The following is a 43144-nucleotide window of genomic DNA, read 5'->3' on the forward strand; positions in this document are numbered from 1 at the left end:
TTATCACTCTGTGGTTGCATGACGACAATGATATGGAAAACCACCCCAGTTTCATCTAAGTCATCAAAATTTCAAATTATTAATGAAGACCAACTACTAAACTTAGGTAAAGTTATTCAAGAAGATAAAAAAGATCAATTTGTAGTTATTGGAAAAAAATATGTCTATTTAATTACTCAAGGCAATGAAGCTATAAATGAGATCACTCGATTAAATATTCCAAATTCAAAGTTAGCCTTGATTACAAATAGAAATAATGCATTAGAATTACACATAGATCCTGAAAAAAAAGATGATCATTTTAAGATGGATTTACTTATAAGCATCATCGTAGAATCCCCTACAGATGAAGTAGTAACACAATTACGGGCTACAGCCAAGCGACTAGAATACAATAAACGTCATATCCCTACCATAAGAAAAGGAAATCAGCTGGATTTATTAATAGCAATCCCTGTAGAAGGCAATATCCTAGTGTCAAATCAGAAGATAGAAGCTACTCAACCTGTTACATTTGCTAAAAATTATAAAGTTCAAATTGGATATAATAGTAATGCTAAAAAATCGTTAAATCCCATGAATATAGCTAAAAATATTATTAGTACGCCATTTACTTTGGCAGCAGACGCAGTCATTATTCCTTTAACAGGTATTTTCATCCTTGGTACAATTTTTGAAAAACACTAACACCTGCATTTTTTGTTTTAGATAATATAAGGCCTTATAAATATAGGTCTTATTTTTATTAAAACCCCAAAAACAGTTTAACAATAAAAGAAATAACAAAATAAACAATTTTAAGAATCCAGTCCTAGGATACGGTAAACTACGCTTATAGATTTAAAGCTGTAGAAGATAGAGTTCATGTCAGATTCAAAGTTTCCCAAAATGCTAGATTATGAGAAACTCAAGCAACAATTCGGGCAAAATCAAACTGAACATACTTCATACCATCAAAATGGTAAAGAAAATGAATTACATACTGAAATTGTAAATGAAAACGATGCATTAGATTTCAAAAATGAATCCAAGCCCAAAGAATATCAACGCCCTCTTCTTACAGGCTCTCGTTTGCGCTCATATGCATTTGCCGTGCTGACCCGTAAAGAATATTCAAAAGCAGATTTAATCGAGAAACTAGCGCTCTATGCTGCAGACAGAGACGAAGTAATTACGCTTGTTGATGAACTTGCCCGAGAAAACTACCAAAGCGACCAGCGTGTTGCTGAAATGACATTAAGAAGCCAAGTCAGAAAAGGCAAAGGACCAAACAGGATTAAATTGGCATTACGCACAAAACAATTGGATAAAACCTTAGTTGAAGAAGATTTAAATGAAATTAACTGGTATGAGCAAGCTTATCAGTTAAAAGTAAAAAAATATGGTACTGATGTCAGCAAAGATCCTAAGTTAAAAGCCAAACAGATTCGCTTTTTACAGTATAGAGGCTTTGATATGGATTCAATTATGAAAGCAATTACAAGAAAAGAGGAAGAATAAAATTATTATAAGAATGGTGGCAACCCTACTAGCAAAACCTCGGCACATCATAGTTCTGATACCGTTGCTACCTTCCGGTCCTGGCGGGGTTCTCAGAGTACAATTGCGAAGCCACCAGCAGGGCTACCATTGCAGGAACAGAGTATAGAGATTTTTAAGATTCTTTCAAGTCAGAATTTGTGTTTTAGGCAAGTTATTCATTCATTTGATTATTTCATCATCAAAATTGACAAATTATATTCCAGAATTAGAAATACAAGATCATCCTTAATGATGGAGAAAAAATAGAAAAATGCTAGAAGATTGTAAAAGTATCTTGCTTTTCCTGCTCTAGGCGTTTTAAATGACTTAAATTTTTATTTTTTATTATCTAAATAAAACTAGATGGTAATCTTTTGATTATGATGGATTTATCTATGCTCAATAAGCATGCACTTATTTTAGTCTCTTTGTTAGGTTCTGCATCAACATTTGCGATTCCTATCGAATCACGAGGGCTAAGCCAAAATGATCCAGGTTCATCCAGCGTTCCTACTGCTGTTGCCAGTAATGTAAACTGGGATTTGATGCAAAAAAACCAACAACTCGAATCACAACTTCGTGAATTACGGGGAAAAATAGAAGAACAAGACCATGCTATTGATCAGCTTAGCAAGGATTTAGCAAACCGCTACACAGATCTTGACCAACGTTTAGAGCTACTTAACCAAAAGGTAGATCCAGATAGTGCACAAACAGAAGAAGATTCTGGAAATAATTCTTCAAATTCGAATGAACAACAACCTACAACGCCTAATAATCAAGATAGCACCCCTAACAAAACAACAACTCAAAATAATGAGAAAGTTGCTGTTCAACCAAATAATGCAACAAATACTAGTGACCCAAAGGAGCTTGAAAAAGCTGCTTATACTGTTGCTTTAGATGCTTATAAGAAAGGCGGTGCAAAACAAGCTATTGCGCCAATGCAAAACTTTATTAAAAATAATCCCAATAGTATTTATACAGGAAATGCTTATTTTTGGTTAGCTGAATTTAATCTGGCGATTGACCCACCAAATTATAATGAAGCAAAAAAAAATTATGAGATTGTCGCTGCCAAGTTTCCCAATTCAGCAAAAGCGCCAAGAGCTTTATATCAACTTTATAGCATCGCTAAAGATGTAAATAAAAACAATGCTACAGCAACAGTATATAAGAACAAACTACTCAACACCTATCCTAAATCGGAAGAAGCAGGATATTTTAAAAAGTCATAAAAAAAGACATCTTATGATGTCTTTTTTTATTTTATGTGCGATGAAGTAACTATCTATAGGATAATAAATTAACGCACAATACCACGTTGAGATTGTTCAAGTGAATCAATCAACAACTGAACTTCATCAATTTCAGGTAAAATGTCATTACGAATACGTTCAACAGCTTGTTGTGAAGTCAAACCTGATTTATAAATCAGTTTAAAAGCTTCTCTCAAACCCTGAATTACTTCCTTTGACCATCCTTTTCTACGCATACCCTCTACATTCATACCGAATGCATGAGCAGGGTTTCCAGAGACCATCACATAAGCAGGTACATCTTTTAAAATTAGTGATGCACCACCGATCATGCTATATGAATCGATTTTACAAAATTGATGAATACCCGAGTTACCACCAACCACAACATAACTACCAATATGGACATGACCTGCAACACCCACATTATTTGCAAATATGTTGTTATCACCAACAATACAGTCATGCGCAATATGTGTATTGACCATAAGTAGGTTATAACTCCCTACTTTAGTAATCCCTTGATCTTGCACCGTTCCACGATGCAAACTGCAGTGTTCACGTATCGCATTATAGTCGCCTATTTCCAACCATGTAATTTCACCATTGAATTTAAGGTCCTGGCAGACCTCACCAACACTGGCAAACTGAAAAATTTCATTATGTTCACCAATACGTGTGTAACCACCAACCACAACATGTGAATGTAGTCTGGTACCTGCTCCAATAGTAACCTCTGGACCAATAATACAGTAAGGTCCAATTTCTACATCTGGAGCAATGACTGCGGATGAGTCAATAATAGCTGTAGGATGAATGAGATCGTTATTGCTCATGCCTGCTCTAATTTCTGATGTGAGATGATAATTTCAGCCGTGGTCGCTACAATTCCATCTACACTTGCAACACAATTGTATTTGTAGATCCCACGCTTTTGCATAACAAGTTCGGATTTTAGCACAAGTTGATCACCTGCAACGACTTGTTTTTTAAATCGGATTTTCTCCGCACCAGCGAATAAGAATAATGAATCTGGTGATGGTTTTACATTATTCATAACAAATCCCAGAATACCAGAAATTTGAGCCATTGCTTCAACAATTAAAACACCCGGCATAATCGGATAATTCGGGAAATGACCTTGCAAAAACTCTTCATTAATAGAAACGTTTTTATATCCCACAATGCCATTTTCAGTTACATCAGTAACGCGGTCAACCAATAGAAACGGGTAACGATGTGGAAGATACTCACGGATCGTCTGGATATTCATTGGCAATTCAGGAACCGTAAACGGTAGAGATTTAGACTCAGTCATAATTATTTACGCAATTTCAAAGTTGATTCAAGATACTCTAATTGAGCCTGTATATGATCAAGGCGTTTAACGATTTTGGTCAATGGCACATCTGCTAATTGTCTAAAGCGAACAACAGTCCGTTTCCATTGAGAATTTTCAAAAATACCTGTACCGGAAGAATATGTTCCTGGCTCTAAAATACTTTTTGTGACCATTGACATTCCTGTTAATGTCACATTATCCGCTATAGTAATATGACCTGCGAAGCCACATGCCCCTGCCAGAATACAGTTTTTGCCAATTGTTGTACTTCCTGCAATACCACACTTAGCAGCGATAGCTGTATTTTCACCAACATGTACGTTATGTGCGATTTGCACAAGGTTATCAATAATGACACCATTTTCTAAAATTGTGTCATCCAAAGCACCACGATCAATACTACAGTTTGAACCTATACGGACATCGTTACCAACTTTTACAGAGCCAAGTTGCGCAATCCGATTCCATTTCCCCTGATAGGGAGCAAAGCCGAATCCTTCACCACCAACAACAGTATTTGCATGGATACGCACACGATCCCCCAGTTTTGCAAAACCTGTTAAGGTCACATGGGAGTCTATAAAGCAGTCCTTACCAATCTCTACACCATCATCGATTTTTGATTGCGACTGTATAACCGTATTATCACCAACAATACAATTCTCTCCAATCACGACATAATGACCGATATACGCAGAATCAGAGACTTTAGCTGACGGGTGTATCTGGGCTGTTTTCTCTATACCTCTTGCCGTAATCTTATGCTCAAAGACATGAGTCAAAATTGCAAAAGCTAGATATGGATTATCAACGACGATAAAATTTTGATGTTGTTCCAGTTTGGACGTTAACTCGGAAGTAACAATAAGTGCACCAGCTTTTGATAGCTGTGCATCCTGAATATATTTTTCACCATTTACAAAAGAAATATAATCAACATCAGCTTTTTCCAGACTGGCAAGACCTTTTAAAATAAGATCTGATTGACCAATTAGCTCACCTTGAACAAGCTGAGCTAACTCTTCGAGTTTATATTGATGTATCTTCATCGATTATTTAAGCGCATTAACCTTTTGAATCATTTTATCAGTTAAATCATTCTTTTTGTCATAGGCAATCGCTGCATTTTTATTCAAAACAAAATCTAAATTGTTTTCTTGGCGCAATTGTTCAGCAGCTTGTTTAACTTTTGCTTCAAATGAACGATTCATCGCTTGTAGTGAAGCTTGCATTTTTGACTGAACACCTTGCTGGATTGACTGATATTCACTCGCTTTTGCCTGATATTGGGTTTGTAACTGCTGCACATTAGCACCCTTTTCCTGACCTTTCTGACGAATAGACTCAATATCTTTTGCCAATTGCTCAAGTTTTGTTGCTTGTGGTTTTACGGATTGTTCAAGACTTGCATTTTGTTGTTTCAGATAAGTACTATTTTCAACAACTTTCTCAAGATCAATTACGGCATAACCTGCTGCATGACTTAGACTGCTTAGCCCAATTCCTAAACCTAATATAGCCGCTGTAATTTTTTTCATGATCCATATACTCCATTTAAATTTATAAAGATAAAACAATGTTGTTAGTCGTAAAAAGAAAGGTCGTACTAGAAAGTACGACCGATCTCAAATTGAATTTCTTTTGTTTCATCACCAGGTTTGTCATTCAATGGGAATGCATAACTTAGTGATAGAGGTCCGATCATCGTAATCCAGGTAAAACCTACACCGACACTATAACGGAAATTACTTGCATCAAAATCAAAATTATCTTTACAGAATTGTTTGGCATTTACTGGGTTTGTAGCACCATTAATATATAAACTACCCGTTGGAATATCACATTGAGTATCAAATACCTGACCACCCTCAGCAAAAACCACTGGACGAACTTGACGCGCCCAATCACCCTTAAATGGTACTGGTAAAGCAAGCTCTGTACCAAAGGTTACCATTGCATTACCACCAACACGTTCAGGGTCAGTATCTCTCATTTTATTATCATTCAAATTAAGACTTGGATAGTAAGGACCTAAGGTACTATTATCATAGCCTCGAACCGAACCATAACCACCTGCGAAGAAGTTTTTATAGAATGGCAGGTCGTTACCAAAACCTAATTTACCATAACCTCGTAACACAAAATCTTTACCTAGTGGCAAGAAAGCTTGTGCATCATAAGTTACCTTTTGATATTCAACATCACTGCCAGGAAGTGCCACTTCAACACCAACACGGTGTGACATACCTGAAGTAGGGAAAATTGGACGATTCAGTGTATTGTATGACCAACCCAAGTTTAAAGTATATGTAAAGTATTCACCCTCATATTGACTTGATGATGTTAATGGTTCAGAACCATCCTTACATGAAATAACATTACCATGGTCATCATAGTTATTGTTATCAATATTACCTTGACAGTAAGAAACGGAGCTCTGAGTTTCCTTACCATCATTTTTCATCAAATAGTCTCTAATATAGGTAGAAACATATGGTCCTGTAGTTACTTTGGTATTATCAAGAGTAATACCCGCACTGATATTTTGGTTCTCATCAATTGGATAACCAAATGTTAAACCACCACCATAACTATCCGTTACATAGTTGTTAACGTTATAGTCACTATTTAACTTGGTCTTACGGTAGTAAGCATTATAACCACGACTCACCCCATCAATAGTAAAGTACGGATCTGTAACACTTAGATTGTAGTAATCTTGAGTTTCCGAACGAGAGAAATCCATCGCTACGCGGTTACCCGTACCAAAGAAGTTGGTTTGACTTAAACCCGCCTGGAAAGTAATACCACCATTTTGTGAGTAACCCACAGCTAAAGTGCTTGTACCAGAATGTTGTTCTTCAACATTAACATTCAAATCAACCTGATCAGGCGAACCTGGGACTCGAACAGGTTTAATATCGACAGTTTTAAAGAAACCCGTACGCTCCAAACGAACTTTAGACAAGTCAATTTTTTCATTACTTGCTAAAGCACCTTCCATTTGACGCAATTCGCGGCGCAATACATCATCAGCTGTTTTGGTATTACCAGCAAAGTTAATTCGACGTACTGTAACTTGTTGCCCAGGATTGATATAGTAATTTAAATTAACAATATGGGTATCATTATTAATTTCTGGAACAACATTCACCTCAGCAAAATAATAACCTGCATTACCGTACTTTCGTAAAAGCAACTGTTTTACAGAGTTTTCTTTTTGTTGAGAATAAATATCACCATCTCTATAAATTTGTAGTGCTTTTAACTCTTCAGGTTTATAAAGTGCATCGCCCAGAAACTTGGTTTGACCAAATTTGAATTGCTCACCTTCGTTTACAGCAACTTCAATAAAGATATTTTTCTTATCTTCACTGATATCTAGACTAGAGTTATTAATTTCAAAATTAATATAACCCTTATTCAAATATAGCGCACGCAATGCTTCCAGACTTGCAGCCATTTTCTCGCGTGCATAACGATCGTTACGAGTAACAACTGAAGCCCAGCCGCTTTCCTTAATTGTAAAAGCACGCTTGATATCATCCTCACTGAAAACAGTATTTCCAATTACGTTGATATTAAAAACCTTAGCAGCCTTACCTTCTTTAAAGTTAATATCAAGATCTACACGGTTATTTGGACGTGCAACAGTATCCACCGTTATGTCTGCATCGTAGCGACCTTGCTGCGAATATTGCTGAATCAACTCATTTTGCAATACCTGAATAGCTGATTTCTTTAAAACCTCGCCTTCACTGATCCCCATTTTTTTCAAGCCATCTGTTAAGGCTTCTTTTGGGATTAGCTTATTACCTTTAAAATTAATTTTTGAGATGATCGGTCTTTCAAGAACTTTAAAAACCAATGTTCCATTATCATTTACCGCCTGAATATCATCAAACATATTTGATGCATACAAAGCGCGTATGGCATCTGAAATTTGCGGATCGGAAACACTATCCCCACTATTAATTGGAATCATTGTCAGCACATTACTTGGCGACAGACGAACTAACCCCTCGATTTTAATATCTTTTACGACAAATTGATCTGCCGCATATACTTGCTGTGCAGTGACCATAGCACTGACCAGTGCCAAGGGCATAAATAAATGTGAGTGCTGCATGCCTATAGTTTTCCAGTAAGTTAAATTTCCATCTGTGCGTTATAAACGCATAAAATCATTAAATAATGCAAGGAGCATCATGCTTCCAAGCAGTACCATACCAATTTTCAGACCAACTATTTGTATTTGTTCAGAAACAGGTTTACCACGAATGGCTTCAATAAAATAATAGACTAAATGCCCACCATCAAGCATAGGAATTGGTAATAAGTTTAAAATTCCAAGACTTACGCTCATTAATGCCATAAATGAGATAAATGTTTGCCACCCCATTTCCGCACTTTGTCCAGCAACTTTAGCAATCGTAATAGGACCAGAAAGGTTGTCCAAACCAATTAATCCACGCACCATTTTGACTATAGAATTCAAAATCATGCCTGAGATCTGCCAGGTTTTTTCAGTCGCAACAACCAATGCCTGCGCTGGATTATATTGAATTGTTTGTTTAAATTCTGTAGGAATTGTAACTTTAGCTGTATGCGCCTGCACTCCCAACAATCCAGTTACATTTCCCATATTGTCACGTTTACCTTGTGGCATAACTTGTAAATGTACTATCTGCCCCTGACGCAATACATCAATAGCCAATAGTTTTTCAGGTGATTTCTGTACAACATCAACAACATCAAACCAATCTTTCATTGCAATGCCATTGACTGAAATAATTTTGTCACCTTCTTTCATGCCTTGACGAATCGCTGCACCATCTGGACTCATTTTTTCAACTACAGCAGGAATAACTGGACGATAAGGAATAAATCCTAAAGCATCAAGAGCTGATTGTTGTTGATTTTTCAAGAAATCCTGAATTGGAAGTTCAAAAGTTTTTAACTGACCATTTCGTTCAGCCTGAATCTGAATTTGTCCAGTCTCGCCAATACGGTTAACTAAAGCATAGTTTAATTTTTCCCACGTAGGCGTATCAGTACCATCAACAGAAACAACCTTGTCACCAGCTTGCATTTGCACTTGAGCAGCAGGAGTATTAGGCAGTATCTTACCTATTCGTGTATTTAACTGTTCCTGAGCGGGTAAAAATAAAATCCAGAACAATAACACTGCAAAAATCAAATTGATAAGTGGTCCTGCTGCAACAATAGCTATGCGTTTCCATGGAGATTGACGGTTGAATGCATAAGGTAAATCTTCTGTTTTAACATTACCTTCTCGCTCATCCAGCATCTTCACATAACCACCAAGTGGCAAGGCAGAAAGCTGATACTGGATACCAGACTTTTTAGATGTCCATTTTATCAAAGTAGGACCAAAGCCTATAGAATAAACTAGAACCTTAACACCTAGTTTTCTCGCTACCCAATAATGTCCAAACTCATGTATTGCAATGAGTGGCCCAAGCAAAAGAATAGCAGCAGCAATGATAAATAGAACATTCATAATCAGTGTTCCAGTCTTAGAATGTATGTTGATGCAACTTGTCTGGCAAGCCGATCCGTATCCAAAATTTGAGCAATGGATTCAGCCACTCCATTTTGAACGTGATTTAATGTATGTTCAACCACTTGTGCAATTTGTAAGAAACCGATTTGTTGCTTTAAAAATGCTGCAACAGCTATTTCATTGGCAGCATTAAGTATAGATGGTGCAAGACCACCTGCTTTCATTGCCTGACGGGCCAGTTTCAAAGCAGGAAATCGAACAACATCAGGTTCTATAAAATTTAATTGCTGTGTTGCAAATAAATCAAGCGCTGGTACATGCGTATGAATTCGCTCAGGCCATGCGAGAGCATGTGCTATCGGCGTACACATATCAGGATTACCCATTTGAGCCAAAGTTGAACCATCCACATATTGAACCATAGAATGAATGATACTTTGTGGATGAACTACAACTGTAACAAAATGTTCTGAAATTGAAAATAAATGACAAGCTTCGATCAATTCCAGACCTTTGTTCATCAATGTCGCAGAATCTACAGAAATTTTCTGTCCCATTGACCAATTTGGATGTTTGACCGCTTGAGCTGGCGTAACACTTTTCAACTCATCTAAACTATGATTTAAAAATGGACCACCCGAAGCAGTTAATAAAATACGGGAGACGCCCAGTTGAGGCTCTCCCTGCCGATCTATCTGTAAATAGTTTTGAGGTAAACACTGAAAAATAGCATTGTGTTCAGAATCGACTGGTAAAAGTAGAGCCTGATGATCTTTGGCAGCTTGAATCATGATATCACCTGACATGACCAAAGCTTCTTTATTTGCCAGTAAAACTCGTTTACCTGCCTTGACTGCTGCCAATGTAGGAAGCAAACCTGCTGCCCCCACAATAGCTGCCATCACAATATCAACTGATGAATGTGCCGCCACGTTGACTAACCCTTCTTCATCAGTCAATATTTCAACATCATCAACTTGATATTGCTTCAATAGCAGTTGCAACTCATCCACTTTGGATGAGGGAACCACCACCACTTTTGGACGATATTGTTTGCATATTACAGCCAAGTTTTGAATCCGACTATATGCCGTGACTGCAAAAACTGAGTATTTGTCAGGATGCTGTTCTAAAATCTTTAAGGTACTCTGACCAATCGACCCTGTAACACCTAATATACAAACAGATTGAGTCATCTATAAATCTACACCAATTAATTTTAAAATATACATTGCAGCAGCAAACACCGGTGCAGCAGCAAGCAACGAATCAATCCGATCTAAAACACCACCATGCCCAGGTAACACTCTTCCAGAGTCTTTAACACCAGCCCTGCGCTTGATCATGGATTCGAATAAATCACCCAATACAGATGAAAAAGCGGTCAAAATAGATAGGATAAGAAACAGAATATTTTGGGCAAAAGATAAATTTAAATAAACGAACTGAACAGTGATAATAACAACAATAACTGTGACAATCCCCCCAATCAATCCTTCTACCGATTTATTAGGACTAACATCTGGAGCAAGTTTACGTTTACCAAATTTACGTCCTATAAAATAAGCGCCGCTATCTGCACCCCATACCAGTAAAAACAGATACATCAGCCACCAAGGTGATGTTTTCCACACCTCAAATATCGCGGTTACGGCAGCACTAATTAATACTAGACCAATAACGTTTAAACTTGGATTATACCAACCATCATATTCAGGAAAATTTTTAACCCAATAAATACTAAACAACCAAGTTAAAATTGATGCACTCCACAATAGTAGTGCTAAGTCACTAAAATATAATGCTAAACCAGAAAATACAGCAGTCAGAATGCCAAAGCTTCCAGCTTTAATTAAATTTACCTGCTTCGTTTGGCTGGGCATAAGCTTAAACCACTCATACCCCGCTGTCCCTGCCGCGATAATCATTAACACTAACATTGGATATTGTGATGTTGTAGCAAACATACAGCTCAGCACTACAGCAACCAAAACCAATGCGGTAATTATCCGCTCTAACATTATGAATTCTCTATTTCTCTTGTTGAATTTGCTCTGAGGTTTTACCAAATCGTCTCTCACGCCCCGAAAATACTCCGAAAGCATGCTCAAGCTCTTGCACGTTAAACTCAGGCCATAAAGTCTGGGTAAAATACAGTTCAGCATAAGCGCATTGCCAAAGTAAAAAATTTGACAATCGATAATCACCGCCTGTGCGGATAAGTAAATCTACAGGTGGTAAATCGCCTAGACTGATCATTTTCCCAAACAAATCCGAATCAATCTGATCCACCTCAAGTTGCTGTTTTTTGACTTGTTCAGCAATCCTTTTCGCAGTATCTGCAATATCCCACATACCACCATAACTGACTGCAATTGTTAAAGTCATGTTACAAAACTTAGCAGTCCTTTGCTCTGCATGCAACATTAAATCTTGAAGTTCTGGAGAAATACGACTGCGATCACCAATAAAACGTAGAGAAATTTCGAATTTTTCCATACGTGGAATTTGCTCATTAATGGTATCTTTTAAAAGCTCCATTAATAAGTCGACCTCATATTGTGGCCTATTCCAGTTCTCACTTGAAAATGCAAAGACAGTCAGTGCCTTAACACCAACCTTAAGGCTGTGTTCTACAATAGGGTCTAGGACATTTTTGCCTTCACGATGCCCATCACCCTTTTGCAGATGTTTCTTTTTGGCAAAACGATTGTTGCCATCCATGATGATGGCAACATGTTTAGGAAGATGATTGTCTTCTGAATGGGTCATTGAAAATTAGACCTTCATTAATTCAGCTTCTTTTGCAGCAAGACGTTTATCTACTTCAGCAACATATTTATCCGTGATTTTCTGAATATCATCACCAGCACGACGCTCATCATCTTCAGAAATTTCTTTATCTTTCAACAAAGATTTAATATCACCTAAAACATCACGGCGAATATTACGGATCGCAACTTTTGCGTTTTCAGCTTCTGCTCGTGCAACTTTTTGCATGTCACGTCGAGTTTCTTCTGTTAAAGCTGGTAATGGTACACGAATAGAATCTGCAGTAATCGGGTTTAAACCCAAATCACTTTCACGAATAGCTTTATCAATTGCAGAAACCATCGTACGTTCAAATGGTTGCACGATTAAAGTACGTGAATCCTCAACACCAACGTTCGCTACCTGGTTTAACGGTACATCTGAACCATAGTAAGGAACCATTACACCATTTAAAATAGATGGATGTGCACGACCAGTACGAACCTTTGCAAAGCCTTGCTCCAAAGATTCGAGGCTTTTCTGCATACGTTCTTCGCTATCTTTTTTAAGATCGTTAATCATATGATCTTCCTTACTTATTTCTTCAAAGGTGTATAACTTAAAATTGCTGTAGTATAAAGAGCTTTCTCGCTCACGTACATCAGTTTGTAACGTGTGTACCTTCTTTTTCACCCATTACCACTGATAGTAACGCACCCGACTTATTCATATCGAATACTTGTAATGGCACATTATGGTCACGACATAAGCAAATCGCTGTTAAGTCCATTACGCCAAGTTTTTCATCAAGCACCTGATCAAATGTCAAATGATCATACTTGATTGCATCTTCATATTTGCTTGGGTCTTTATTATAAACGCCATCAACCTTAGTTGCTTTTAAAATCAGACTCGCCTCAATTTCAATGCCACGTAAACAAGCAGCTGTATCAGTTGTAAAGAAAGGATTACCTGTACCAGCTACAAATACACAGACTTCACCTTGAGTTAAATGGCGAATCGCATCACGACTTGAATATGATTCAACCACAGTTCCAATTGGTAAAGCTGACATTAAACGGGTTTTGATATTCCGGCGAACCAAAGCATCACGCATCGCCAGGCCATTCATCACTGTTGCAAGCATACCCATTTGGTCACCAGTCACACGACCAACCAGACCGTCTTTTTGTAGCTGGCTACCACGATATAGGTTACCACCACCAACCACGATCCCAACTTGCACACCAAGCCCAACCAGATGTGCGATAGAAAGCGACATTTGATCCAGAACCTGGGCATCAATCCCCATATCTTTATTGCCCGCTAAAGCCTCACCAGAAAGCTTTAACAGGATACGTGAATAACGTGGATTTTTTGAATCAGACATACCGTAAACTCCCAAACTTATCTATAACTTAAATATTCTTTAAATGACCAATCTTGTTTTAAGCCGATTTAATCTTGATTAACTTTGCAAATAAATCATATTCATCAGCATCGGTAATTTCGACTTCGAGTAAATCGCCTGCTTTAATTTGGCTCTTATCTATATCTTCAACAAAGACGTTCCCATCAATTTCAGGTGCATCTGCATACGAACGTGCAACAGCTACAGGATATTCATCTTCAAGCCCATCAACCAGTACAGTCATAGTCTGACCAATACGTTTTTGTAGTTTTGCGGATGAAATTTCCTGTTGAACCTGCATAAAACGCTCATAGCGCTCTTGCTTAATTTCCTCAGCAACATGATCAGGCAAATCATTTGCTGTAGCACCTTCTACAGGTGAGTATGTAAAACAGCCAACCCGATCCAACTGAGCCTCTTTAAGCCAGTCTAGAAGCATTTGAAAATCTTCTTCTGTTTCACCGGGGAAACCAACCACAAATGTTGAGCGAATGACAAGTTCAGGACACTTTTCACGCCACAGTTTTAATCGCTCTAGTGTGTTTTCACTATGCGCTGGACGTTTCATGAGTTTTAAAATACGAGGACTCGCATGCTGGAATGGAATATCCAGATACGGCAAAATTTTACCTTGTGCCATCAAGTCAATTACTGCATCAACATGCGGATACGGGTAAACATAGTGTAAACGCACCCAGATCCCTAATTGACCTAATGCCTCACACATATCAAAGAATTTGGTTTTTACTGGCTGGCCATTCCAGAAATCCAGCTTGTATTTAGTATCTACGCCATAAGCTGATGTGTCTTGCGAAATAACTAAAACTTCTTTTACGCCGGCTTTTTTAAGCGCTTGTGCTTCATTTAATACAGAGCCTACTGGTCGAGAAACCAGATCTCCACGCATGCTCGGAATAATACAGAAAGTACAACGATGATTACAGCCTTCTGAAATTTTCAAATATGCATAATGTTTCGGAGTAAGACGTACGCCTTGTTCAGGCACCAAATCTATAAAAGGATTATGCTTCGGCGGTGCTGGTACATATTCGTGTACAGCCTCCATCACATCCTGATAAGCCGCTGCGCCAGTCACTTTTAAAACATTCGGATGCATTTGACGAATTTTATCTTCATCTTTTCCCAAGCACCCGGTTACGATCACGCGGCCATTTTCACTCATGGCTTCGCCAATCGCATCCAATGACTCTTGTACTGCAGATTCAATAAAACCACAGGTATTAACAACAACTAAATCTGCACCATCATAATCTGATGCGACTTGATAACCTTCAGTTTTTAACTGAGTTAAAATTCTTTCCGAATCTACCAATGCCTTAGGACAACCTAAAGATACAAAACCGACTTTGGGGGACTTCATGAATCTGCGCTCCACTAGAATCCGCGTATTGTATGTCTTTTCTGTCCATAAAAACAGGTGGAAACGCGACTCTTTGCATAATGCACCAAAATACAACCAAAAATTTTTACAAAAACTCTTTTGCACCATTTTGGAACACAAAAGATTTGCAGTATGATGTAAAAAAACCCACTCTTTGTCACAATGACTCTTTTCTGCACATTTTTTGAATTTTCTTCTCAAAACCACCAGATTAATGCAAAGTTGGCGTGCATTTTGCTTTAAAACTCACAATATGAATTGTTAAGCTTTGCGCTAGTAATTGAATTTTTAGATCTGTGCAGATCCTATTGCGCTATTTTAATACAGGAATTTTTGGCTAATGGATCAATACCCGACGATTGACTATCGACTTTTAGTAGACAACATGTCTACAGCGATCTTGTTAGTTGATAAAGATTTAAATATTTTTTATTTAAATTCGTCTTGCGAAGCGCTTTTTGACGTCAGTTTAACTCGTGCTTTGGGTCAACCTGTTATCAATATATTACATGCACCAAATGATAGCTTTGATACACATGAAGCGTTACTTAATACCTTACATAAAGGTCAGGCCTATACTCGGCGTGAAGCCATCATCAATGTCAACTTTAAAGACATACATGTAGACTATACAGTCTCACAGTTAAGCACAGGTAAATCCTATCATCCGTTACTTCTAATAGAATTAAATTCAACTGACCGGATGCTAAAGATTGCAAAAGAAGAAAACTCGATTCAACAACACCAGGTTGCCCGACAGCTCATTCGTGGTGTAGCTCATGAGATCAAAAACCCGCTCGGCGGGATTCGTGGTGCGACTCAACTACTGGCTCGTAGTCTAAATGATCCTCAATATTCAGAATTTACAGATGTGATTATTAGTGAAGTTGATCGATTAAGAACTCTGGCTGATACTATGCTGGGTTCAAGGCAACTTCCAAGTTATGAACCGGTCAATGTACACGAGCCTTTAGAACGAGTTCGCTCACTCATAGTAAACCAGACAAAAAAGAAAATTAAAATTACCCGAGACTATGATCTATCCTTACCTGAAGTTAAGGCTGATCGTGATCAGCTCATTCAAGTAATCCTAAATATTAGTGTCAATGCCATACAGGCCATGACAGAAAACAAAGACTTTTTTGTAGATCACCAACCCGAGTTGATTCTTCGAACACGTATTCAACGTTTAGTCACTATTAATGGTGTACTTAATAAATCTGCTGTTCGCATCGATATTCAGGATAACGGACCTGGTGTACCAGAAGAAATATTGGAATCAGTCTTCTACCCTTTAGTTACAGGACGTGCTAAAGGTACCGGGCTTGGACTAAGCATTGCACAAAACATCATGCATCAACATAACGGAATGATTGAATGCCAATCAGTTCCAGGAAAAACAGTATTTAGCTTATATTTACCTTGGGAGTCGAACCATGTCGCGAAATAAAATATGGGTAATTGATGATGATCGCGCCATGCGATGGGTGCTCGAAAAAACATTCAAAGAAGAAGGTTTCGATGTCACCAGTTTTGAAGAAGCACAATCAGCCTTAAACCAACTCGGTACAGATGCGCCAGATGTCATTCTGACTGATATTCGTATGCCGGGTATAGATGGATTGACTTTTTTAGGAAAAGTTAAAAGCAGTTATCCTGATCTACCTGTTATTATTATGACTGCTCACTCAGATTTAGAATCTGCTGTGTCCAGCTATCAAACAGGCGCTTTTGAATATCTACCAAAGCCTTTTGACATAGATGAAGCACTTGCACTAGTTAACCGTGCAATCATGCATATCAACAAATTGCAACAGCAGGAATCTGCAAAAAACTCAACACCAATCCAATCAGCAGAGATTATTGGCGAATCACCTGCCATGCAGGAAGTCTTTAGAGCAATTGGACGTTTATCGCAATCACATATCACTGTTTTAATTAATGGTGAATCTGGTACAGGGAAAGAACTTGTCGCACATGCGTTGCATCGTCATTCACCTAGAAGCAGCAAACCGTTTATTGCTTTAAATATGGCTGCAATTCCAAAAGATCTGATCGAGACAGAACTATTTGGTCATGAAAAAGGTGCTTTTACTGGTGCAAACACACAACGCCAAGGACGTTTTGAGCAAGCCAACGGTGGCACTTTATTTCTAGATGAAATCGGTGATATGCCATTTGAAACCCAAACTCGCCTACTTCGTGTTTTGGCTGATGGTGAATTCTATCGTGTAGGTGGTCATATACCTGTTCGAGTTGATGTCCGTATTGTTGCAGCTACACATCAAGATCTTGAAAAGCTGGTACATGAAGGTAGATTCCGTGAAGATTTGTATCACCGACTCAATGTCATCCGTATTCATATTCCAAAACTTTCACATCGCAGTGAAGATATTCCAATGCTGGCTCAACATTTCCTGGCACGTGCAGGCAAGGAACTCGGTGTAAGCCCGAAAATCCTACGCCCAGAAACTCAAGAATACATGCAAAAGTTACCTTGGCCTGGCAATGTACGTCAACTTGAAAATACTTGTCGCTGGCTTACAGTCATGATCACGGGTCGTGAAGTCTATCCAGAAGACTTACCATCTGAACTTAAACAGATTCCGCTTAGTCAAAGCGCTGAAAACAATCAAACTACAAATGGATTTGACCGTATATCACTACATCATTGGGATGAATTATTGGGTCAATGGGCAATTCAAAAACTAAAAAATGGTGAAATGAAGATTTTGGACATAGCCACCCCAATGTTTGAACGTACTTTGATCAATGCAGCGCTACAGCAAACACGTGGCAGAAAACGCCATGCAGCCGAATTACTCGGTTGGGGACGTAACACTCTGACACGCAAACTGAAAGAATTAGGTATGGATTCTACAGATGATGAGGATGAAGAAGAAAAAATTTCTTTAACAGAATAAATTAATTTTTCTAGACTTAAATCCTCTGAATTCAGGGGATTTTTTAAACCATCTATACGATGGCAACCGAGCTTTTACAGCTAGTAATGTATTTCCTGAACTTCTAAACCATCTATACGATGGCAAACTAGAATAATAAAACGAAGAATGCATCAACATCAACATCAACATCAACATCAACATCAACATCAACAACATAACACAGCTTTGTATACTTTTACTTCAATACGGCCTATAAACATAAAAATTTGATTTATAAAATAATTTTTTCAATCCCAAAAATCAAGGTTAGCTCCAAATCAACCTTTAAAATTCTTTGATTTAATCAATAAATTGTTTTCTGATTTTTATCAAAAAGAAACTCATTTNAAAAATAAAAGCCCATATGGGCTTTTATTGGAAAGGATCAATCTTCTTTCATATCATACCCACTCTTAAACAAGTGGTTTGGTACATTCACAATCAATGAGTCAACCTTAGTATGCATATTCAAATCTTTATTAGGATAATCTAGCTGCTGTAAAAAATAGCGGATACAATTTAAACGGGCACGTTTTTTATCATCCGACTTAATAATCGTCCAGGGTGCATCAGCAGTATGGGTATGGAAAAACATTTGATTTTTGGCTTCAGTATATTCATCCCAGCGATCTAATGATTGAATATCTATCGGAGATAACTTCCAATGTTTTAAAGGATCATCTCGACGCGAGATAAATCGTCTTAATTGCTCTTCACGACTAACAGAAAACCAGAACTTAAATAAATGGATACCAGAATTCACCAACATCCTTTCTATTTCTGGAGTTTGACGCATGAACTGTAAATACTCATGTGGCTCGCAAAATCCCATTACTCGTTCCACACCAGCACGATTATACCAAGAGCGATCAAAAAATACCATTTCACCAGCCGTTGGCAGTTCTTTCATATACCGCTGAAAATACCATTGCCCCTTTTCAACATCATTTGGTTTTTCTAACGCGACTACTCGAGCACCACGAGGATTTAAGTGCTCCATATAACGTTTAATCGTCCCACCTTTACCAGCTGCATCACGACCTTCAAATAAACAAACTATTTTTTGCCCCGTTTCTTTTACCCAACTTTGTACTTTTAATAATTCGATTTGTAGAAGCTTCTTCTGAGCTTCGTATGTCTGCCTTGTCATACGGGTTTTGTATGGATAACTTTCAGGTAGATCATTACGTGATCCATCTTCCGACTCTCTTTTACCCTGATAAGCTAAAACAGTATTTTCAAATATTGGTAAATGCTTATTATCTTGATTCTGGATTGCTTCAAACGGTCCTAACTGATGATCAGTCATCTATTTCCCCTATGTATAAAATAAAATTACGTCTTAAGACATTTATTTTCAATTAAGCTTATGATTAATATAAACAAGCTGGCAAACAAATAAAGCGAATTCAATGAATGTATTGGGCATTTTTATTTATTTTTATATGGGGCAAAGCATGTTATTATCTGGATATATGTAATCACTTTCACTATTCAAAGATTCAATAAATAAGGCTCCTATCTATATAGGAGCCTTATTTTATTATCAAGCAGCTGTACGCTGTTCAATAGGTACAACTTTTCTTAGCTCTGGACCAGTATAATCAGCACTTGGACGAATAATACGGTTATCAGCACGTTGTTCCATTACATGTGCTGCCCACCCCGTTACACGACTCATGACAAAGATTGGCGTAAAAAGCTTGGTTGCAATACCCATGAAATGATATGCAGAAGCATGGAAGAAATCAGCATTACAGAATAATTTCTTTTCACGCCACATAACTTCTTCACAACGAACAGACACAGGATATAAAACAGTATCGCCTACATCTTTTGCCAAACGCTCAGACCATATTTTGATGATGCCATTACGTGGATCATTATCTTTATAAATCGCATGACCAAAGCCCATGATTTTTTCTTTACGTGCAAGCTTACCAAGCATTTCACGTTCAGCTTCTTCTGGTGATGTCCAGTTTTCAATCATTTCCATCGCGGCTTCATTTGCACCACCATGGAGAGGACCACGAAGTGAGCCAATTGCACCAGTAATACATGAATGCATGTCAGACAGAGTTGACGCACAAACTCGAGCTGTAAAAGTCGAAGCATTAAACTCATGTTCAGCATAAAGAATTAATGAGACATTCATCACCTGTTCATGTAATTCATTTGGTTTTTCACCACGCAACAAATGTAGAAATTGAGCACCGATCGAATCATCATCAGTGTTTTCTTCAATACGTACACCATCATGACTAAAACGATACCAATAACAAATAATCGCAGGTAGTGTCGCTAAAATTCGATCTGCCACATCCTGCTGTTCATCAAATGATTTTTCAGTTTCCAGATTACCGAGCATAGATACGCCAGTACGCATCACATCCATCGGATGCGAATCTGCTGGAATACGCTCTAACACTTCTTTTAAAGCTTGAGGCAAAGAACGTAATGACTTTAATTTTGCCTTGTATGTTTTTAACTGTTCAGCAGTAGGTAACTCACCAAAGAAAATAAGATATGCAACTTCTTCAAACTGGCAGTTTTCAGCCAAATCTTGCACATCATAACCGCGATATGTCAAACCAGCACCACTTTTACCAACAGTTGATAATGCCGTTTTACCTGCAACCTGACCACGAAGCCCTGCACCAGTTAGTACTTTTCCTTCAGCCATTTTTTTAATTCTCCTGCTTAAACAATTTATCTAATGTATTTTCAAAAGTATGATAATCAAGAAATTCATATAGTTCTTTACGTTGCTGCATCTTATCAAGCACCTGAACTTGGGTACCATTTTCACGAATAGAACGCATAACCTCAAGTGCGGCTTTTTGCATGGCACGCGTTGCAGATAATGGATAGAGTACCATTGCGATACCTTGCTCACCCAGCTCGTCTACAGTGTAATAAGGTGTATCACCAAACTCGGTGATATTGGCTAAAACTGGGACACCCACAGCATCACAAACTGTTTTATACATCGTGATATCCGTCATTGCTTCAGCAAAAATGGCATCAGCACCAGCTTCAACACATGCACATGCACGATCAATTACAGCTTGTAAACCTTCTTTTTGCAATGCATCAGTACGCGCCATAACCACAAAATTCGAATCGGTTTTTGCATCAACTGCTGCTTTAATACGATCCACCATTTCTTGTTGTGAAACAATTTCTTTATTTGGGCGATGACCACAACGTTTTTGAGCCACTTGATCTTCGATATGTACCGCTGCAGCGCCAGCACGAATCATCTCTTTAATTGTACGTGCAATATTAAATGCACCACCCCAGCCTGTATCGATATCTACAAGCAAAGGAGTATCTACACGTTCAGTGATACGACGTACGTCTTCCAACACATTATCTAGACTGGTCATTCCCAAGTCAGGTAGACCATAAGAATAGTTCGCGACTCCAGCACCCGAAACATATATGGCTTTATAACCAACCTGCTTGGCCATCATGGCCGCATAGGCATTTACAGTTCCAATAATCTGTAATGGCTTCTCTACTTCTAATGCTTGTCTAAATCTTAAGCCTGCAGACGTTTGTTCTGTCATATTCCCTTCCACAGTTACACTTTATTAATTGAGGCTTGAGTATAGCTAGAAATATCCACAGTTCTATAGCTTTTTAGAACAAAAACTCTAACACTTTAGTCAAATCGACTAAAGAACAACTCCTTATTCATAATATTTCTTGTAACATGATGTACTTATTACATATTGAAACTAGTATTTACATAGTATTGGGAAACTCTGATGTAATTTTGCTATAATAAATTCACAATCTCCTTTAACTTATTAATTTTATTTAACATGTCTCTAGACTTAGCACAAATAGAATCCTGTGGATGTGAATTTCCACAAACCCGCCGTGGACATGAACGGCGCTTATCCTTATTGCTAAGTGCAAATACTTTATTTCTAGAACGTGGTTATGATGCCGTATCCCTAGATGATATTGTGAATCATGCTGGAGGTTCTAAAGCATCCATTTACAAATATTTTGGTAATAAAGAAGGATTATTTATCGCTATTTGTGATTATCACCGTGAGTTATTCTTCAAAGATATTTGTGTTCCATTCAACCCTGAAATAGATGATTTAAAAAACTATTTAGTTGAAACATTAATTAATTTCTATCGTCACATTATTGATCCTGAGCATACAGCCTTTATGCGTCTTGTGATGGAGCAATCACAACGCAACCCTGATATAGCAAGATATCTGCATGAAAAAGGTCCAAAATTCATTCAAATGACTATTGCCAATATCTTAAGTCGCGCAGTAGAACAAGGCAAACTGGTATGTCCAAATCCACTTTACTCTGGAATGTTTTATTTCGGCATTTTAAGAAATTGTGAATGGCGTATCATGATGGGATTAAATGAACAATTTCCTGAACAAGAAATGATCGAATACATTAAATATTGTGTAGATCGTTTCCTAGACGGTCATCAAAAAGTCTAGTTTTTTTGCATTTACCGTTTGATATAGTATATTAGTCGATTCTCTTTTTCTTTCATCAACCAACAATTAATTGTTGGTCAATTTTTTATTGGCTTGGCAATTATTGTGGAGTAACCATGGCTCTACGACATTTTCTTACTTTACGTGACTTATCAACAGCTGAACTCAACCGCATTATCGAGCGTGCGCAAGAGCTTAAACGCATGCAACACAATAACGAAGTATTCCAACCTTTCGTTGGTAAAGTAATGGGAATGATTTTCGAAAAATCGAGTACACGTACCCGTGTTTCTTTTGAAGCAGGCATGAGTCAATTTGGAGGCAGTGCAATTTTCCTGTCTTCAAGAGATACTCAACTTGGTCGTGGAGAACCCATCGAAGACTCAGCACGCGTAATATCGAGCATGCTTGATATCATAATGATTCGTACATTTGGTCATGACATTGTTGAACGTTTTGCTGAATATTCCAAAGTTCCTGTCATCAATGCCTTAACAGATGATCACCACCCTTGTCAGCTTCTTGCTGATGTTCAAACCTTCGTTGAGCATCGTGGTCCAATTGAAGGCAAGACAGTAGCATGGATTGGTGATGGTAATAATATGTGTAATTCATATATTGAAGCTGCGCATATGTGGGGCTTTAAGCTTAAAATTGCTTCGCCTAAAGGTTATGAGCCACAAGAACAATTTCTTTCTGAATTTGCTCATTGTGTAGAACTTGTTAACTCTGCCGAAGATGCTGCTGTAAATGCAGACTTAATCGTAACTGATGTCTGGGCTAGCATGGGGCAAGAAGAAGAACAGAAAATCCGTGAAAAAGCTTTTGCAGACTATCAGGTTAATGAAAAACTGATGGATTTAGCTCATCCTGACTGTTTATTTATGCACTGTCTACCTGCTCATCGTGGTGAAGAGATTTCTGAAAACATGCTTGATCACAAAAATGCTGTAGTATGGGATGAAGCAGAAAACCGTTTACATGCACAAAAGGCATTGGTTGAATTTTTAATCAATGAAAATCTTAAATAAATATTCTTCACATATTAATAGGCACATCTAGTGCCTATTTTTTTGAGATATGTATAATAAAATACAGAAAATTATTATGTGATTTATCGCAATGAACCTTAAAGCAATATCAATAAGTCTAATCTGCCTCTGTACTACTATTGTTGCACATGCAGCCCCTTCAGAACTTGACCAGTATTTGATTAAAAAACAATATATTGACACAGACTTTAAAATCAAAAACCAAATCGGGTTAAAAGATTTACTATCTTATTTAAGTGACGAAGATTCCAGAACTCTCCCTCTACAAATTGATCAAAACACACTGATAGAAAAATTACGTCTACATACCGACCATATAGAAATTCAAGGTATTATTACTACACCAGATTTCAATCAATTTGAAAAAGATATTGGTGAGCCCGAAGTCAAATCACTATTAAAACGTAATATTTTAGAAAACTGTTCAATCATTTTTGAGCATGAATTTCAGCGTAACAATCCGTATTATGCTGATATCAAACTCAGTTCCGAACATCATCAATACATTTTTAAAATTTCAAATCAACAATGTCGTTATTAATTAAGATTTATGGACGTGACAGGCTCTGTTGCATAAAAATTGATAACTAACTGATTTTAAAGGCTGAGTATGAATTTTAATCAAAAAAAATAAGTCTAATAAAATTATATAGTTAAATATTTATACAATAAAGCCTTCTCAAATTATACAAGCAGACTTGAGATAATTTCAGTCTCCTAATTTAAAGCATTAAATATTCAAATTTACCGCAATAAACCTTGTGGCTGTAAAATAATCACTGCCGCACCCACTAAAACAATAAAACCACCCAGTATATCCCAACGAGTTAGCGGCATTTGATCGACCAACCTGAGCCACATCAATGCCGTAAAAATATAAACTCCACCGTATGCCGCATAAATCTTTCCTGATGCAGCGGGATGCAATGTCAACAACCAGACAAATACCCCCAAACTAACTATGGCTGGTATCCATAACCAATATGTCTTCCCCTGATTTAAAATTAAATATGGAAAATAACAACCTAAAATCTCGGCAATTGCAGTAACAAAAAACAAGAAAAATGTCGTAATAATTTTCATAATTTGAATATCCATTTTTCACCTTAAATCATCATGAAAAAACCCGTGCCAAGCACGGGTTTTTTCAGTAAAAAATATTTAAGCTGGTTCAGCAGTTTGATCTTCAAAAACTTCAAGTTTCAGACCAACAGCTTTGCCATTTTCTTTTTTCACAGATACAGCCACATTACCACCATGATCTGCGAGCTCACCAAACAGAATCATTTCAGCAAGCGGTTTTTTCAAATGTTCCTGTATCAGGCGTTGCATTGGACGGGCACCCATCAAACGATCATAACCATTTTCGGCCATCCAGTCACGTGCGCTTTGATCCACTTCAAGTACCACTTTTTTCTCATCAAGTTGTGCTTGTAATTCTGTCAGGAATTTGTCTACCACAGACTCAATAACAGAGGTTGGTAATGCTTTAAACTGGATCACACCATCCAGACGGTTACGGAACTCTGGTGAGAATGCACGTTTCATTGCTTCCTGATTATCATTACTGTTGTCTTGTTCAGTGAAACCGATACTTGTACGTGAAATACTTTCTGCCCCAATATTGGTGGTCAAGACAATAATCACATTACGAAAATCTGACTTGCGCCCATTATTATCTGTTAATGAACCATGATCCATAACCTGTAACAACAAGTTAAAGACATCTGGATGTGCTTTTTCAATCTCATCCAGAAGCAGTACACAATGTGGATTTTTATGAATTGCATCTGTCAGCAAACCACCCTGATCATAACCTACATAACCTGGAGGCGCACCAATCAATCGTGAAACTGCATGACGCTCCATATATTCAGACATATCAAAACGCACCAACTCGACACCGAGCAGTTTTGCCAACTGTTTTGTAACTTCTGTTTTACCTACACCTGTAGGACCTGCGAAAACAAAGCTACCAACTGGCTTATCAGGTGATTTTAAGCCTGCACGCGAAAGCTTGATTGCTGATGCAAGTGCTGTAATCGCTTCATCCTGTCCAAACACTACACGTTTAAGATCTCTTTCTAAATGCTCAAGTACAGACTTATCATCCTTAGAAACTGTTTTCGGAGGAATACGTGCAATCTTGGATACAATATCTTCAATATTTTCAACAGTAATCAAAGTACCATCATTTTCAGCTTTAAGACGACGCTGCGCCCCAGCTTCATCAATCACATCAATGGCTTTATCTGGCAAGAAACGGTCATTGATAAATTTAGCTGAAAGCTCAACCGCAGATACCAGTGCTTTATCTTCATATTCAACGTGATGAAAATCTTCAAACTTGCTTTTTAAACCACGTAAAATATCAATGCTTTCCGATATAGATGGCTCATTCACATCAATCTTTTGGAAACGGCGGGACAAAGCATGATCTTTTTCAAAAACCTGACGATATTCCTGAAATGTCGTTGATCCGATACAACGTAAAGTACCATTTGCCAGTGCAGGTTTAATCAGATTCGAAGCATCCATTGTGCTCCCCATACTTGAGCCTGCACCAATAATCATGTGGATTTCGTCAATGAATAAAATTGCATTTGGATTTTTCTTGAGTGCGTTTAAAAGCTGTTTTAAACGCTTTTCAAAATCACCACGATATTTGGTACCAGCAACTAATGAACCAATATCCAGACTATAAACTTCAGCATTTGCAAGTGGCTTAGGGGCCTTACCATTAACAATTAACCACGCCAGTCCTTCAGCAATTGATGTTTTACCTACACCAGGATCACCAACTAACAATGGATTATTTTTACGACGACGGCATAGAATTTGGGCAGTACGCTCGATTTCTTTCTCACGCCCAATCAAGGGATCTGTTTTTCCTTTCTGTGCTTCAATATTCAAATTAACTGTATAAAGCTCTAAAGGACCCGCATTTTGCGATGCATTTGCTTCACCTTCCAGATCTTCATTTTCTTCTTCGACCTGTATTTCATCTTTACGTGTTCCGTGTGATAAATACTGAGTCAGAGTTAAGCGGTTAATTTGATGACGTTTAAGCAAATAAACAGCAAAGGAATCACGTTCAGAATACATTGCAACCAGTACATCAGCACCTTCTACTGTTCGGTCACCACCACTGGACTGAACATGAAAAATTGCTCGCTGCAAAATACGATCAAAACTTTCTGTAGGATGAGGAGCTTGATCACTATTTTCACCAAGTTTCGGTGTATGTTGTTCTACGTATTCTTCTAACTCTTTTCGTAAGCTCACAATATCCGCGCCACATGCTTTTAATGCATTTACGGCAGAATCATTATCAAGTAAAGCTAATAATAAATGCTCAACTGTAAGAAACTCATGTCTCTTTTGACGAGCCATGCTTACTGCCAAACGTAAAGATACTTCCAATTGACGACTGAGCATAAGACCCCCCTATTCTTTGGGCTCAATCTGACAAAGTAGTGGATGACCTTGTGACCGAGCATAATTATTTACCTGGTTTGCTTTCGTCTCTGCAATATCTCTTGGGTAGACACCAGCAACACCTTTTCCTTCATAATGTACTGTTAACATTACTTGAGTGGCTTGGTCAAGATTCATTGCGAAGTATTGTTGTAAAATTTCGATTACAAAATCCATCGGGGTGTAATCATCGTTCAATAAAACCACAGCATACATCGGCGGTCGTTTGACTTGTGGAGGTGCAGTCTGAACAACAACATCACCTTCTGGATGCTCATCAGAGGCTGAACTCATACGTGGACTGATATGCCAATCCACATATCCTGTTTGAAAAAAAGAAGCTTTTAATTCATTAATTTGAGTTCGTTTCTTCGTACTACGCATAAAATATTGTTTCTTCATTACTGAGCATTTGCTTCAGCTTGTGGAATTTCAGAAATAATTGAAGTTGATGATTCAACAGGCTTTCCTCGAGACCAACTGAAACGTCTGATTACAGAAGTACCGCCATTTAAACGAACTTCAATAAATTGCGGATTAAATCCTTTTGGCATCGTCCAGCGACCAGTTAAACGGGCATAATCTTCAAAATTATATTTGTTGTCTTCCAAAGGCACTGTAAGCACCTCTGTCCCACTGATTAAACGCAATTCAACAGTTCCAGAAACACGGCGATGTGCTGGACTGACTTGTAAAAGATCAATCTGATATTCAAACGCATTTTCAGGTAATGGTTTAATCGCAAGATTTTGCACTGTCAAACTCAAACCACCGCGAAGTCTTAAAATTTCACGATACATCAAAGCCTGACTCAGATACTGATCTTTTTCAGCTTTGGTTGAATTTAATTTCTCCAATAAATCATTAGAATTTGTGACAGCAACATCACGCTCCTGAACAGTAGCATTTAGACTTTTATTCATCGCAGAAATCGCGACTTTTTGCTTATCTACAACATCAACAAGTTGTTGTGCATCTGCATCGTATCCAACAACACTCAATCCTTGTCTATGTCCAACAGTATAACCAATAAGCAAACTTCCTACGCACAGCACAACACCTCCAATCGCTAATGGAGAGTTGCCTCGCATAAATGGCTTTTTATTCAATTGAGCCGAGTTTGTGGAGTCGTTTGTTTCTGAGTTATACATCGTTCTCTCGAATTTTTTGAATGAAACAGATCACACATTTAAATCCAAATTTAAATGTGTGTGAAGTATTAAAACGTTTTTTATGGTAATAATCCAATGCCTTGTAAGCCTGCATTTTCAGCAAAACCAAACATTAAGTTCATGTTTTGAACTGCTTGTCCTGCCGCACCCTTGACCAAATTATCCTGTACAGAAAGTACAACAAGTTTTTTCGGTTGAGGTTTATACAATGCTATACGAAGCTGGTTCGCACCACGTACGCTTCTGGTTTCAGGTGAACTATTTGCTGGCATGACATCAACAAACTGCTCATTTGCGTAAAACTCTTCATAAAGTTTTTGTAGATCTGTATTGTCACCAGCATCTGTAAGATCCAGATAGATCGTACTAAGCATTCCACGAATCATCGGTACCAAATGAGGTACAAACAGGATATGGTCAAAAACACCTTTCAAACCTGAAATATTTTCCAGTGCTTCAACAATTTCAGGATGGTGGCGATGACCTGCTACACCATATGCTTTAAAGTTATCTGCATTTTCAGAATAGATCATTCCCATGCTCGCTTTACGACCAGCACCAGAAACACCTGATTTTGCATCAATAATAATACTTTCAGGTTTCACTAAAGTGTCATTTGCCCTGAATAATGGAGCAAGACCTAACTGTACAGTTGTAGGATAACAGCCTGGATTACCAACAACTTTTGCTGTTTTGATCTTTTCACGATTTAATTCTGACAACCCATAGACCGAGTCTTTCAATATATCTGGACAAGCATGCTCCAGACCATACCATTTTTCAAACTGTTCAAGATCTTGCAAACGAAAATCCGCAGCCAGATCAATAACTTTCGTATCGGCAGCAATTAACTCAGCAGCATGTTTCATCGCGACACCATGTGGGGTTGCAAAAAATACAACATCACACTGTTTTAAGACTTCAATATCTAGATCAGAATATGCTAAATCAGTTTGCCCTCGTAGACTTGGAAACATATCAGCGACGGGTTTACCTGCTTCGGTACGGGAAGTAAGCACTTTAACTTGAACATTTGGATGTCGTAGTAAAAGACGTAATAACTCAACGCCCGTATAACCTGTTCCACCCACGATTCCAACAGTAGTCACGTTCAATACCTCAGCTTATAAAAGTTTCCATTTCAACGACTTTATAGTATGACAGGAAGTTTTGATTTTCTAAACTGTTTTAGTTGGGATTGATGATTTTTTATAATCATTTATTCTGCATATCATCTGACAATAGATTGAAACTATACTATGAAGAATTTCACTAAAAGAACAAAATAATGCATATCAATCCAGATTATTTCTTAGAAACACCAAACGGCCGGATTTATACACCTGAGAGAAATAACCATGCTTGGCAGCAATGTTATCTTGCATTAAAGAAAGCTATTCAATCCGGACAATTTAACAAAGTATATCTACTCATTGGTTGTCAAGCATCTGGAAAAACTTCATGGGCAAAGCAGCAGCTCAAAGTTGACTCAAAGGCTATTATTTTTGATGCCATTCTTGTAAAATCCTCTGAAAGAAAAAAAGTAATAGACATAATTAAACAATCCGGCATGGAGTATATTGCAGTCTATTTTCAAACTGAATTATCAACCTGTTTAGAGCGAAATCTACTGAGACCAGCAGATGAAATCGTAGATCAATCTGCACTCCATAACGTATTTAATGCATTGGAAAAACCGACACTGAATGAGGGCTTTACGCAGATCATTATAGTTTAGAGATTCACCAACATATTCATCGCTTTCAACCAATAGAACATAAAGATAATATTTTTGAAAACTCAAAACATGATAATTAAGCTTTGGCATACCACCAGTATGGCATTGGACTATTTTTGAGTAACTTCCGATGCTGTTTATAATTTTGGTCAAAACGTTCAACAAGTCCCCAAAAATGTGGGCTATGGTCAAAATGTTGAGTATGTGCCAACTCATGTACACAAACATAACGTGTAATTTCTTGTGGGAATAATACCAAACCACTATTGAGCATAATGTCATGCCTAGCGGTGCAACTTCCCCATCGGGTTTTAGGCTGACGGACAGCACATTGACCAAAACTTAAGTTTATTTCATTGCTCACTTGTGACAAGTATTTAGGTAAATAAATCTTTGCATATGAAATAACAAATGTTTTTAAGTAACTCTCAGGATGCCGGTCACTGATAAATAGCTGTAAATTTTCATCATCAAAAATAAAAGACGATTTCTGGGTTTGATAAATAACCTCTAAAGGTTGATCAAGATTAAAAAGTTGTAAAGTTTGAGGTAATTGTCCAGTTGTACCGAGTTGCTGGTCTTGCTGTTTCTTCCATGTTTCAAGTAACCATTGTTCAGAATCATCTAAAAATTTCTGGATTTGCCGTTTGGTACAAAAAACTGGTGCAGTCAATCGAATTTGCGTTGGCTCAACACGGAGTCGTAATCGTGTTGCACGTGCATGTCGGACAAGCTTTATCTCTGGGAGTTCAATTCGCTTTTGCATAAATTATTTTTTAACACTCATCAAGTCATTCTTTGATGAAAACCCTCCCACTTTTAAATGGGAGGGTACAAATGAGTTGTTTTATACTGCTGTGCGTTCTTCGATTCCATCATTGGTAGCAACTATCGCAATGTCAGCTTTATTTAAAGCAAAAATTCCGTTTGTCACCACACCAGGAATGTCATTCAAGGTTTTTTCAAGTTCAAGCGCATTTAGAATATTTAGATTGTAAACATCCAGAATAACATTACCATTATCAGTCACCACGCCTTCACGATAAGCAGGATCACCACCTAATGTAACAATTTTACGGGCAACTGCCGAGCGTGCCATAGGAATAACTTCAACAGGAAGTGGAAACTCACGTCCAAGCTGCTCAACCCATTTAGAATCATCTACAATACATACAAATTTTTTGGCAATAGATGCCACAATTTTTTCACGGGTAAGTGCTGCTCCACCACCTTTAATCATATGCATGTGACGATCAATTTCATCGGCGCCATCTACATAAGCATCCAGTCCGCCAACACTATTCATATCTACAACTTCAATGCCCAGTTTTTTTAGACGTTCAGCAGTTGCTTCTGAACTTGCAACAGCAGCTTCAAGTTGAAGTTCTGGTAAAAGATCAATCAGGAAATTGACAGTACTCCCTGTACCAACACCTAAAATGCCACCTTTTGGCAAGTGTTTTAAAGCTGCTTTGGCTGCGGCTTGTTTTTTCTCATCTTGGGTTGCATATAGACTCATGGTATCACTCAACTATTTTTCACATTTGCCAAAAAATTAAGGCGCAAACGGAACGGGGTTTGTTACAATAAGCGCCTATTTTAAACTGTTAGAGGGAAGATTAACATGCTGTCTCGTTTGGTTCGACAAATTTTACAAGCAACGGTATATGACGTTGCAATCGAAACCCCACTCGAAGCAGCGCCACGAATTAGTCAAAAGTTAAACAATAACATTCGCTTTAAACGCGAAGACTTACAACCTGTCTTTTCCTTTAAGCTACGCGGTGCCTACAACCGTATTAGTCAATTACCGAAATCTCAGTTAGAACGTGGCGTTATCACAGCTTCAGCAGGTAACCATGCGCAAGGCGTGGCTTTATCTGGTCAGAAACTGGGCATTCGCGCCATTATTGTCATGCCTAAAACCACACCTGACATCAAAGTACAGGCTGTAAAACGTTTAGGTGGAGATGTCGTTCTATACGGTGATTCATTTGATGTTGCCAATAAATACGCCATTCAACGTGCAGAAGATGAAGGTTTGACATTTATCCCACCTTATGATGATGAGTTGGTAATTGCCGGGCAAGGAACAATCGCCAATGAGCTTTTGCGTCAATGGCGTGATGTAGATTATGTTTTTGTTGCTGTTGGCGGTGGTGGTTTAATCTCAGGCGTTGCAGCATACTTGGGTGACGTTGCGCCACACGTTCAGGTTATTGCCGTCGAATATGACGAGTCAGCCTGCTTAAAAGCCGCTTTGGAAGCAAATGAACGTGTCATTTTGCCTCAGGTTGGTTTATTTGCTGATGGTACTGCAGTCGCTCAAATCGGCGAGTTACCATTTGATGTTATTCGTCTGCAAAAATCTGATAACTCCGGTCCTATTGTTGATCCTGATGTTGTTTTGGTTAATACAGATGAAATCTGTGCGGCCATTAAAGATACTTTTGATGAAAACCGCAGTATCGTTGAACCGTCTGGTGCAATGGCTTTAGCTGGTATCAAAAAATACGTTGAGCAACACGGTTTAGAAAATAAAAATATGGTGTCCATTGTTTGTGGCGCCAACATGAACTTTGACCGTCTACGCTATATTGCAGAACGCACTGAACTTGGTGAACGTAAAGAAGCAATTTATGCAGTCACTATCCCTGAAGAAAAGGGTTCATTCCTTAACTTTTGCCGTACACTTCAAGGACGTAACATTACCGAGTTTAACTATCGCGCCAGTGATAACAGCCAAGCCCAGGTATTTGTTGGTATCAGTTTAAAGTCAGGTGAAAAAGAACGTCACGAAATTTACGATCTTTTAAAAACCAAATACGATGTCGATGATTTATCTGATGATGAAGTTGCGAAATTGCATATTCGGTATCTGGTTGGTGGTCACGCCAGTATTGAAAATGAGCGTTTGTTCCGTGTCGAGTTCCCTGAACGTCCAGGTGCTTTGTTAACATTCCTTGAACGTTTAGGGCCAACACACAACATCACCCTATTCCATTACCGCAATCATGGTGCTGCAGAAGGTCGTGTACTGGTTGGTTTAGAAGCAGAAGATGCTAAACAAAATCCCGATGGCCTGATTGAAACACTGGAAAATATTACTTATCCATATGTCGAAATTTCAGATAATCTCGGATATAAGCGTTTCTTGAAATAATTGCCAATGGTGAGTAATAATCTAACAAGATTCTTACTCACTTAAAATAAATTTAAAAAACTTTTAAAACCTTATATTTTTCAATCTTATAATTCACTCAACTATTTAACTTAATCAGTTTTCTAAATAAAATTACAAACTTTTCCATATTTATATTAAATACAAGCAATTTATGATACTGCATGATGCAGACCAATAACATTACAATAACGCTTATCAAATCACAGCCATTGGTGCCTCATCCTCATAAATATCATTAAAAACGGTAAGCAACTGTTCATTCAACTCATTATCAGTCGGAACGAGTAACCAGTATGGATCTTCGGCATAGATCACAAATAAAGTTAAATTATAATTTTCAGCAACATCTTTTAGATTTTTTAAAATTGCGTCCAAGGTAAATTGTTCATCATTACTATACATATGATCCAGATCTTGTTCTTCATCACCCTCTTTATAACGCTGATAGTAAGATCTGATATCCAGTTCAATCTTACTTTTTAACGCTTCAATATCCACATGATGTCTGTTATTTAACTGATCACATTCATCAATTCCATTATCTCGATAATTCGCAATATCAATTTGCTGTATATTGGAAACTTCAGTATTTAACCAGTCATATAGTTCTTCCAGATCCGACAGATCACCCGGCTCTTCATAATTTCGTAATTCGGGAAAAATAATTCGAAATGTCTCAAATAGTTCACTTTTCATATAGATTCTTCCAAGATTAATCTTTTATCATGACTTATAATTTGTTGGATGCTTAAAGCGTTTAACTATAAAATATAAGAGTTCGCCATTTCGTTTGATGCGCTCTTGTATAATTTCTGCACTTATTTGTTTTAATCAATTTAAGACATACTCAAAGGATAATTTTTTATATGGCACAATTTGCTGTGATCGGTTTAGGAAGTTTTGGTGCGACTGTTGCACTTGAGCTGATGGACTTAAATCACGATGTCATCGGTATAGATAGCATTAAAAAAAATGTGGAAAATATTTCCGATCGTTTGACTCACGCTGTGATTGCTGATGCAACCGATGAGCATGTTCTGGATGAGCTTAATATAAAAAATTGTGATGCGGTGGTCGTTGCAATTGGTGAAGATATCGAAGCCAGTATTTTATGTGTACTCCATTTAAAAAATCTGGGTATTCAAAAAATTATGGTGAAAGCAAAATCTCAAGCTCATCATATGATCCTTTCCCATTTAGGTATTACAAAAATTATTCATCCTGAAGAAGATATGGGGATACGGGTGGCACAAAATCTAAGCTACCCAATGATTCGACGCTATATGGCTCTAAATAATGACCGTTATATCGTTAAAATTGAAATTGCGAGCAATTTGCAAGGTGCTCAATACCAAACTATTATGGATAATACACATGACATTAAAACTTTGTTGTTGCAGCGCGGCTCTCATGTGATTTATGAAATTGCACCAGGCACCATTTTACAGGAAAAAGATATTTTAATTCTTGAAGGCCCTGTAGATGAGTTAAAACAGCTTTCAACGCGTTTCCTCTAATATGAAACAACTGATTAATAAAAAACATCAAAGTATCAATCTCAGCCCACCAAGTCTGCTTGCTGTGGGTTTTCTCAGTTTCATTATTATTGGAACGCTACTGCTTAAGTTACCGTTTGCACATAAGGGAGATTTGAGCTGGATTAATGCCCTTTTTACAGCGACATCTGCAGTCACAATTACTGGCCTTTCTGTTGTCAATGTTGGTGATTCATTTACGCTATTTGGTAAAGTTGTTGTCATGTTACTCATCCAATGCGGTGGATTAGGTTTTATGAGTTTTGCGATACTTGCTGCTCTCAGCCTCTCCCCAAAAATCGGGATTAAGCAACAGGTTATGGCACAGGAAACCATAGGTCAAACCAGTCTTTCACAGGCAACATTTACAGTTAAAGGCGTTTTGATCTATTCACTGTTTTTTGAAGCAGTTGGTACAACCATTCTAACCATTGCATGGATGGAACATTACGATTTCTCACATGCCTTCTTTTATGCATTGTTTTATAGTATTTCCGCCTTTAATAATGGTGGCTTTTCATTATTTCCCAATAGTTTAATGAGCTTTTCTGGGCAATATCTAGTTACTTTTACCATCAGTATGCTCTATATTATTGGCGGAATTGGCTTTGTTGTACTTATGGATATTAAACGGTGTAAAGGTTGGAAAAAGCTCTCACCAAATAGTAAATTAATTCTTTCAACAATCGCAGGATTAAACCTGTTTGCCTTTATTGTAATCTGGAGTCTGGAAGCCAATAACCCGCTTACGCTAGCTCCTATGTCTATAGGTGATCAGGCTCTCAATGCATGGTTCCATGCAACTGTTCCCCGCTCTTCAGGGTTTAATAGTGTCGATATCGGAAGTATGTCCAATCCTGCCACGCTGGTCACCATGTTTCTCATGTTTATAGGCGGAGGCTCATTAAGTACCGCTGGAGGAATTAAAGTTGGGACATTTATTATTGTTGCCTTAAGTGTTATTAGCTTCCTGAGACGAGAAGATGAGCTTACAGTTTTCAACCGTACCATCCCTCAACGCACTACGTTCAAGGCTTTAGCCGTTATTTCAATCACAGCCATGCTGATTATTATCGGCTTTTTTACCTTACTCATATTAGAACCACGGAAAAACTTTTTAGATTTATTATTTGAAGCCGTTTCAGCTGCTTGTACTGTTGGACTTTCTCGTGGTATTACACAAGACTTGAAGCCAATGAGCTTATGTGCCTTGATGTTTTTAATGTTTGCTGGTCGTCTTGGTCCTCTAACACTTGCTTATTTGATTGCAACACCGAGGAAAAGTAGAGTCAGTCATCCTGAAACAGAAATCCAAATTGGATAGCATAAAAAACCACTCGTTTTTGAGTGGTTTTTAGTCTTGAATTTAGTACCAATTCATTAAATTAATGCCCAAGCCGACATATGTCGCTCTATGGTTATAATCAATCAAGCTTTCACCATAACCATTAAATAACTGAAAATGACCACGCAAATTTCCGGATATTGGGAACGTCCAATCAAACTGGGCAGCACCATGTGAGTCACTGCCTCCTCGCAAAGAGTGTCGTAACATTAAACTAAAGTCATGCTTTTTATATCGATAAAATGCAGTTAAGTCACCACGCCCCATATAGTCTTTAATATCTGGATTATTATCATCTTTTGCATCCTCCTCAAGCCGGTACCAAGGACGTAGCATCAATGCGAAATTACCACGCTCTAAACCAAGATTTAGGATAACGCGATTCCAGCTACGGGACAAAGGATCAGAACGACCATTAGACTGATGATTTAAAGTTAAACCTAACAGACGCCCATTTAATCCCAATATCTCATAATTAGTTCTAAACATGAGGCTAGCTTCAGGCTCATAATTTGTCTCGCGAAATGGTCGAGATTCTTTGCTATTGTATGACTGCCAACGTGAAGACTGAGTATAGCCAACCCATAAATCTCCATTATCCCCAAAGATGTTTTCCCAAGCTTTGGTTTTCAATGAAAGCTGAAATTTTAATTCCGTAGAATTTAAGTCTTGTGGTACTAACACCCGATTATTTGAATTTGGACTATATGGCGTCTCATTTTTATCACTTGTCCAAAACGCTGGAAGTAAATAAACAGGTTGATAAGCACGAATATTAAACGTCCCTAATTTACTCTCAGGTGAAAGCTCCCAGCGTTTATCAAGCAATGAAGTATTTGGGTCAATTCTTGGCGCTTCAACAGCAAATAAGTTACTAACCTGATGTTTAATCTTTTCAGTCACGGTTTTAGGTTTGATTTCTTCAGGTGCAATTTCATCAGCTGCAACACGTTCAGAAACTAAAACCGGACGATCTGGTTCTGGAACTTTGAATAGCGAGTCATAGCAGGTTAAACGCTCTGCATTCGATTCCAAAGCAGCACATGCTTGTGCTGTCATTGGATGTAACGGAGAAGCATCATCTGATGCATGGCTTAATGATACTACCCCCAAGCCGAGTATTGATAATACGCTCAGCTTAAACGGTACGCGTTCACTTAAATTGAACGGCATAGTAACTCTCCAAAAATTATTTTTTTAGTTCACTTGTTTAATTTCAAAGCCCAATTCTAGCAGTGCATCTTTTTTAGCAAATGGCGCAACAACAGCTTTAACTGGCTTTTGATTGAGCAAATATACTTCTGTAACACGTTTTAGGTCATCAAGTGTGACATTTAGAATTCGCTCACGCATTAACTTTCTAAAGGCTGGTGTACGACCATGCAATAGTGCATAACATGCTGTTATTGCTTCTCCAGCTGGAGAACCTGGTTTATCCATACCAGAAATCAAACCTAAAATAGCTTCTTCAAGTTGATAAGGCTTTTGCTCAGTATTCATCAGCCATTCTAAACTAGCCTCGAAATCCTTAAATGTTTCTGCTAAACGTGGATCACGATAACTATAAAACCTGAATGCACACGCATTGCCATCATAACTTGCACCACCACCATAAGCACCACCTTTCTCACGGATAGCACTATGCAAGAAACCATTACGTAAATAACCAGAAAGTACCATCAATGGTGCTGCATCTGGATGAGAAACATCAACTGCCTGATATGCTGAAGCACAGAATTGAACATTAGCCTGAATTAGCCATGCTTGATCCTGTTTTGAGTTTTCCTGAGCAACTTGAGTTAAATAAAGTGATGACGTGTCTACATCCACCTTATCCCATACACTTTGCACTTCTTCAATCAAGCGTTCCGAATGCTGCTCCTCACAAACCAACAAAAATTGTTTTGGTGCGAGTAACAAAGCACGATGAATTGTTTGCAGCTCAGAAATAAATTCAGCATAAAGTGCTTCATCTTTTTCAATTTTTGCAACTAAATCACCTAACCAGTTTAAAGCACCTAACCCTGTGTTGTGATAGTCCCGGTTAGCCAATGCACTCATATTTCTTGATGCAATTTGCATTGCATAACTATGACCAGAACCTGAAATACGCGAAGCCCAACGCGTCTTACGTTGCTGGAGCAACTCAATAATCCGGTCTTTTTCGTCAAAACGTAACTTTTCGAATGCCAATTTTAGCAACCCAATGGCTTCTAAATTATGACTCAATGATTTTGTCGTTAGTGTTAACCAGGCAGAAATTTTACCTTTATCATCAACCTTGCTACGTAACGATGCCCCCATTCCCAGGCCACCACTTATAGCTGTTTGCAATTGTTGCAGTTGCAAATAGTTATAATCTCCAGCACCTACTTCACCCATTAAAATTGAAAGTAGATTAAAATAAGGTGACTGAACAATCGCATCAGGAATCTGGATCAACACTTGTTGGTAATAAAGCCCATTTGTTCCAGCATGATATAAATTTAATGGTGTATCGATACCATTACTAATCACTTCATGTAATTGTCCCTGAACAATAGCAAGCTCTGCTGGGATGTCTTCTAAGCCGACTTTAGGCAATAAATCCAAATCATCAGCTGTTTCTTGACGCGCCTTTAATGCTTCTGTTTCAGCAATAATCTTCGCCCTATCATCCTCGGTAAGCTTTTCACCAATTTCAGCTAAACGAACCTTTTCAGCTTCAGCTTCTTTGATAGATTTTGTCGCATCAGGAACCAAAGTCATCTGTACACGATGTGGATTATCCAGTAAATAAGTCTGAATCAGATTTGATAGCCACATTGGATCCTTAAGCTCTTCTTTAACCTGTTCAATTGCAGAATCAACATCCCAAACATGGATTGGATCGCTATGATGAATTGCGCTACTTAAGCCATTTAAAATTAAAGTTAATCCATAAGGTGTTCCGTCACCACTGATTTCACGTTGATGCAATTCAATTTGATGTAAAATAGCATCCACGATATCTTGGTCAACTGGCTTGGATGCTACTTCTCTTAAAACATTTAAAACACCATTTTTAAATGCTTCACTGTGTTCAGGGTTTGAGCCTTGAATTCCACAATAGAATGTCATTTCAAAATTGCTGTCATCGACCCCCATGATTGGGCCTGTAGACTGCGCATAACCACAAGTTTCCAGATAGTGACGTAATGGTGAAGCTGAGTTTTCGAGTAATACCCCTTCCACCAGACGCATGCCTAAACGCAACTTGATTTCGCTCGACTGCGGTAATAACCATGAAATGATATGATAAGTCTTATCTTTTAAATCTTCACTATCCACAGCATAAGTTTCAGTCACCTCTAAAGGCTGGGTTAAACGCTTCTCTGGCTTAGAATAAATCGTCGTACCTTTATCAAACTTAGATAAGGCAAGTTTTTCGAACTGTTCTTGTAGTTCATATGCAGAAGTATTACCAAATGTCATAAAAACTGCATTGCTTGGATGATAATGGGACTTATAAAAATCAACGAGCTCCTGATAAGTTAAATCAGGAATGTCTTTAGGATCACCGCCAGAGTTATAATGATAAGTTGTTTCTGGAAATAAATGATGTGCCAACTGATGGTAAAGCTGATCTGAAGGTGAACTCATCGCACCTTTCATTTCATTGAAAACAACCCCTTTATAAACAGGTTGTCCATCTTCCAGCTCAATACGAATCCCTTCTTGAGCAAAATCAAGTGGATTCAGATTTGCAGCAAATGCTGCATCCAGATATACAGATAACAGGTTTTGAAAATCCTTTTTATTCTGAGTCGCAAATGGATATGCTGTCCAATCTGCAGCAGTGAAAGCGTTCATAAATGTATTTAATGAACGTCGAATCATTAAAAAGAACGGATCACGAACTGGAAACTTTTCGGAACCACAAAGAGCAGTATGCTCTAAAATATGTGCCTCACCTTTTGAATCCATTGGCTGGGTTCGAAAAGCCACTAAAAAAACATTTTCATCATGTTCTGTTGCCAAGTGATAATGAATTGCACCCGTCACTTTATGTTTAAATTCAGAAACTAAAATATCTAAAGCTTCAACATGGTGTTGACGTATCAACTGAAACGCAGGGTGAATAGATTGAGTTAGGGTTTCAGTGACATCTACAGTCATGTAATTTCCTCATTATATAAATTTGAATACTGCCGGACATTATAGCTTTAGTTTTTGCAACAATTCATCCTTAAATCAACAATGTTTAATTGCTTTATCCAACTTTTTTAATCGGATTTAGTATTTATAAGAAAATTTAAGCACTTAAAAACTTTTGATGTGTAATTTTAGGTAAATTGTTCACACTTTTATAACCACATGCATCATAAAACAGACCTGCTTGTGTTACATCTGTAAAAAGTACGATTGCCTTATAACTTTTAGCTGTGTCTCTTGAATAAAATTCAATAAATTCTACCAATACCACACCCTTTAAAATTAGGCTAAATATGAAACCGTCTTAATCTGGTACATACCATTTCACCTGCTGCCGTCTGCCGTTTCAATATGAGGCGATGCAATTATAAAAAATTAGATTCTATTCTCACCTCATTTAAAACACCGCCAACCTTATCAAAGCTCATTATTAAGCTTTAGAGCACATATAATTTGTTTCAGGGAAACCAAACACCACACTGAATTTTATTCATGAATCTATTGAAAAACTGAACAATGATGTAAAATTGTTACTTTCTTTAAAACTGTGACCACAACATGACTAACATTGATCTTTTTGCGATTGGTAACGCATTGATTGACTTGGAATTTAAAGTAACTGATGAGTTTCTAAACGAACAAAATCTACAAAAAGGGACAATGCAACTCAGTGATGGTGAAACACAACAAAAACTTCTAGATCATTTAAATAATACCCAAGTTAACAAAGGACAAGCTTCAGGTGGATCTGCTGCAAATACTACAGTAGCATTCAGTGCCTTAGGCGGTTCAGCATTTTATGCATGCCGTGTTGGTCATGATGAGTTTGGTTCTACATATCTAAAAGGCTTGAACGAAGCAGGTATTACCACATCACTTAAATCAGTGAGTAATGGTGTAACTGGCACTTGTGTAGTTTTGTCTAGTGCAGATGCAGAACGCACAATGCAAACATATCTAGGGATTACAGCCGAATTATCAGATGAACAAATAGATTTATCACCGTTAAGAAGTGCGAAATGGCTATATATTGAGGGTTATCTCTCTACTAGTGATACTGCACGCGCAGCCGTAAAAAAAGCACGTCAGATTGCAAAAGATAATAACGTAAAAATTGCACTTACACTTTCTGATCCAGCTATGGTGCAATACGCACGTCAAGGTCTGGATGAGTTAATCGGTGACGGCGTTGATCTAATCTTCTGTAATGAAGATGAAGCACAAATGTATACTAAAACAGATTCAGTCGAAGCTGCTTTTGCCAAATTAAAATTACTAAGTAATGAAGTTGTCATTACATTAAGTGAAAAAGGTGCATTGGTTGGGAATCAATACGAACAGTTCTATATTGATGGTCGCAAAGTAAATGCTATTGATACACTAGGTGCAGGCGATGCATTTGCAGGTGCTTTTTTATATGCCCGAAATAATGGTGAAGATTTAAAAACTTCAACAGAACTAGCAATTCTTGTCTCAAGTGAAATAGTCTCTCAATATGGTCCACGTTTAGAACTTACACACTATGCTAAACTTTTGCAAAACTTCCAAAAGGAATGCGCGTAAATGAATAGAATATGCATGACTGAAGATATTCCTGAGCGTGAAGCCCGCTCTTTTGAAACAGAAGATGGTGATACTATTTTTATTACTCAACGGGATGGTTCTTTTTATGCATATCAGAATCTTTGCCCCCACTTGCAAACAGAACTTGAATTTTTAGAAAATCAATTTCTAGATCAAGATCAGGAATATATTCAGTGCTCAACACATGGTGCATTATTTGAAGTTGAAACAGGCAAATGCATCTTTGGACCGTGTGAAGGTGACTCACTTGAAAAAGTGAATATCAAAGTACATTCCGACGGTGGAATATATCTGGAAGACTAATCTTCTATAGGGACTGCCATGCTCGACTTCTTATTTAATCAAAATCTACTACCATTTAATTTAAGTTTTATGGCATTGATTTTACTCAGTATGGCAGAAACCATAGGCTATTACATTGGTATGCGCCCCAGTACTTTCATAAAGCGTATTTCTCCAGCCTGGCTAAGAGAATCCCCCTTACTCCAAGTAAAATTTTCAAAAGTTCTTATTTTTGTCTTCTTATTGATTACATTTAGTTTCGCTGGTTATTTTCTACAGCTTTTGTTCTTTGCTACACAGCGTCAATTGGCACCGTGGTACTATCTTATATTCCCGGCCTTGATTATTGCTATTTTCTTTACTGTATTTATGATTCACTGTTTAGATCAAGTGATAAAACCCAAATTTTCAGCGAACCGAATAAATCTGCTTGGTCGACTTGCAACTGTCTCCAGTGGCAATGCACGTCCAGGTTTTTCAGCCCAGGCACGTGTTCGTGACGAATTCGGCCAATTGCACTATGTTCAAGTTGAACCAGAATTTGGTGAACTAGAGTTTCAATCACAGATCATTTTAATCCGTTTTAAAAAATCTCATTACATTGCTAAAAAAATATCAGTTTCAAATCATTTATTTAATCCAGAGCTACACTTGTGATTGATTGATGATTTTAGTAAAAATTTATCATATTACCTTCTTCTATTGAGTAATAGGATTTATCACATCTATCCTTCGCTCTTACAGACTTTAAAAAGCATCTAACAACATCATGATCTATCCTATTAATACTATTTTTATTTAAAAAATCACTCAAATTAACTTTCCATTATTCACTTTGACAAACTCAACACAAAATAAAGTATTTGTGCTCAAGCATCGTATTATTCATATAAAAAGCAACCTATTATTGCTTAATTTTTAAACAATAATAAATAATATTATTTCAATATTTAGCTATTT

General features: G+C 37.7%; 41 protein-coding genes and 1 other RNA gene. 15 read left to right on the forward strand and 27 right to left on the reverse strand.

Annotation, left to right across the window (positions count from 1 at the left end):
* Positions 1 to 687, forward strand: a 687-nt coding sequence (locus tag KPC_RS00870; RefSeq protein WP_213065869.1) for a hypothetical protein, incomplete at its 5' end; no start/stop codon positions are given.
* 177 nt (positions 688 to 864) lie between these two features.
* Positions 865 to 1500: a regulatory protein RecX gene (locus tag KPC_RS00875; RefSeq protein ID WP_121972571.1), complete on the forward strand. Its 636-nt coding sequence runs from the start codon at positions 865 to 867 to the stop codon at positions 1498 to 1500.
* Positions 1501 to 1523: 23 nt separating this feature from the next.
* On the opposite strand, the gene ffs is transcribed toward KPC_RS00875, so the two are convergent.
* An RNA gene (gene ffs, locus KPC_RS00880) (signal recognition particle sRNA small type) lies at positions 1524 to 1620 on the reverse strand.
* A 296-nt stretch (positions 1621 to 1916) separates the two neighbouring features.
* Here ffs and KPC_RS00885 point away from each other — a divergent pair.
* Positions 1917 to 2759 carry a YbgF trimerization domain-containing protein gene (locus KPC_RS00885; protein ID WP_121972572.1) on the forward strand — a complete coding sequence of 281 codons (843 nt, stop codon included), beginning with the start codon at positions 1917 to 1919 and terminating at the stop codon, positions 2757 to 2759.
* A 68-nt stretch (positions 2760 to 2827) separates the two neighbouring features.
* On the opposite strand, the gene lpxA is transcribed toward KPC_RS00885, so the two are convergent.
* The 12 genes from lpxA to rimO form a co-directional block, all read right to left on the reverse strand.
* The gene (gene lpxA / locus KPC_RS00890; RefSeq protein ID WP_121972573.1) at positions 2828 to 3616 is read right to left on the reverse strand and encodes an acyl-ACP--UDP-N-acetylglucosamine O-acyltransferase; all 789 of its coding nucleotides are present in this window, start codon (positions 3614 to 3616) and stop codon (positions 2828 to 2830) included.
* Entirely contained in the window at positions 3613 to 4098 is a 486-nt protein-coding gene (gene fabZ / locus KPC_RS00895) for a 3-hydroxyacyl-ACP dehydratase FabZ (RefSeq protein ID WP_121972574.1), read from the reverse strand. Before fabZ ends, lpxA begins: the two co-directional genes overlap by 4 nt.
* A 2-nt stretch (positions 4099 to 4100) precedes the next feature.
* Positions 4101 to 5171, reverse strand: a complete 1071-nt coding sequence (gene lpxD, locus KPC_RS00900) for a UDP-3-O-(3-hydroxymyristoyl)glucosamine N-acyltransferase (protein WP_121972575.1) — start codon at positions 5169 to 5171, stop codon at positions 4101 to 4103.
* Between the two features lie 3 nt (positions 5172 to 5174).
* Positions 5175 to 5660 (reverse strand): OmpH family outer membrane protein, encoded by a 486-nt coding sequence (locus KPC_RS00905; RefSeq protein WP_121972576.1) that lies wholly within the window; start codon positions 5658 to 5660, stop codon positions 5175 to 5177.
* Positions 5661 to 5728: 68 nt separating this feature from the next.
* Positions 5729 to 8251, reverse strand: coding sequence for an outer membrane protein assembly factor BamA (gene bamA / locus KPC_RS00910; RefSeq protein WP_121972577.1), 2523 nt, complete (start codon positions 8249 to 8251; stop codon positions 5729 to 5731).
* 39 nt (positions 8252 to 8290) lie between these two features.
* Positions 8291 to 9646 (reverse strand): RIP metalloprotease RseP, encoded by a 1356-nt coding sequence (gene rseP, locus KPC_RS00915; protein WP_121972578.1) that lies wholly within the window; start codon positions 9644 to 9646, stop codon positions 8291 to 8293.
* A gap of 2 nt (positions 9647 to 9648) precedes the next feature.
* Positions 9649 to 10845 carry a 1-deoxy-D-xylulose-5-phosphate reductoisomerase gene (gene ispC, locus KPC_RS00920; protein WP_121972579.1) on the reverse strand — a complete coding sequence of 399 codons (1197 nt, stop codon included), beginning with the start codon at positions 10843 to 10845 and terminating at the stop codon, positions 9649 to 9651.
* The gene (locus KPC_RS00925) at positions 10846 to 11670 is read right to left on the reverse strand and encodes a phosphatidate cytidylyltransferase (protein ID WP_121972580.1); all 825 of its coding nucleotides are present in this window, start codon (positions 11668 to 11670) and stop codon (positions 10846 to 10848) included.
* A gap of 10 nt (positions 11671 to 11680) precedes the next feature.
* Entirely contained in the window at positions 11681 to 12421 is a 741-nt protein-coding gene (gene uppS, locus KPC_RS00930) for a polyprenyl diphosphate synthase (protein ID WP_121972581.1), read from the reverse strand.
* Positions 12422 to 12427: 6 nt separating this feature from the next.
* A complete protein-coding gene (gene frr, locus KPC_RS00935; protein ID WP_121972582.1) occupies positions 12428 to 12982 on the reverse strand; it encodes a ribosome recycling factor in 555 nt (184 codons plus the stop codon).
* 79 nt (positions 12983 to 13061) lie between these two features.
* Positions 13062 to 13790 (reverse strand): UMP kinase, encoded by a 729-nt coding sequence (gene pyrH, locus KPC_RS00940; protein ID WP_121972583.1) that lies wholly within the window; start codon positions 13788 to 13790, stop codon positions 13062 to 13064.
* Positions 13791 to 13848: 58 nt separating this feature from the next.
* A complete protein-coding gene (rimO, locus tag KPC_RS00945) occupies positions 13849 to 15192 on the reverse strand; it encodes a 30S ribosomal protein S12 methylthiotransferase RimO (protein ID WP_121972584.1) in 1344 nt (447 codons plus the stop codon).
* A 361-nt stretch (positions 15193 to 15553) separates the two neighbouring features.
* Here rimO and glnL point away from each other — a divergent pair, with 361 nt between their 5' ends.
* Positions 15554 to 16663, forward strand: coding sequence for a nitrogen regulation protein NR(II) (gene glnL / locus KPC_RS00950; RefSeq protein WP_121972585.1), 1110 nt, complete (start codon positions 15554 to 15556; stop codon positions 16661 to 16663).
* On the forward strand, positions 16650 to 18137 hold the full coding sequence (gene glnG, locus KPC_RS00955) for a nitrogen regulation protein NR(I) (RefSeq protein ID WP_121972586.1): 1488 nt from the start codon (positions 16650 to 16652) through the stop codon (positions 18135 to 18137). The genes glnL and glnG overlap by 14 nt, the downstream gene beginning before the upstream one ends.
* A gap of 406 nt (positions 18138 to 18543) precedes the next feature.
* Here the strand turns inward: glnG and ppk2 are convergent, their stop codons facing one another.
* The 3 genes from ppk2 to prpB all read right to left on the reverse strand — a co-directional run bounded on the left by ppk2 (position 18544) and on the right by prpB (position 21730).
* A complete protein-coding gene (gene ppk2 / locus KPC_RS00965; protein WP_121972588.1) occupies positions 18544 to 19467 on the reverse strand; it encodes a polyphosphate kinase 2 in 924 nt (307 codons plus the stop codon).
* A 237-nt stretch (positions 19468 to 19704) separates the two neighbouring features.
* Complete coding sequence (gene prpC / locus KPC_RS00970) at positions 19705 to 20841, reverse strand: bifunctional 2-methylcitrate synthase/citrate synthase (protein ID WP_121972589.1); 1137 nt, start codon at positions 20839 to 20841, stop codon at positions 19705 to 19707.
* Positions 20842 to 20845: 4 nt separating this feature from the next.
* On the reverse strand, positions 20846 to 21730 hold the full coding sequence (prpB, locus tag KPC_RS00975) for a methylisocitrate lyase (protein WP_121972590.1): 885 nt from the start codon (positions 21728 to 21730) through the stop codon (positions 20846 to 20848).
* Positions 21731 to 21988: 258 nt separating this feature from the next.
* On the opposite strand from prpB, the gene KPC_RS00980 reads away from it, so the two are divergent.
* The 3 genes from KPC_RS00980 (at position 21989) to KPC_RS00990 (ending at position 24235) form a co-directional block, all read left to right on the forward strand.
* Entirely contained in the window at positions 21989 to 22642 is a 654-nt protein-coding gene (locus KPC_RS00980) for a TetR/AcrR family transcriptional regulator (RefSeq protein WP_121972591.1), read from the forward strand.
* A gap of 116 nt (positions 22643 to 22758) precedes the next feature.
* A complete protein-coding gene (argF, locus tag KPC_RS00985) occupies positions 22759 to 23673 on the forward strand; it encodes an ornithine carbamoyltransferase (protein ID WP_121972592.1) in 915 nt (304 codons plus the stop codon).
* A gap of 91 nt (positions 23674 to 23764) precedes the next feature.
* On the forward strand, positions 23765 to 24235 hold the full coding sequence (locus KPC_RS00990; RefSeq protein ID WP_171334395.1) for a hypothetical protein: 471 nt from the start codon (positions 23765 to 23767) through the stop codon (positions 24233 to 24235).
* Between the two features lie 203 nt (positions 24236 to 24438).
* On the opposite strand, the gene KPC_RS00995 is transcribed toward KPC_RS00990, so the two are convergent.
* The 5 genes from KPC_RS00995 to argC all read right to left on the reverse strand — a co-directional run bounded on the left by KPC_RS00995 (position 24439) and on the right by argC (position 29458).
* Positions 24439 to 24792: a YnfA family protein gene (locus KPC_RS00995; protein ID WP_121972593.1), complete on the reverse strand. Its 354-nt coding sequence runs from the start codon at positions 24790 to 24792 to the stop codon at positions 24439 to 24441.
* A 63-nt stretch (positions 24793 to 24855) separates the two neighbouring features.
* Positions 24856 to 27132 (reverse strand): ATP-dependent Clp protease ATP-binding subunit ClpA, encoded by a 2277-nt coding sequence (gene clpA, locus KPC_RS01000; protein ID WP_121972594.1) that lies wholly within the window; start codon positions 27130 to 27132, stop codon positions 24856 to 24858.
* Between the two features lie 9 nt (positions 27133 to 27141).
* Complete coding sequence (clpS, locus tag KPC_RS01005) at positions 27142 to 27555, reverse strand: ATP-dependent Clp protease adapter ClpS (RefSeq protein WP_121972609.1); 414 nt, start codon at positions 27553 to 27555, stop codon at positions 27142 to 27144.
* Between the two features lie 17 nt (positions 27556 to 27572).
* Positions 27573 to 28322 carry a DUF6776 family protein gene (locus KPC_RS01010; protein ID WP_121972595.1) on the reverse strand — a complete coding sequence of 250 codons (750 nt, stop codon included), beginning with the start codon at positions 28320 to 28322 and terminating at the stop codon, positions 27573 to 27575.
* Between the two features lie 80 nt (positions 28323 to 28402).
* Entirely contained in the window at positions 28403 to 29458 is a 1056-nt protein-coding gene (argC, locus tag KPC_RS01015; RefSeq protein WP_171334396.1) for an N-acetyl-gamma-glutamyl-phosphate reductase, read from the reverse strand.
* A 173-nt stretch (positions 29459 to 29631) separates the two neighbouring features.
* Between argC and KPC_RS01020 the strand changes: the two genes are divergently transcribed.
* Positions 29632 to 30081: an AAA family ATPase gene (locus KPC_RS01020; protein WP_121972597.1), complete on the forward strand. Its 450-nt coding sequence runs from the start codon at positions 29632 to 29634 to the stop codon at positions 30079 to 30081.
* A gap of 76 nt (positions 30082 to 30157) precedes the next feature.
* Here KPC_RS01020 and KPC_RS01025 read toward each other — a convergent pair whose 3' ends face one another.
* Together KPC_RS01025 and rpiA are read right to left on the reverse strand one after the other, a co-directional pair.
* Entirely contained in the window at positions 30158 to 30847 is a 690-nt protein-coding gene (locus tag KPC_RS01025; protein ID WP_121972598.1) for a M48 family metallopeptidase, read from the reverse strand.
* 81 nt (positions 30848 to 30928) lie between these two features.
* A complete protein-coding gene (gene rpiA / locus KPC_RS01030) occupies positions 30929 to 31600 on the reverse strand; it encodes a ribose-5-phosphate isomerase RpiA (RefSeq protein WP_121972599.1) in 672 nt (223 codons plus the stop codon).
* Positions 31601 to 31705: 105 nt separating this feature from the next.
* Here rpiA and ilvA point away from each other — a divergent pair, with 105 nt between their 5' ends.
* The gene (gene ilvA / locus KPC_RS01035) at positions 31706 to 33244 is read left to right on the forward strand and encodes a threonine ammonia-lyase, biosynthetic (RefSeq protein WP_121972600.1); all 1539 of its coding nucleotides are present in this window, start codon (positions 31706 to 31708) and stop codon (positions 33242 to 33244) included.
* 216 nt (positions 33245 to 33460) lie between these two features.
* Here ilvA and KPC_RS01040 read toward each other — a convergent pair whose 3' ends face one another.
* Positions 33461 to 33961, reverse strand: coding sequence for a hypothetical protein (locus tag KPC_RS01040; RefSeq protein ID WP_121972601.1), 501 nt, complete (start codon positions 33959 to 33961; stop codon positions 33461 to 33463).
* Between the two features lie 170 nt (positions 33962 to 34131).
* On the opposite strand from KPC_RS01040, the gene KPC_RS01045 reads away from it, so the two are divergent.
* Together KPC_RS01045 and KPC_RS01050 are read left to right on the forward strand one after the other, a co-directional pair.
* Positions 34132 to 34782, forward strand: a complete 651-nt coding sequence (locus KPC_RS01045; RefSeq protein WP_121972602.1) for a potassium channel family protein — start codon at positions 34132 to 34134, stop codon at positions 34780 to 34782.
* A gap of 1 nt (position 34783) precedes the next feature.
* Entirely contained in the window at positions 34784 to 36124 is a 1341-nt protein-coding gene (locus KPC_RS01050; protein ID WP_121972603.1) for a TrkH family potassium uptake protein, read from the forward strand.
* 42 nt (positions 36125 to 36166) lie between these two features.
* On the opposite strand, the gene KPC_RS01055 is transcribed toward KPC_RS01050, so the two are convergent.
* From KPC_RS01055 to KPC_RS20295, 3 genes are all read right to left on the reverse strand, one after another.
* Positions 36167 to 37318 (reverse strand): phospholipase A, encoded by a 1152-nt coding sequence (locus KPC_RS01055; RefSeq protein WP_121972604.1) that lies wholly within the window; start codon positions 37316 to 37318, stop codon positions 36167 to 36169.
* A 24-nt stretch (positions 37319 to 37342) separates the two neighbouring features.
* Positions 37343 to 40282, reverse strand: a complete 2940-nt coding sequence (locus KPC_RS01060) for an insulinase family protein (RefSeq protein ID WP_121972605.1) — start codon at positions 40280 to 40282, stop codon at positions 37343 to 37345.
* 136 nt (positions 40283 to 40418) lie between these two features.
* Entirely contained in the window at positions 40419 to 40583 is a 165-nt protein-coding gene (locus KPC_RS20295) for a hypothetical protein (RefSeq protein WP_171334397.1), read from the reverse strand.
* 293 nt (positions 40584 to 40876) lie between these two features.
* On the opposite strand from KPC_RS20295, the gene KPC_RS01065 reads away from it, so the two are divergent.
* The 3 genes from KPC_RS01065 to KPC_RS01075 are packed head-to-tail and all read left to right on the forward strand — an operon-like array spanning position 40877 to position 42841.
* Positions 40877 to 41881, forward strand: a complete 1005-nt coding sequence (locus tag KPC_RS01065) for an adenosine kinase (protein WP_121972606.1) — start codon at positions 40877 to 40879, stop codon at positions 41879 to 41881.
* A gap of 15 nt (positions 41882 to 41896) precedes the next feature.
* A complete protein-coding gene (locus KPC_RS01070; RefSeq protein ID WP_171334399.1) occupies positions 41897 to 42205 on the forward strand; it encodes a Rieske (2Fe-2S) protein in 309 nt (102 codons plus the stop codon).
* Between the two features lie 18 nt (positions 42206 to 42223).
* On the forward strand, positions 42224 to 42841 hold the full coding sequence (locus tag KPC_RS01075; RefSeq protein WP_121972608.1) for an OB-fold-containig protein: 618 nt from the start codon (positions 42224 to 42226) through the stop codon (positions 42839 to 42841).
* The last annotated feature ends 303 nt before the right edge of the window (positions 42842 to 43144 follow it).

Source organism: Acinetobacter stercoris, from assembly GCF_900323515.1.
Lineage (GTDB): Bacteria > Pseudomonadota > Gammaproteobacteria > Pseudomonadales > Moraxellaceae > Acinetobacter > Acinetobacter stercoris.

What these genes read in the sequence shown, in the direction of transcription:
- KPC_RS00875 (WP_121972571.1), top strand. Translation starts at nt 865, where the DNA reads ATGTCAGATTCAAAGTTTCCCAAAATGCTAGATTATGAGAAACTCAAG.
- KPC_RS00885 (WP_121972572.1), top strand. Translation starts at nt 1,917, where the DNA reads ATGCTCAATAAGCATGCACTTATTTTAGTCTCTTTGTTAGGTTCTGCA.
- lpxA (WP_121972573.1), bottom strand. Translation starts at nt 3,616, where the DNA reads ATGAGCAATAACGATCTCATTCATCCTACAGCTATTATTGACTCATCC.
- fabZ (WP_121972574.1), bottom strand. Translation starts at nt 4,098, where the DNA reads ATGACTGAGTCTAAATCTCTACCGTTTACGGTTCCTGAATTGCCAATG.
- lpxD (WP_121972575.1), bottom strand. Translation starts at nt 5,171, where the DNA reads ATGAAGATACATCAATATAAACTCGAAGAGTTAGCTCAGCTTGTTCAA.
- KPC_RS00905 (WP_121972576.1), bottom strand. Translation starts at nt 5,660, where the DNA reads ATGAAAAAAATTACAGCGGCTATATTAGGTTTAGGAATTGGGCTAAGC.
- bamA (WP_121972577.1), bottom strand. Translation starts at nt 8,251, where the DNA reads ATGCAGCACTCACATTTATTTATGCCCTTGGCACTGGTCAGTGCTATG.
- rseP (WP_121972578.1), bottom strand. Translation starts at nt 9,646, where the DNA reads ATGAATGTTCTATTTATCATTGCTGCTGCTATTCTTTTGCTTGGGCCA.
- ispC (WP_121972579.1), bottom strand. Translation starts at nt 10,845, where the DNA reads ATGACTCAATCTGTTTGTATATTAGGTGTTACAGGGTCGATTGGTCAG.
- KPC_RS00925 (WP_121972580.1), bottom strand. Translation starts at nt 11,670, where the DNA reads ATGTTAGAGCGGATAATTACCGCATTGGTTTTGGTTGCTGTAGTGCTG.
- uppS (WP_121972581.1), bottom strand. Translation starts at nt 12,421, where the DNA reads ATGACCCATTCAGAAGACAATCATCTTCCTAAACATGTTGCCATCATC.
- frr (WP_121972582.1), bottom strand. Translation starts at nt 12,982, where the DNA reads ATGATTAACGATCTTAAAAAAGATAGCGAAGAACGTATGCAGAAAAGC.
- pyrH (WP_121972583.1), bottom strand. Translation starts at nt 13,790, where the DNA reads ATGTCTGATTCAAAAAATCCACGTTATTCACGTATCCTGTTAAAGCTT.
- rimO (WP_121972584.1), bottom strand. Translation starts at nt 15,192, where the DNA reads ATGAAGTCCCCCAAAGTCGGTTTTGTATCTTTAGGTTGTCCTAAGGCA.
- glnL (WP_121972585.1), top strand. Translation starts at nt 15,554, where the DNA reads ATGGATCAATACCCGACGATTGACTATCGACTTTTAGTAGACAACATG.
- glnG (WP_121972586.1), top strand. Translation starts at nt 16,650, where the DNA reads ATGTCGCGAAATAAAATATGGGTAATTGATGATGATCGCGCCATGCGA.
- ppk2 (WP_121972588.1), bottom strand. Translation starts at nt 19,467, where the DNA reads ATGACTGATCATCAGTTAGGACCGTTTGAAGCAATCCAGAATCAAGAT.
- prpC (WP_121972589.1), bottom strand. Translation starts at nt 20,841, where the DNA reads ATGGCTGAAGGAAAAGTACTAACTGGTGCAGGGCTTCGTGGTCAGGTT.
- prpB (WP_121972590.1), bottom strand. Translation starts at nt 21,730, where the DNA reads ATGACAGAACAAACGTCTGCAGGCTTAAGATTTAGACAAGCATTAGAA.
- KPC_RS00980 (WP_121972591.1), top strand. Translation starts at nt 21,989, where the DNA reads ATGTCTCTAGACTTAGCACAAATAGAATCCTGTGGATGTGAATTTCCA.
- argF (WP_121972592.1), top strand. Translation starts at nt 22,759, where the DNA reads ATGGCTCTACGACATTTTCTTACTTTACGTGACTTATCAACAGCTGAA.
- KPC_RS00990 (WP_171334395.1), top strand. Translation starts at nt 23,765, where the DNA reads ATGAACCTTAAAGCAATATCAATAAGTCTAATCTGCCTCTGTACTACT.
- KPC_RS00995 (WP_121972593.1), bottom strand. Translation starts at nt 24,792, where the DNA reads ATGGATATTCAAATTATGAAAATTATTACGACATTTTTCTTGTTTTTT.
- clpA (WP_121972594.1), bottom strand. Translation starts at nt 27,132, where the DNA reads ATGCTCAGTCGTCAATTGGAAGTATCTTTACGTTTGGCAGTAAGCATG.
- clpS (WP_121972609.1), bottom strand. Translation starts at nt 27,555, where the DNA reads ATGCGTAGTACGAAGAAACGAACTCAAATTAATGAATTAAAAGCTTCT.
- KPC_RS01010 (WP_121972595.1), bottom strand. Translation starts at nt 28,322, where the DNA reads ATGTATAACTCAGAAACAAACGACTCCACAAACTCGGCTCAATTGAAT.
- KPC_RS01020 (WP_121972597.1), top strand. Translation starts at nt 29,632, where the DNA reads ATGCATATCAATCCAGATTATTTCTTAGAAACACCAAACGGCCGGATT.
- KPC_RS01025 (WP_121972598.1), bottom strand. Translation starts at nt 30,847, where the DNA reads ATGCAAAAGCGAATTGAACTCCCAGAGATAAAGCTTGTCCGACATGCA.
- rpiA (WP_121972599.1), bottom strand. Translation starts at nt 31,600, where the DNA reads ATGAGTCTATATGCAACCCAAGATGAGAAAAAACAAGCCGCAGCCAAA.
- ilvA (WP_121972600.1), top strand. Translation starts at nt 31,706, where the DNA reads ATGCTGTCTCGTTTGGTTCGACAAATTTTACAAGCAACGGTATATGAC.
- KPC_RS01040 (WP_121972601.1), bottom strand. Translation starts at nt 33,961, where the DNA reads ATGAAAAGTGAACTATTTGAGACATTTCGAATTATTTTTCCCGAATTA.
- KPC_RS01045 (WP_121972602.1), top strand. Translation starts at nt 34,132, where the DNA reads ATGGCACAATTTGCTGTGATCGGTTTAGGAAGTTTTGGTGCGACTGTT.
- KPC_RS01050 (WP_121972603.1), top strand. Translation starts at nt 34,784, where the DNA reads ATGAAACAACTGATTAATAAAAAACATCAAAGTATCAATCTCAGCCCA.
- KPC_RS01055 (WP_121972604.1), bottom strand. Translation starts at nt 37,318, where the DNA reads ATGCCGTTCAATTTAAGTGAACGCGTACCGTTTAAGCTGAGCGTATTA.
- KPC_RS01060 (WP_121972605.1), bottom strand. Translation starts at nt 40,282, where the DNA reads ATGACTGTAGATGTCACTGAAACCCTAACTCAATCTATTCACCCTGCG.
- KPC_RS01065 (WP_121972606.1), top strand. Translation starts at nt 40,877, where the DNA reads ATGACTAACATTGATCTTTTTGCGATTGGTAACGCATTGATTGACTTG.
- KPC_RS01070 (WP_171334399.1), top strand. Translation starts at nt 41,897, where the DNA reads ATGACTGAAGATATTCCTGAGCGTGAAGCCCGCTCTTTTGAAACAGAA.
- KPC_RS01075 (WP_121972608.1), top strand. Translation starts at nt 42,224, where the DNA reads ATGCTCGACTTCTTATTTAATCAAAATCTACTACCATTTAATTTAAGT.